General features: G+C 69.1%; 35 protein-coding genes, 3 tRNA genes and 2 pseudogenes (1 of these 40 cut by a window edge). 17 read left to right on the plus strand and 23 right to left on the minus strand.

The features are described from left to right. Window positions 1-59 precede the first annotated feature (59 nt). Both murA and add read right to left on the minus strand, forming a co-directional pair. Window positions 60-1376: a UDP-N-acetylglucosamine 1-carboxyvinyltransferase gene (murA, locus tag H9641_RS09525; RefSeq protein WP_191803150.1), complete on the minus strand. Its 1317-nt coding sequence runs from the start codon at window positions 1374-1376 to the stop codon at window positions 60-62. A 343-nt stretch (window positions 1377-1719) separates the two neighbouring features. Continuing rightward, window positions 1720-2757 (minus strand): adenosine deaminase, encoded by a 1038-nt coding sequence (gene add, locus H9641_RS09530; RefSeq protein ID WP_191803152.1) that lies wholly within the window; start codon window positions 2755-2757, stop codon window positions 1720-1722. A gap of 190 nt (window positions 2758-2947) precedes the next feature. Between add and H9641_RS09535 the strand changes: the two genes are divergently transcribed. Together H9641_RS09535 and H9641_RS09540 are read left to right on the plus strand one after the other, a co-directional pair. Continuing rightward, window positions 2948-4315 (plus strand): MFS transporter, encoded by a 1368-nt coding sequence (locus H9641_RS09535; RefSeq protein WP_191803154.1) that lies wholly within the window; start codon window positions 2948-2950, stop codon window positions 4313-4315. Window positions 4316-4481: 166 nt separating this feature from the next. Further along, on the plus strand, window positions 4482-5831 hold the full coding sequence (locus H9641_RS09540) for a PP2C family protein-serine/threonine phosphatase (protein ID WP_191803156.1): 1350 nt from the start codon (window positions 4482-4484) through the stop codon (window positions 5829-5831). Window positions 5832-5962: 131 nt separating this feature from the next. Here H9641_RS09540 and H9641_RS20120 read toward each other — a convergent pair whose 3' ends face one another. The 3 genes from H9641_RS20120 to H9641_RS09555 form a co-directional block, all read right to left on the minus strand. Continuing rightward, window positions 5963-6427 carry a luciferase domain-containing protein gene (locus tag H9641_RS20120; RefSeq protein WP_225220237.1) on the minus strand — a complete coding sequence of 155 codons (465 nt, stop codon included), beginning with the start codon at window positions 6425-6427 and terminating at the stop codon, window positions 5963-5965. A gap of 193 nt (window positions 6428-6620) precedes the next feature. Continuing rightward, entirely contained in the window at window positions 6621-9365 is a 2745-nt protein-coding gene (locus H9641_RS09550) for a beta-glucosidase (protein ID WP_191803158.1), read from the minus strand. Window positions 9366-9370: 5 nt separating this feature from the next. Continuing rightward, a complete protein-coding gene (locus H9641_RS09555) occupies window positions 9371-11896 on the minus strand; it encodes a glycoside hydrolase family 3 C-terminal domain-containing protein (protein WP_318244491.1) in 2526 nt (841 codons plus the stop codon). A gap of 77 nt (window positions 11897-11973) precedes the next feature. Here H9641_RS09555 and H9641_RS09560 point away from each other — a divergent pair, with 77 nt between their 5' ends. Next, window positions 11974-12591, plus strand: a complete 618-nt coding sequence (locus tag H9641_RS09560; protein WP_191803160.1) for a TetR/AcrR family transcriptional regulator — start codon at window positions 11974-11976, stop codon at window positions 12589-12591. Window positions 12592-12846: 255 nt separating this feature from the next. On the opposite strand, the gene H9641_RS09565 is transcribed toward H9641_RS09560, so the two are convergent. The 7 genes from H9641_RS09565 to drmD all read right to left on the minus strand — a co-directional run bounded on the left by H9641_RS09565 (window position 12847) and on the right by drmD (window position 29221). Beyond that, window positions 12847-13281 carry an ASCH domain-containing protein gene (locus tag H9641_RS09565; protein WP_318244492.1) on the minus strand — a complete coding sequence of 145 codons (435 nt, stop codon included), beginning with the start codon at window positions 13279-13281 and terminating at the stop codon, window positions 12847-12849. Then, complete coding sequence (locus H9641_RS09570; protein ID WP_191803162.1) at window positions 13271-15292, minus strand: GNAT family N-acetyltransferase; 2022 nt, start codon at window positions 15290-15292, stop codon at window positions 13271-13273. The genes H9641_RS09565 and H9641_RS09570 overlap by 11 nt, the downstream gene beginning before the upstream one ends. Before the next feature lie 178 nt (window positions 15293-15470). After that, entirely contained in the window at window positions 15471-16208 is a 738-nt protein-coding gene (drmC, locus tag H9641_RS09575; RefSeq protein ID WP_191803164.1) for a DISARM system phospholipase D-like protein DrmC, read from the minus strand. After that, window positions 16192-18213, minus strand: coding sequence for a DrmB family protein (gene drmB / locus H9641_RS09580; RefSeq protein WP_318244493.1), 2022 nt, complete (start codon window positions 18211-18213; stop codon window positions 16192-16194). The genes drmC and drmB overlap by 17 nt, the downstream gene beginning before the upstream one ends. Continuing rightward, the gene (gene drmA / locus H9641_RS09585) at window positions 18206-21838 is read right to left on the minus strand and encodes a DISARM system helicase DrmA (protein ID WP_318244494.1); all 3633 of its coding nucleotides are present in this window, start codon (window positions 21836-21838) and stop codon (window positions 18206-18208) included. The genes drmB and drmA overlap by 8 nt, the downstream gene beginning before the upstream one ends. Window positions 21839-21956: 118 nt before the next feature. Then, a complete protein-coding gene (locus H9641_RS09590; RefSeq protein ID WP_191803170.1) occupies window positions 21957-26036 on the minus strand; it encodes an Eco57I restriction-modification methylase domain-containing protein in 4080 nt (1359 codons plus the stop codon). Next, window positions 26033-29221, minus strand: coding sequence for a DISARM system SNF2-like helicase DrmD (drmD, locus tag H9641_RS09595; protein WP_225220238.1), 3189 nt, complete (start codon window positions 29219-29221; stop codon window positions 26033-26035). The genes H9641_RS09590 and drmD overlap by 4 nt, the downstream gene beginning before the upstream one ends. A 168-nt stretch (window positions 29222-29389) precedes the next feature. Between drmD and H9641_RS09600 the strand changes: the two genes are divergently transcribed. The 4 genes and pseudogenes from H9641_RS09600 (at window position 29390) to H9641_RS09615 (ending at window position 35129) form a co-directional block, all read left to right on the plus strand. After that, the gene (locus H9641_RS09600) at window positions 29390-31615 is read left to right on the plus strand and encodes a 3'-5' exonuclease (RefSeq protein WP_191803172.1); all 2226 of its coding nucleotides are present in this window, start codon (window positions 29390-29392) and stop codon (window positions 31613-31615) included. A 640-nt stretch (window positions 31616-32255) separates the two neighbouring features. Continuing rightward, a complete protein-coding gene (locus tag H9641_RS09605) occupies window positions 32256-32831 on the plus strand; it encodes a type IV toxin-antitoxin system AbiEi family antitoxin domain-containing protein (protein ID WP_225220239.1) in 576 nt (191 codons plus the stop codon). 101 nt (window positions 32832-32932) lie between these two features. Next, window positions 32933-33733, plus strand: a pseudogene (locus H9641_RS09610) (nucleotidyl transferase AbiEii/AbiGii toxin family protein). 588 nt (window positions 33734-34321) lie between these two features. Beyond that, window positions 34322-35129 (plus strand): annotated as a pseudogene (locus H9641_RS09615) (transposase family protein). A 1158-nt stretch (window positions 35130-36287) separates the two neighbouring features. On the opposite strand, the gene H9641_RS09620 reads toward H9641_RS09615, so the two are convergent. Both H9641_RS09620 and lpdA read right to left on the minus strand, forming a co-directional pair. Continuing rightward, complete coding sequence (locus H9641_RS09620; RefSeq protein WP_191803176.1) at window positions 36288-37691, minus strand: AAA family ATPase; 1404 nt, start codon at window positions 37689-37691, stop codon at window positions 36288-36290. Between the two features lie 808 nt (window positions 37692-38499). Next, complete coding sequence (lpdA, locus tag H9641_RS09625) at window positions 38500-39903, minus strand: dihydrolipoyl dehydrogenase (protein ID WP_068707924.1); 1404 nt, start codon at window positions 39901-39903, stop codon at window positions 38500-38502. Between the two features lie 216 nt (window positions 39904-40119). Here lpdA and H9641_RS09630 point away from each other — a divergent pair, with 216 nt between their 5' ends. After that, window positions 40120-41055: a DUF808 domain-containing protein gene (locus H9641_RS09630; protein WP_191803178.1), complete on the plus strand. Its 936-nt coding sequence runs from the start codon at window positions 40120-40122 to the stop codon at window positions 41053-41055. A gap of 134 nt (window positions 41056-41189) precedes the next feature. Next, the gene (locus tag H9641_RS09635; RefSeq protein WP_191803180.1) at window positions 41190-42029 is read left to right on the plus strand and encodes an LLM class flavin-dependent oxidoreductase; all 840 of its coding nucleotides are present in this window, start codon (window positions 41190-41192) and stop codon (window positions 42027-42029) included. A 156-nt stretch (window positions 42030-42185) separates the two neighbouring features. Here the strand turns inward: H9641_RS09635 and leuD are convergent, their stop codons facing one another. Together leuD and leuC are read right to left on the minus strand one after the other, a co-directional pair. Further along, the gene (gene leuD / locus H9641_RS09640; RefSeq protein ID WP_056648168.1) at window positions 42186-42824 is read right to left on the minus strand and encodes a 3-isopropylmalate dehydratase small subunit; all 639 of its coding nucleotides are present in this window, start codon (window positions 42822-42824) and stop codon (window positions 42186-42188) included. A gap of 80 nt (window positions 42825-42904) precedes the next feature. Further along, window positions 42905-44386: a 3-isopropylmalate dehydratase large subunit gene (leuC, locus tag H9641_RS09645; RefSeq protein ID WP_191803182.1), complete on the minus strand. Its 1482-nt coding sequence runs from the start codon at window positions 44384-44386 to the stop codon at window positions 42905-42907. Window positions 44387-44550: 164 nt separating this feature from the next. On the opposite strand from leuC, the gene H9641_RS09650 reads away from it, so the two are divergent. The 5 genes from H9641_RS09650 (at window position 44551) to H9641_RS09670 (ending at window position 48849) form a co-directional block, all read left to right on the plus strand. Next, window positions 44551-45270: an IclR family transcriptional regulator gene (locus tag H9641_RS09650; RefSeq protein WP_030150819.1), complete on the plus strand. Its 720-nt coding sequence runs from the start codon at window positions 44551-44553 to the stop codon at window positions 45268-45270. Window positions 45271-45407: 137 nt separating this feature from the next. Further along, window positions 45408-45773: a nuclear transport factor 2 family protein gene (locus H9641_RS09655; RefSeq protein WP_191803184.1), complete on the plus strand. Its 366-nt coding sequence runs from the start codon at window positions 45408-45410 to the stop codon at window positions 45771-45773. A 213-nt stretch (window positions 45774-45986) separates the two neighbouring features. Continuing rightward, entirely contained in the window at window positions 45987-46154 is a 168-nt protein-coding gene (locus H9641_RS09660; RefSeq protein ID WP_169834240.1) for a hypothetical protein, read from the plus strand. A gap of 8 nt (window positions 46155-46162) precedes the next feature. After that, window positions 46163-47182, plus strand: a complete 1020-nt coding sequence (locus tag H9641_RS09665) for a PH domain-containing protein (protein ID WP_191803186.1) — start codon at window positions 46163-46165, stop codon at window positions 47180-47182. 167 nt (window positions 47183-47349) lie between these two features. Continuing rightward, on the plus strand, window positions 47350-48849 hold the full coding sequence (locus H9641_RS09670; protein WP_318244495.1) for a nitronate monooxygenase: 1500 nt from the start codon (window positions 47350-47352) through the stop codon (window positions 48847-48849). Between the two features lie 365 nt (window positions 48850-49214). Here the strand turns inward: H9641_RS09670 and H9641_RS09675 are convergent. The 3 genes from H9641_RS09675 to H9641_RS09685 all read right to left on the minus strand — a co-directional run bounded on the left by H9641_RS09675 (window position 49215) and on the right by H9641_RS09685 (window position 49610). Beyond that, window positions 49215-49290: transfer RNA gene (locus H9641_RS09675), tRNA-Glu, on the minus strand. Window positions 49291-49371: 81 nt separating this feature from the next. Next, window positions 49372-49444: transfer RNA gene (locus tag H9641_RS09680), tRNA-Glu, on the minus strand. A gap of 94 nt (window positions 49445-49538) precedes the next feature. Beyond that, a tRNA-Gln gene (locus H9641_RS09685) sits at window positions 49539-49610 on the minus strand. A gap of 271 nt (window positions 49611-49881) precedes the next feature. Between H9641_RS09685 and H9641_RS09690 the strand changes: the two genes are divergently transcribed. Together H9641_RS09690 and H9641_RS09695 are read left to right on the plus strand one after the other, a co-directional pair. Next, complete coding sequence (locus H9641_RS09690) at window positions 49882-50685, plus strand: class I SAM-dependent methyltransferase (RefSeq protein WP_191803188.1); 804 nt, start codon at window positions 49882-49884, stop codon at window positions 50683-50685. Further along, complete coding sequence (locus H9641_RS09695; protein WP_191803190.1) at window positions 50682-51347, plus strand: hypothetical protein; 666 nt, start codon at window positions 50682-50684, stop codon at window positions 51345-51347. Before H9641_RS09690 ends, H9641_RS09695 begins: the two co-directional genes overlap by 4 nt. Window positions 51348-51450: 103 nt before the next feature. Here H9641_RS09695 and H9641_RS09700 read toward each other — a convergent pair whose 3' ends face one another. Then, complete coding sequence (locus H9641_RS09700) at window positions 51451-52662, minus strand: YeiH family protein (RefSeq protein WP_191803192.1); 1212 nt, start codon at window positions 52660-52662, stop codon at window positions 51451-51453. Between the two features lie 69 nt (window positions 52663-52731). On the opposite strand from H9641_RS09700, the gene H9641_RS09705 reads away from it, so the two are divergent. Continuing rightward, window positions 52732-53799 (plus strand): LysR family transcriptional regulator, encoded by a 1068-nt coding sequence (locus tag H9641_RS09705; protein WP_191803194.1) that lies wholly within the window; start codon window positions 52732-52734, stop codon window positions 53797-53799. 167 nt (window positions 53800-53966) lie between these two features. Here the strand turns inward: H9641_RS09705 and H9641_RS09710 are convergent, their stop codons facing one another. The 3 genes in view from H9641_RS09710 to pdxR are tightly spaced (at most 47 nt apart) and all read right to left on the minus strand, a layout consistent with a single transcriptional unit that may run on beyond the window. Next, complete coding sequence (locus H9641_RS09710; RefSeq protein ID WP_318244496.1) at window positions 53967-54821, minus strand: HAD family hydrolase; 855 nt, start codon at window positions 54819-54821, stop codon at window positions 53967-53969. Continuing rightward, window positions 54818-56317: a glutamate--tRNA ligase gene (gene gltX, locus H9641_RS09715; protein ID WP_191803197.1), complete on the minus strand. Its 1500-nt coding sequence runs from the start codon at window positions 56315-56317 to the stop codon at window positions 54818-54820. The genes H9641_RS09710 and gltX overlap by 4 nt, the downstream gene beginning before the upstream one ends. Before the next feature lie 47 nt (window positions 56318-56364). After that, window positions 56365-57671: the 3' portion of a MocR-like pyridoxine biosynthesis transcription factor PdxR gene (gene pdxR, locus H9641_RS09720; protein WP_191803199.1), read on the minus strand. The gene runs 136 nt beyond the window's last position; the window shows 1307 of its 1443 coding nt (coding positions 137-1443); the start codon falls outside the window, past its right edge; it ends in the stop codon at window positions 56365-56367.

Consider the following 57671-nt stretch of genomic DNA (forward strand, 5'->3'; position numbering starts at 1 on the left):
CCCCCCCCCCCCCCCCCCCCCCCGGCGCCCGTGGGTCGGTCGCTCGGGGTCGGTGCCTGTCAGCCCCGGCTGACGTCGGCTCCGAGCGCGTCGAGCTTGTCCTGGAAGTACTCGTACCCGCGGTCGATCAGGCCGATCCCGCGCACGGTCGAGGTGCCCTTGGCCGTGAGCGCTGCGATGAGGTGGCTGAACCCGCCGCGCAGGTCGGGGACCTCGATGTCCGCCGCGGACAGGGGCGTGGGCCCCGAGACAACCGCCGAGTGGTGGAAGTTGCGCTGCCCGAACCGGCACGGCAGCCCGCCCAGGCACTCCTTGTAGACCTGGATGGTCGCGCCCATGCCGCGCAGCGCGTCGGTGAAGCCGAAACGGTTCTCGTAGACCGTCTCGTGCACGATCGACAGGCCCTTGGCCTGCGTGAGCGCCACGACCAGGGGCTGCTGCCAGTCCGTCATGAAGCCCGGGTGCACGGCCGTCTCGAGCACGATCGCGTTGAGGTCGCCACCGGGGTGGTAGAACCGGATGCCGTCCTCCTGGACCTCGAACTCGCCGCCGACCTTGCGGAACGTGTTGAGGAACGTCATCATCTCCGGCTGCGTCGCGCCCTTGACGGTGATGTCGCCGCCCGTCGCGAGGGCCGCCGAGCCCCAGGAGGCCGCCTCGATGCGGTCGCCCAGCGCGGTGTGCTGGTAGCCCATGAGCTTGTCGACGCCCTCGATGCGGATCACGCGGTCGGTGTCGACCGAGATGATCGCGCCCATCTTCTGCAGGACGGCGATGAGGTCCATGATCTCGGGCTCGATCGCGGCGCCCGAGAGCTCGGTGATGCCCTCGGCACGCACCGCGGTGAGCAGGAGCTGCTCGGTGGCCCCGACGCTCGGGTAGGGCAGGGAGATCTTGGTGCCCTGGAGGCGGCGAGGGGCGCGGATGTGGATGCCCTGCTCGCGCTTGTCCACCACGGCTCCGAACTGGCGCAGGATGTCCAGGTGGTAGTTGATGGGGCGGTCGCCGATCCGGCAACCACCCAGGTCGGGGATGAACGCCTCGCCCAGGCGGTGCAGCAGCGGACCGCAGAAGAGGATCGGGATGCGGCTCGACCCGGCGTGCGCGTCGATGTCCGCTACGTGCGCCGACTCGACGTCGGTCGGGTCGAGGTGCAGCGTGCCCCCGACCTCGTCCGCGACGACCTTGACGCCGTGCAGCTCGAGCAGCCCCGTCACGACGCCGACGTCGCGGATCTGCGGCACGTTGCGCAGCACGCTCGGCCCCTCGCCGAGCAGGGAGGCCACCATCGCCTTGGAGACGAAGTTCTTCGCCCCTCGCACGGTGATGGTCCCGTTGAGCGGTGTGCCACCGTTGACGTACAGCAGATCGTTCATGTGGTCGTCGTCGCCTAGCTCTCTCGATGGTCGTGCGGATGGGTCGTGCGTCTGACTCGGTCCGTGCGTCCCTGCGGCGCCCGTCGGCCTGGCGGGCCGCTCCGGCGTCGGTGCGCGGACGCCGCGCGCGGCGCCGTGCTCCCTGTCCCCCAACGCGGGGCATCCGAAGATTATTCACCCACCGGGGCCCGTCCGACGACGGCGGACCCTGCGGCACGTCGCTGACCAGCAGCGACGCGGCCCGACCGGGCCCGGCGCCAGAGTGCCCGCTCCCCCGGGCGCCCGACGGCGCAGGCTCGCCTCACGCGTGAGGCGGGCCCCGCCGTCGGGCACCTGCTGTGTCCTAGGCCTGGGCGGGCTCGTACTGCTCGACGTAGCGGTCGACCGCCGCGAGGTAGTCCGCGCGGCGGTCCTCGTCGATCCAGGAGGCCTCGAACGAGTTCTTCGCGAGCGTCACGACCTCCGCGGACGTGAGGCCGGCCTTGGCGGCGACCGCCGCGTAGTTGTCGGCGACGTACCCACCGAAGTACGCGGGGTCGTCGGAGTTGATCGTGATCTTGACGCCGTCGCGCAGGAGCTGGGCGACCTCGGCGGCCTTCATGTCGTCGGTCACGAAGCTGTTGGACACGGGGCAGCTCGTCAGGCCGATGCCGCGCGCCTTGACCTCGGCGACGAGCGCCGGGTCCTCGACGATGTTGGTGCCGTGGTCGATGCGGTCGACCTGGATGGTCTCGAGGACCGTGCGGATGTTGTCGATGCTCCCGACCTGGTCGATGTCGCAGTGCATCGTGAGGCGGTAGCCGAGCTCGCGGGCGCGCTCGAAGACCGCGGCGAACTTCTCGGGCGGGTTGCCCCGCTCGTCGGAGTCCAGGCCGACGCCCAGGATCAGGCCCTTGAACGGCACCGAGGCCTCGAGGGTCTCCGCGGCGCTCTCGGCCGAGTGGTCGCGCAGGAAGCACAGGATGAGGTCGGCGTCGACGCCGAAGTCGGCCGCGGCCGCCGCTGCGCGGTGGTAGCCCTTGACGACGGTCTCGAACGGGACGCCGCGCGAGGTGTGCGCCTGGGGGTCGAAGAACATCTCGGCGTGCTGGACGCCGTTCGCGGCCGCCCGCAGGAGGTACGCGTGGGCCAGCTCGAAGAAGTCGTCCTCGGTCTGCAGCACGTCCATGGCCGGGTAGTAGACCGCGAGGAAGCTCGTGAGGTCCGTGAACCGGTAGGTCGCCTGGACCTCCTCGACCGTGCTCTGGCCGATGTCGATGCCGTTGCGCTCGGCGAGGCGGAGCTTGAGGTCCGGCTCGAGCGTGCCTTCGAGGTGCAGGTGGAGCTCGGCCTTGGGCAGCCCGGTGACGAAGTCCAGAGTCGGCTGGAGGGGCAGGGGCATGGTTCTCCTTCGTGAGGGGGTCGTCCTCCCATCATGCCCCCGGCTCTCGCCGTGACCACATCGCGAGACGGCCACTTCGCCATGTGGGCACGGTCCTTACCGTGGGAGGGAAGTTACCGGGTAGTACGGTCCCCTTCCGTCGCGCAGGGAGACCTCCCCGAACCATCGTCTGCACCAGGAGCGCACCCCCGTGACCACAACGGCCGCCCAACCGTCCGCCGACCCCGAGGCCCCCGCCAACAGCAAGGGCCGCGTGATCTTCGCGAGCCTCATCGGCACCTCGATCGAGTTCTACGACTTCTACGCCTACGCGACCGCGGCCGTCCTCGTCTTCCCGACCGTCTTCTTCTCGGCGCTCGACGGCGGGACGTCCCAGCTCCTCGCGTCGTTCGCGGTGTTCGGGGTCGCGTTCGTGGCGCGCCCGCTCGGCTCGATCGTGTTCGGTCACTACGGCGACCGGATCGGGCGCAAGGGCACGCTCGTCGCCTCGCTGCTGACCATGGGGGTCGCGACGTTCCTCATCGGCCTGCTGCCGCCGTCGACCACGCCCGGCTGGGCCGTGCTCGCCCCCGCGCTGCTCGTCGTCATGCGCTTCTGCCAGGGCCTGGGGCTCGGCGGCGAGTGGAGCGGCGCCGCGCTGCTCGCGACCGAGAACGCCCCCGCGGGCAAGCGCGCGATCTGGGGCACGTTCCCCCAGCTCGGCGCGCCCATCGGGTTCATCCTCGCCAACACGACGTTCCTGGTCCTCGCCGAGACGCTGACCGACGCGCAGTTCGCCGCGTGGGGCTGGCGCGTGCCGTTCCTGGCGAGCGCGATCCTCGTCGTCGTGGGCCTGTGGGTGCGCCTGCGGCTCGTCGAGACGCCCGCGTTCCAGAAGGTCGTCGAGACCGGAGCGGTCGCCAAGCTGCCCGTCGCCCAGGTCTTCCGCACGTCGTGGCGCCAGATCGTGCTGGGCACGTTCATCATGCTCGCGACGTACGTGCTGTTCTACCTCATGACGACGTTCACCCTGACGTTCGGCACGGCACCCGCCGAGGTCCCCGCGGGTGCCGACGCCGCCCCCGGGCTCGGCTACGCACGCACCGACTTCCTCGTGATGCTCATCGTCGGCGTCGTGTTCTTCGGGATCTTCACGCTCGTCTCGGGCCCGATGGCCGAGCGGTTCGGCCGCCGCAAGCACCTCATCTGGACCACTGTCGCGATCATCGTGTTCGGTGCCCTGTTCGTGCCGCTGTTCACGGGCGGGACCGTGGGCGTCATGACGCTCCTGATCGTGGGCTTCACGCTCATGGGTCTGACGTTCGGCCCCATGGCCGCGATCCTGCCCGAGCTCTTCCCCGCCAACGTCCGGTACACGGGCTCCGCGATCGCGTACAACCTGTCGTCGATCCTCGGGGCGGCCGTCGCGCCGTTCATCGCGGTCGCGCTGTGGAAGCAGGCAGACGGCTCGCCCGTCCTGGTCGGGGTCTACCTCTCGGCCATGTCGGTCCTCACGCTCGTCGCGCTGCTCATCAGCAAGGAGACCAAGGACGTCGACTACACCGACAACGTGAGCTGACGCCCGTCCGGGTGCCCGACGGCGGGGCGCACCTTCCCACGGAAGGCACGCCCCGCCGTCGGGCATCCGCTCCGTGAGACCCGCACGAGCCCGTGGCATGTACTTCTGCGGAAGCACGACTTCTCCGCCATGCTGAGGGAACGACGCGGGGGAAGAGGCCGATCCGATGGAGGACGAGGCGCGGGACGGGGCGAGCGGCCGTTCGGGAGCAGCTCCCGGGTCGGCACAGCGCACCGAGCGCTCGCAGGACGACGCGAGGCCCGCCCCCGAGGCCGACCAGCTCGACTACCGTGCGGTGTTCGCCGCGCTGTCCGCGCCCAAGGTGGTGCTGGCACCCGACCTGACCGTCCTCGACGTCAACGACGCCTACCTCGACATGCTGGGCCTCCCGGCGACCGCGCTCGTCGGCCGCTCGCTCGACGCGGGCTTCACCTTCTCGCCCGCGGACGACGAGCACGTCGGACGGATCGTCCGCTCATTGGAGAAGGTCCTGCAGACCGGTCGGATCGACCTGCTCGAACCGTTGCGCATCGACCTGCCCGGTGACCGACCGGGCGAGTGGGTCGAGCGCCACTGGCTCGTGACGAACCTCCCGGTCTTTGACGCGAGCGGCCGCGTCGCCGCGCTCGTGCACCGCGCGGAGGACGTGACCGGGGTCGTCCGGAGCTCGCAGCGGACCGCGGCCGACCGGAGCATCGGGCTCGACGCCGCGGTGGTCGACCAGGCCCTGCACCTGGGGTCCTCGGTCGGCCGGTTCCAGGAGGGCCTCGACCGCGAGCGCCGCGCGGCGCTGCAGCTCCAGGACTCGATCCTCACCGCGCCCGCCCAGCCCGAGGGGCTGCGCATCGACGTCCGCTACCGGCCCGCCTCGCGCGAGATGCACGTCGGCGGCGACTGGTACGACGCGTTCGAGCTGGCGTGCGGGTGCACGTTCGTGGTGGTCGGGGACGTCGTCGGGCACGACATCTCCGCGGCGGCGACCATGGGTCAGCTCCGAGGGGTCATGCGCGGCGTCGCGTACGAGTCGGGCACGTCCCCGGCGACGATCCTCGAACGCACCGAACGAGCGGCCGAAGGACTCGGCATCGAGACGGCGGCGACGGTGGCCGCGGCACTCGTGGGGCTCCCCGGCCCGGCCGGCGACCGGGCGCTCACCTGGGTCTCGGCCGGTCACCCTCCGCCCGTCCTGGTGCGCGCCGACGGCTCGGCCGAGCTGCTCGCGCGGCACAACGACCGGATGTTCGGCCTCGGCTCGGGCACCTCGCGGACGAACCACGCGGACGTCCTGCACCCCGGCGACACCCTGCTCCTCTACACCGACGGCCTCGTCGAGAGGCGGGACCGACGGCTGCGCGACGCCCTGCGGGACCTGCCGGGGGTCGTCGAGGAGATCGCGGACGGCTCCCGGGACCGGTTCCTCGACGCCCTGGTCGCCCGACTCGTCCCCCGGCCCAGCGAGGACGACGTCGCCCTCGTGTCGGTCGAGGTGCTGACGGGTGATGCGAGCGGCGGCTGACGGGACCGGCGGGTGACGGACCGGCGGCTGACGAGGCCCGCGCGAGGTAGAGGGATACCGTCGAGACAGAGGGCCCTGGGCCTCTACCCCGACGCGTCCCCTCTACCTCGCGGAGGGGCGCCCGACGACGGCTACGGGTTGTGCACCCGTGCGACGTCGAGGCTCTCGCGGACCAGTCCCAGGACCACGGCCATCTCGTCGGCGTCGCGCGGCCCGTAGACCATGATCTCGGTCGCGTGGTCGGCGTACTGGTGCGCTTCTCCCCAGCCTGCCGCGCAGACCTCCTGGGCCCGTTCGCGCGGCAGGCACAGGTGCAGGCTCGTGTCGGTCACGCCGTGCAGGTGGACCGGTTCGAGGCGCTGGTCCGGCGTCGCGAGGGACGTCGTGGGGTTCGAGGTGCGCTCGTGGCCATCGAGGAACAGTGCCCGGGACGACGCCGGGGAGACCGAGCTGTGCCCTTCTCGGACGCCCTCGATCGTGGTCGCCGCGAGCACGAGCTCGCCCCACAGCTCGGCCGGCGCCAGCTGGTCGACCTGCCGGTGCGGTCCCTCGTCGGACGTGGTGGGACGAGGGCCTCGGCGCGGGGTGAGAGTCATGGGCGGGACGCTAGCGGGACCGGCACGGCTGCGGCGAGGGAATTGCCGGCGCGGGCAGGCTGAAGGCGCCCGACGACGGAGCGCACCCTCGCGGTGAGGGTGCGCTCCGGCGTCGGGCGCCTGGGTTCTGCAGCCCTGCCCGGCCTCGGCGGGAGGTGAAGCCTCCCACCGGGGCCCGGGACGGGCGCCGGGATCAGGCGAACAGGTTCGTCTGCAGGACCGTGTAGAGGATGGTGTGGACGCGCTCGCGCAGGCCGTTGCCGACCCCCACCGGGTCTGCCTCGACCGCGGCCCGGGTGGCCTTGTCCGACCCCGGGAGCATCGCGAGCATGAGGTCGTTGCCGTAGCGGGCCGCGAGACCAGGATCCATCCAGGATCCGAGCACCGCGTCGGTCGAGACGATGCCCTGGAAGCCCCACTCCCCGCGCAGGACGTCCTGCAGGAGCGCCTCGTTGCCACCGGCCCAGGTGCCGCCGATGTTGATGAAGGAGCTCATCGCGCCGGTCGGGTCGGCCTCCTTGACCGTGATCTCGAACGGCTTGAGGTACAGCTCGCGCAGGGCCTGCTCGTCGACGAAGACGTTCACGCCCGTGCGGGCGTTGACCTCCTGCTCGTTGAGCGCGAAGTGCTTCATGAACGTGAGCACGCCCTTGCTCTCTGCGCCCGAGACCATCGCGGCGGACATCATGCCCGACAGGTACGGGTCCTCCGAGAAGTACTCGAAGTCACGCCCGCCCAGAGCAGAGCGGTGCAGGTTCATGCCCGGTGCGTACCAGCCCTCGATGTCGTAGGCGACGGCCTCGTCGCCCACCGACTCGCCGAGCGCGAACGCGAGCTCGTCGTTCCACGTCGAGGCCACGACGATCTGCGTCGGGTAGGCGGCGGCCTCGAGCGGGCTGAACAACGAGTTGAGACCCGCCGGCCCGTCGAGCAGGTCCATCGCGGGGATGCCGAGGCGCTCGACCTCGTGCGTGCGGTACGCGCCCTTGGCGAAGAGGTCGATCTGCTCGTCGAGCGTGAGCTGGTCGAGGAACTTCTCCCACTGCGGGTCGTCACGGTCGAGGCCCGCCAGGTCGGCCAGGACGAGGCCGTTGTCGGCGCCGTAGCTCGGGACCTCGCCCTCCGCGGGCTCGATCTCCGGGTCCATGCGCGCGAGCAGCTCGTCGGAGGCCGTGGCACCCGGCTCAGGAGCCTGCGGGTACGTGCCCTCCCAGTCGGCGCGCGAGAGGGAGGTCAGGTCGCCCTCGGCGTCGGCGAAGCGGTTGGTCAGCTCGTACCCCGTGTCGGCGTCGGTGTCGTAGACGACGTCCTCGGCCACCACGTGCTCGAACTGCGCGACGGGCGTGTGCACGTCGGTGCGCACCGAGATCTGGTACGTCCCGGCCTCGAGCAGGTACGCACCGTGGCCCTCGGTGTCCCAGGAGGCCATGTCGCGCACGTCGAACGAGACGGTCACGGTCTCGGACTCGCCCGGCTCGAGCATCGTCGTCTTGTCGTAGCCCGCGAGCTCGATCGCTGACTTCTCGATGCCGCCCGGCGTCCAGGGCGCCGAGAAGTAGACCTGCACGACGTCCTTGCCCGCGACGTCACCGGTGTTGGTCACCGTGACGTCGACGCTGATCGTGTCGTCCTCGACGCGCGGGGCGGCGGTCTGCTGCTCGAACGTGGTGTAGCTCAGGCCGTGCCCGAACGGGAACTGGACGGCCTCGGCGTAGCCCGCCTCGTCGCCCGCGTACCGGGTCTCGTAGTAGCGGTAGCCGACGTAGATGCCCTCCTCGTAGTCCATGTACGAGCGCTTGACGTTGGCGTAGTCGAAGTCGCCGACGTTCTCGATCGCCGGGGCGCTCGTGACGTCGTAGGCGTAGGTGTCGGTCAGGCGGCCGGACGGGTTCACGTCCCCCGTCAGCACCTTGGCGAGCGAGACCGCGCCGCGGGGACCTGGGGTCCCGATCCACACCGCGGACTTGATCTGCGGGTACGCGTCGAGGAACCCGAGCTCCAGCTGGTTGCCCGAGTTCACGACCACGACGACGTCGTCGAACGAGGCCGTGACACGGTCGAACAGGGCGCGCTGCTCGTCGGTCAGACGCAGCTGCCCGGGGCTCATGTCCTGTCCCTCGACGCCGTCGTTGCCGACGACCACGAGGGCCGTGCCGGAGAACTCGGCGGCCTGGGCCATGACGTCGTCGGTCAGGTAGTCGGGAGCGGGCTCGCCCTCGTCACCGCCGCCCAGCATGGCGCCCGCGATCTGCACGAGGCCGTTGGCGCCACCGGTCTCGGTCTTGGCGCCCGCGTCCTCCATGGTCGCCTTGAGGTCGGGGTTGACCGTGATCCCCTGGTCGGCGAGCGCGTCGTAGAACGGCACGGCCTGCGACTGGTTGCTGCCGCCGGACCCGCCGCCCCCGAGGATGAGGTTGAAGGACGCGAAGCTGAACACGTTGAGGGACTTCTCGGCCAGCGGCAGGACGTCGTCCTCGTTCTTGAGCAGGACGATGCCCTCGTCGGAGATGTCCTCCGACACCTGGGCCGCGTTCTCCCGGGCGGCCACGCCTGCCGGGGAGGACGAGTCGTACTCGATCGACATGAGGCGGCCGAACGCGCTCGCGAACGGCGCGACCAGTCCCCCGATCGCGATCACGGCCACGGCCGTGACGCCCCACCCGACCGCGCGGCGCGGACGGTGCTCTACCTTGCGGTTGATCCGTGCGCGCCGCCTGTCCTCGCGGCGCTCCGCGCGGGTCATCCCGGCGCGGGCAGCAGCCCGCTCTGCCTTGGCGCTCTTCTTCGCCTCCCGGGCTGCGACCTTGTCGGCTGCCCGGGCTTCCTTGCGGTCCTGCGGCGCCATCGCCTTCAGCTCGGCGCGTCGGGCCCGCCTGGCCGCGCGCAGCTCCTGTGCGCGCGCGACCGCGTCCCGCTTGATCTCTGTGCGTGTCGCCATCGTTCTCAGTCCTTCTTCGGAGCCCGCGCGGCCTTCGCGTGGGCACGCCATGCCGGGACGAGGCGGCGCATGCCGCCCCAGAACCGGCCGTTGACCATCACGAGCAGGGCGTCGAGCATCGCGTCGTCGACCTTGCCCGCGCTCATCCGCGACACCGACCGGAACGGCAGGTCGAGCGCGAAGCGGGTGTTGTTCGCCGCCAGAGGGCGGCCCAGTGCCATGAGCAGTCGGCCGGCGGTGTCGATGAGCCCGACCAGCAGCCCCCCGACACCGCCTCGGCCCCGCGCCTGGGCGACGATGTCGTCGCGCGTGAGCGGCAGCCCGACAGGCCAGTCCGCGGCCGGGGGCGTGCGCCCCAGGAGCGCGGCGAACTCGTCGGCCGGGACACGGTCCACCTGGCCGCTGACGTAGTGCGGCAGGGCCGTGGCGCCGGGCGCGGTCGCACCGGGCGTCCACGGCTCGCCGTCGACCTCGACGGGCGCGCTCACCCGGAGGTCGCGCGACGAGGCGCCCACCTGGACCGTGGAGATGCCCGGCACGGTGCGCCACTGGTGCGTGACGACGTCGTAGGCGTCGAACGCGTGCTCGGCCAGGTCGACCGTCACGGTCGCACTCTCCCCCGCGTCGAGCGTGACCTTCGCGAAGCCCGCGAGCTCGCGGGGCGCGCGGAACGCGCCCTCCGCGGCGCCGGGCGCCTCGACGTACACCTGCACGGTCTCGGTCCCTGCACGGTCCCCGGTGTTGGTGACCGTGACGGTGACCTGCTCCCGGCCCGCCGTCAGGTCGCTGTACGCGAACGTGGTGTAGCTCAGCCCGTGCCCGAACGGGTAGCGGACGGGCAGGCCGACCTTGTCGGCGTAGCGGTAGCCGACGTAGATGCTCTCGCGGTGCTCGGACGTCGCCTCGGTCCGCCCGAACGTCGCCGACGACGGAACGTCCGCGTAGCGCAGCGGGTACGTCTCGGCGAGGCGACCGGCCGGGTTGACCGCGCCGGTCAGCACGTCGGCGACCGCCTGCCCGCCGCCCTGGCCCGCGAGGTAGCCGTGCACGATCGCGTCGACGTGCTCGGCGAACGGGAGCTCGACGGGGGCGCCGCCGGCCAGGACGACCACGACCGGGACCCCGAGCGCCGTCAGCTCGCGCGTGAGAGCGAGCTGGTTGCGCGCGAGGCGCATGTGCGTCCGGTCGACCCCCTCGGCCTCGGCGGACTCGTCCAGGCCGAGGAAGAGCAGCACGACGTCGGCGCGCTCGGCCAGGCGGACGGCCTTGCGTCGGCGTCGCACCGACGACGGCGAGTCCCACGCGCCCCGGCCCGCGTCGCGGCGTGCGTAGCCGGGCTCGTAGCCGACGACGTCCAGCTCGCTCGCCCGCAGCGCGTCGAGCGCGACGTCCACCCGGGTCGGGTTCACGAGCGAGCTGCCAGCCCCCTGGTACCGGGGGCTCGCCGCGAAGTCGCCGATCACCGCGACGCGGCCCGAGTGCGACCCGAGCGGCAGGGTCCCGCGCGCGTTGCGCAGCAGGACGACCGAGCGTCGCGCCGCCTCGACCGCGAGCGCGTGGTGTGCGTCGTGGTCGACCGGTGCGGCGCCGTCGGGCGTGCTGGCGGACCCGGTGCGCGCGGCGCCGACGCGCGTGCGGCTCGTCTCGCGGGCGCGCTCCGTGCGCGCGATGAGAGCGAGCAGCTCGTCGACGCGGGCGTCGAGGACCGCCTCGTCGAGGCGCCTCTCCTCGACCGCGCGCACGACCTCGGCGTCGGTCACCCCGTCGGTCGACGGCATCTCGAGCGCGTTGCCCGCGACCAGGCCTGCGACGCGGTCGTTGTTGCCGCCCCAGTCGGTCACGACGAGGCCGTCGAAGCCCCACTGCTTGCGCAGGATCTCGTCGAGGAGCTCGCGGTGCTCGTTCGCGTAGGTCCCGTTGACCTTGTTGTACGAGCTCATGACGGTCCAGGGCCGGCCCTCGGTGACCGCGATGCGGAAGGCCTCGAGGTAGGTCTCGTGGAGCGCGCGCTCGTCGACGACCTCGTCCACCGACATGCGGTGCGTCTCCTGGCTGTTCACCGCGAAGTGCTTGGCGCTCGCGGCGACGCCCTGGGACTGGATACCGCGGATCTGCGCCGCGGCGAGGCGGCCCGCGAGCAGCGGGTCCTCGGAGAAGTACTCGAAGTTGCGGCCCGCCAGCGGGTTGCGCTTGATGTTGAGGCCAGGACCGAGCAGGACGCTGACGTCCTCCGCGGCGGCCTCGGCGCCGAGGGCCTCGCCCACGCGCTCCACGAGGCCCGGGTCCCAGCTGTTGGCGAGCGTGGCCGCGGTGGGGAAGCAGGTGGCGGGGATGCTCGCGTTGAGACCGAGGTGGTCCGCTGCCCCGCCCTGCTTGCGCAGACCGTGCGGGCCGTCGGTGAGCATGATCGAGGGAACGCCGAGCCGGTCGACCGGCTTGGTGTTCCAGAAGTTCGCGCCTGAGGTGAGCGATGCCTTCTCGGTGAGGGTCATCTCGCTACGGGCACGTCGTCGGGCGTCAGGAGTGAGCACGGCGCCAGGATAGCCCAACCTCCACCACTTGGTGGAATTACGTGGCAGGGTAGCCTCTGACCTCGGAGAGGATCGTCGTGACCACACAGCAAGCAGCCCCCACGGGGCGACCCGACGGGTACGCCACCGGGCGGGCGACCAAGCAGTCGATCGTCGCCCGCGCAGCCGAGGCCTTCGCCCAGAAGGGGTTCTACGGAGCCTCCCTGCGAGGCATCGCGCGTGAGGCCGGGGTCGACCACTCGACGCTCCTGCACCACTTCGGCAACAAGACCGCGCTGCTCCTCGCCGTCATCGAGTGGCACGACGCGCAGCACGCGCCGCCCGAGATGCCCACGGACTTCACCCCCGAGGACCTCGCCGACGGGTTCGTGCACGTCGCCGAACGCAACCGCGAAGCACCCGGGCTGGTGCAGCTCCTCTCGACCCTCTCGGCGGAGGCCGGGACCCCTGGCCATCCCGCTCGCGCCGTTCTTCAGGAACGGCACCAGGTGCTGGTCTCGATCATCGGCGGGATGATCCGGTCGCAGCGCGAGCGCGGGGTTCTTGCGGACACCGGCGCCTCACCCGAGGAACGCGCGGCGCTCTTCATCTCCACCTGGGAAGGGCTGCAGGTCTACGACGCGCTGCACCCGGGGACGGTCGACGTGCCGGGAATGGTTGGGGAGATGCTGCGGCGGGAGTTCGGGATCGCGTGAGTTCCTGCGCTGCGGCGCCGTCGTAGCCGCGGGCGCGGCCCCGGGTTCCCGACGGCGGAGCACACCCCAGCCCTTCGACGGGCATCGCTACCAAACAGGCCGCGACCGACACCCTCGAGCCCGTCGATGACTTCGTGACCACGATCGCCGTGACGCCACGCTGGCCGAACTGAACCGCCGCCTTTTCGACGGCTTCACGGACGACGAGCTGACCACCGCCGCCCGCCGGCTCGAGGACGTGACGCGTACCCTCCCCTAGTTCGCCAGCGCAGCCGTCAGTTGGTCGACCTGAAAGCGATTGACGTAGCGGAAGGACTGCGGTGGCTCGAGTCCCGCATTGGCCCGGATACTGTGAAGGGGCGTGGGAGTTGCGAGCGGGACGGCATCCCTGAGCCGCAGGCCGTATCCACGTGACGCATCCTCGTAGTACTGGTCGAACTCGATCTGCGTCACTCCGGCGTCGTCCTTAACTCGTGGCCAAAGCTCTGTCGGGTGCGCCTCGATGATCTCGTCGAGGACAGCAGTGCCAAGGACAGAACGGGTTGGGCTGCTGGAGTACAGGACAACGAGCGTCCCGGCGTGGGCGTGAATCCGGGTACGGCGGAGCTCAACCGTCTTGTCGCCTCGAAGGATCGCTTCGGCGAAACGCGGTCGGATGCTCAGCATGACGCCCCGCCACTCAGCCTCCACGACGGGTGCCTTCCCGGTAGAGCCAGCTGAACACCTGCGAGTCGATCACGGTCGGAGACTGTATCGTGCCGAGCCGCTTCGAAGATCCTCCGGCACGCTCCTTGAGTCGCTCGAAGCGCACTGGGCGGACGAACAACTCGGTGTCCGCGAACCGCAGAGCCGAGGCGCGGCCCTCCCGTGCACTCTGCCGGACGTCGGAAAGATCCCATACGCCAAGTTGACTGTTGCGTCGGTGCAGACGCTCCGGCGAATCGACGTCGACGCTCACGAGACGTGAAACTCCGACCACCGCGCTCACGTGATCGGCACCCGACCTGCTTGCGTACCACGCGATGCGACTGCGGACCGTCGGGTTCGCTCTCGGCGTCCGGTAGTAGACGAGTTCGCGACCCAGGCCTAGCTCTGCCGGACGCTCAAGGAGCGTCGGACGGAACGCGAGGAGCCGGTCGGCGTAGTGCGGCTCGATCGGTATCACGACGTTCGCTACATCGCGGTCGAGCAGCTTCAATGGCCACAGCTGGCGTTCGAGTACCGCCACTTGAGCAGGGCGAGTCGCCTCAGCGATCGCGGCCGAGGCGCGCTGCTCGAGCGGGTGATCCCGAAGCAGTGCGATAGCGTCCGTGCTCGACCGCGCATCGAGCACGGCTGCAACACGCCGCAGTGGGTCGTCGGCCTGAAAGAAGCCGTCGTCCTCCAGGTCAGACACGAAACCACGGTGCAGATGCTGGTCAGTGATCCAAATCCGGTCTGCGCCCGCATCAAGCGCCTCCGTCTTGATCGACTGCAGGAGCCTGCGTCCGATCGTGACGCCCGTTGCCTCATGGGCGTGAACCCTTAGCAGAGGGACCACGAGTGCCCGCTCCTCGCTCTCCATCCGGGTCGCCCATACCGCTTGCGCCCTCCCTGTAGGGTCACGCACCCATCGGCGATGAGTGTTGGGGTCGCTCGCCTGCTCGCGCAGAAGCGCCTTGAAAACAGACTTTCGCTCGCCTCCGGCGTTATCGAGGAAGTCCAACAGGGCAGGCTCTGTCTCGGCGCCGCAGTCACTGACGCGGTACGCCGTGCCTTGAAGCTCGACCGGCCGGTACCGTGCGGCACTGGTCACCTCGTCCTGGTGAGCTGCAAAGTCTGAAGGAAGAAGCACGCGGAGACCCAGCGACTCGGCAGCTGCCTCGGCGTACCGCTCGATCATCTTCTCGTCGCGTGTGACGAGGATCCTGGCACCGCCCGCTGCCGCACTGATGATGTGGCGCACATCAGCCTTGTCCTTTAGGGGAATCTGTTCTGAGGGGATTCGCTTGCCGAACGCCCGTCGAACCTCGGCCTCACGCTCCGGCGGGTAGTCCATGTCCCGAAAACGGCCTAGCGTGCTGCGCTGACGCGCGCGCTCCTCGGCACTGGAGTTCTTGTCGATCTCGTTATGAGTCTCGCGCGTGATGGCAAGGCGAATCGAACCTCGCAGCCAGTCCGACTCCAGCACCCGAGCTTCCTCGGGCCCGGTCCCTGGGCGGTCCGTGATCAGATCGAGGAACACGTTGTGATCAATCGCGACCAGAGTCTCGGCGTCGCCGACGCCCTCGGAAAACAAGTCAGGGTGACCGTGGGAGCGCCACCAGCAGCACAGTGGCTTACTCTCCCTGCCACGCCCAGGCACTTCAGCACGCAACTCGAACCCCAGCGAGGGCCACATCTGGTTGGCAGGAAAGTCGCGTCGGCACTTAAGAAAGACGCCACGTAGATCCTGATGTCGAGCGCTCAGGGCCTCCGCAAGCGCGTGTGCAACCTTCCGCGAGCGGAACTCGGCCGCAACACAGAGATGGATGACACGCACCCGCTCACGCGCGATATCGTACAGCGTATACCCAGCGACCTCGTCGTCGACCTTCGCCGCCAGGATCCGGCCTTGCTCTGCGAACGACTGCAAAGCACCCCACGGCATGTGCCCAAGGATGCTTCGATGAGCGTCCGCGAGCTTGACGACGGCTGTCATATCGTCGGAGTTGGACTGCACAACTACAACCTCGACAGGTACGGCATGACCCATACCTCATTCCTACCCGACGGCCAGCCAGTTCGCGTCGGGCCACGCTACGCCTTGCCGAGCAATGCATGGTTCAGCGGGTGAAATGTGCGACCTCGACTTGGCTCAGCGCTAGATCACTCGATCGGCCACGCGGGACAGGTACATCTCATCGATCTGCTACCTGCTGGTAGACCTGGTCCTCAGCGTCGCGCATCTCCCTTTCCACGCGTTCGGTCAGGCCAGGGTCGTCGAGACGCACACCGAGTTCGACGTTCGCATACTCAGCGCTCCACGACAGGTTGGCGCTGGTGACGACGAGCCAGCGATGGTCGACAGCGAGAAACTTGGCGTGGTTGCGGACGGGTTTGCCACCGAACTTCTTGCTGATGAGAACGGTCGCCGGCGAGAGCCAATCGGCGATCTCGACAGCCGTCGGGCCGGAGCCCTTGGCAGCGGCGACGCCGTCTAGGTAGACGCGGACGTCTAGGTGCGGTCTGTGCGCAACTTCGCGAAGCGCCTGCCACATCCCGGAAGACTTCTGGATATTGAAGGTGGAGCAAACGACCGAGGTCCGGGCACGGGCGACCAGATCGACGAGCCGTGAGGTAAGGGCCCCCGCGCCGGCGACGTGGCCCGGCATCGTCCAGAGCGTTTCGGCTCGGGTCACATGCGACCGCGCTCCCTCGATTCCGGTAAGGACGGCGGCGAGCGTGTCCCGTTGATGCGAGAGTCCGGCATTCTTCACCAGCGAGAGCGCCTTGTACCGTCGGCCGGATTCGACCATCGCGAAGGCAGTCGACACCGATGACCCGTCAACCAGTGCCTGGGATACCAGCCGAGCCTCGGTGCCTGTCAGCAGGGCGCCGAGGTCGCGGAAGGCTTGCCGCTCAGCGGAAGAAGCCAAGTCCCTGCGCTCCCGGTAGGTCGACGAGGAATCGGCGGTCTAGGAACCGGTTGGCCTTCTCACAGGAGGTCTCGGACGCCATGGCGCAGGTGTGGCAGGCAGCGCCGTGGAGAAAGTCCTCGGGATCCTTCGGGGTTCGCTGCGCGCACACCGGGTCGGACGAGCACCGCACTGCACGCTCGAGGGCCCGATGCGCGACCCGCCAGAGCTGCTCAGGGTCGGAGAGCTGGACAAGACCACCCAGCGTCCCGTCCGAGTCGGACGCCGTGGTGACGATGAGCAACCCCGCTGACGGGCCGCGCCCCTCGCGTCCCTCCCACGCGTAGATGCGTTCGGACAGCGACGCCGCCGAGTAACCGGAGTACATTGCCATCTCGCGCAGCAGCACGTGGGACAGGGTGTGCAGGAGCCAGTACCGCGGAGGCGCCATGCGAGAGTCCGGGGCGACGTCCTTGGACGTCTCCGAGTACCGGGCGTTGTAGTTGCGCTCGTGCGACTGGCGGTGCGCCTCCCACAGCGGGGTGTCGTAGATCCGCTTCTCCCAGGCGGCGACGGCGCTCTCGTCGAACTGGAGGTAGACCCCTTCGCCTCGGTCCTCGGTGGCGATGGCCCACGTCGGACGGCCGGAGCGACTGAGGGGCACGATGCGCGCCGGCATGTCGTTGGCACGCTCCATCTCGTCGATGCGCGTGAACCCGACGACGGCGTTCACTTTGCGCAGCCGGTCGACCGCGAGGACGCGCGAGACGTGCCGCGCTTTCAGTTCTTCGTGGACGGCCTTCTTCGTCAGCGCGAGCCCGCTCTTGGCATCACCTTCGTGCTGCGGTCCCAGGGGGTCCTTTTGGAGGTAGTTCCACTCGGGCACGAGGAGGTCGGTCGGGTCCCAGTCCCGCAGCGCCTCCGTCTGCTCCTCGAGGGTCGGCTCGGGCGCCAGTGCCTGTTCGACGGCGAGCGCGAGCGTCTCGTCAGACCATGCGGCGAGGTCTGACTCCTCATCCTCGAGGTACTCCCTGAGATCGTCGAGCCGATCGTGGTACTTCTCGACGCGCTTCTTCCCGGCTTCCGCGAGGAGTTGGACACCGAGTGTCTCCTGCGTGGCGGCTTCAGCTTCGGGCATGACGACGATCGCCTGGGTCGCCGGGAACCACAGGTTCGAGGCGCCCAGCAGCATGAACCTTGTGCCGTTCTTGCAGCCCCGCTTGTCGAACGCGCCGAGGTGCGGGTGCCGACCGCGGCACCCTGGGAGCTTAGCGCGCCCGGCCTCGCCCTGCGCTTCGTTCATCGGCCGGGTCGCGCTGCACGCACCGCACCGGATGGACGCCGACGCACCCTTACCGACGGTCCGTTCGTCCATCGTCAGTGGAGCGAACTCGACGCCGGCGGGACAGGAGGCGCCCTGGTGCACCCACCAGTCGTACGGGAACTCGTCGAGGTGACCGTCAGGGCAAGCGAGAAGGTAGCGGGCAGGCACGGCCTGGCGGGGCACCTTACTCTTGCCCTGTCCCTTGCGCCCGGGGCAGTTCGGGTGCTCGAAGCGCGCCTGATCAGGGCGGTACGGATTGGTATTGACGTAGGCAAACCGGTCGAGGCGGCCCAGCAGATCGCAGCCGGTGCATCGGAGCCACTGCGGGAAGACGCGGGCCGGGACGCCGAGGTCGTCCCCTTCCTTGGAGAAGATGCTCTCCTTGGGCGCCCAGGGGAAGGGACGCAGTTCCTGCACGGTCCACTGACCGGGGAACCGGCGGACGGCGTCGAGCAGTCGCGGGGCGTGCACGGTGGGAATGCTGGAGCGACGAGCCCAGATGCGCTCCCAGTCGTCGGTGCCAGCCGGCATGACGGTGAAATGGGGCAGATCCATGACCGAACCGGGACCGTACGTGTACAGCAGCGACGACGGCCGCGCGGATCCGACCTTGGCCCGGTTCTTACTGGCCTTCTGCGCGGCGTCGGCGTCGAGGTCGCCGAGCGGGTCGAGCACCTCGGTGGTGGTGAAGTGTTCAGTCACGGGCGTTCCCCTGTCCTCCCGGAGCGGGCCGCCACGCGGGCGCATCGAGCAATTCGTAGGCCATGAGCTTCTTCTTGTCCGGTGTCACCAGGAGGTTGATCTCTGGCTGCACCTCACGCATCGAGTTCGCCACGGTGAACGGCACGCTGTCGTGGCCGTCCGCGGCGCGCGTGTTCTCCGGGGAGCGCAGCAGCGCGCTCTGCTTGGTCTCGTCGCGGACCTTCTCGTAGACGAGCTCGTGCTGATTCTGCGCGACGAACTTTCGACGGCTGGCCCACTGCCCGAGACGGTTGTGGAGTCGGTCCTGGACGATGACGCCCGCGTCCTCGCCGCCGGCCACCTTGGCGCGAGCCACCAGCCGGTCGATGAGCGCCTCGAGGCGCGGCAAGGCGTCGTCAATGCGCCCCGGAGACTTCTCCGGAGACAGTCCGCTCTCGCGGGCAGCGTCCATCACTCGGGCCGCACTCACGAGCACGCCGTCGAGGGACCGCTCGAGCGACGTCAGCGAGTACGGGGTGACGGACAGCGGCTCCACCTGCGAGTAGAAGGTCTCGTGGTAGTACCTGAACTGTTCGAAGTGCGCGAGGTCGCGGGGCCGGGCCCAGTTCCCGAGCGTGACGACGAGGCCCGGCCGGTCGGCGTCTCGTCCGACGCGGGACGACGCCTGGATGTACTCGGCGGTGTTCTTCGGCTGCCCGACCATCAGCATCAGGCCGAGCCGGGTGACGTCGACGCCGACCTGGAGCATGGAGGTGGCGAGCACCACGTCGAGGGGGTTGGTGTCTCGTCGTTCGGTCTTCTCCCCCGCCTTGTACTTGGCGGCTTGGTCGCGCTGCGCCTGCGTGGTGTCGACGTCGGCAGAGAACTGAACGCCCATCTGGTCCAGCGTCGAGGTGATCTCGGTCGAGGCGACGCGGGACGTGAGCTCGGCGAGATTGAGGCTGCCGTAGCTCGTGCCGAATCGCAGCGGGAAGTACTTGCCAGCGCGACGCTTGCGGATTGCGGTCTGCACGTCGTCCTGAATGTACCGGGCCATGCCGGCCAGCTCGCGGGTGGCATTGAAGTACCCGACGAGCGTCATGTACGGGTCGGCGGCGTCGCCAGCCTCGTCCATGAGGAGCTGACCGGCGGAGAGCAGGTTGCTCGCCACAGCGATCTCGGCGGTGGTGAGCCGCACGCCGGTGGTGCTGACGCCGATGTACCGGCGTCCGGGGTTCTCCGGCGAGACCGGCACCTCTTGCGAGAAGTACGTGTCTTCGACGTTAAGCACCTGCGGGGGGAACATCGTCACGGCGCGCCCATACAGGCCGCGGATCTGTTCGCCCGCGTTGCGGACGGTCGCGGTGGAGGCGACGACGAGCGGGCGAACGTCACGCCCCTCGGCGTCACGCCACGAGGTCAGCACGTCGATGGCCATCTCGAAGGCGCCGACGGCGGTGCCCAGTGCCCCGGTGATGAGGTGCAGCTCGTCCTGGATGATGAGGTCCGGCGGTCTCAGCCTGCCGACCTTGCGCACTCGCGCCGACGGGTGGTCACCGGACTTGGGGTGCTGACCGCCAAGCTTCACGTCGCAGCCGTCGTAGTCCTCGTGGACGTACCCGTGACGGTCGCACTTGCGGCTGACGTAGCCGAACAGGGCAGCCGCCTCGCCTTCGCGGGCGAGCCTGGCGAACTTGTCGACGGTCGCGATGACGAATGCGGGGGTGAGGCGGTAGATCTCCTCGTCGACGGTGAGGACGGGCAGGCCTTCCCCGTCCGCGGAGCCCTCGGCGAAGGGGCAGTCGCCGAACTCGTCGCCGCAGTACACGTAGATGCGCCGGGTGGTCTTGTCGCCGCGGATCTGCTTGGCACCATCGATGGTGGTGCCGCACCAGGGGCACCGCTGGAGCTGGAGCACGGTGAGGCCGTACTTGGAGTTGTGCTCGTTGGCCTTCTTGAGCTGTTCCTCGGCCTCTGAGTACCGCTTCGGGGAGACGGCGGTGCCCACCCACAGGCCGATGCGGAACGGCGTGGTCCCCCAGGTCTCCGGGTCCTTGCGGCGTTCGACCTCAGCGGCACACACGAGCGCGGTGGCGCGCTGGAACTGCTGAGCAGTGAGCAGCCGCAGCGTGTAGCGCATGAGGACGGCGATGCCGTCGCTGCCGTCGATCTTGCCGTCCGGGGTCTCGATGACACCCTGGCGACGCCGGACCGCGAACGTGAAGGCCGCGAGGCCGAGGTACGCCTCAGTCTTGCCACCACCGGTGGGGAAGAATAGCAGCTCGGCGCGAGCGGCTTCCCCGGAGCGACGAGTGATGGTGGGGTCGGCGAGTGCCTGGACCTGCATGAGCACGAACGCGAGTTGGAAGGTGCGCCACGAGTGGGCCCTGGGCCCACTCGCGATGACGGCGTCCCGTGCCTCAGAGAGGTCGAGTTCGGGCTTCTTGGACCGGTTGTCGGCGACTTGCGACTGAATGCGCTGGTCGGCCATGACCCGGTTCATGAATCGGAAGCAGCGGCGTGCTTCCTCGTTCTCAGGGTGGAGAAGGTAGTCGAGGCCGGCGCGGAGCTGGGTCGCGACCATCTGTGCGTCGCGGACGACATCGATGGCCACGTCGCGCAGATGCGCGCGAAGGGTCTCCGCCTCGTCCTGACGCTCCGCCAGCCAGGCGTCGTAGCCGTCGATGATGGGGCTGAGGCCCGCACGGAGTTCCTCCGTACCGGCGACGGCCAGCTGCTCCATGTCGAGGAGGGCGCCGTCGATCTCCTGGGCTCGGGTCTGCGGGGTGTCGGAGACGGGGAGCCAGCGGGTGCGGACCTGGGTGGCGCGCCGGGCACCGGGCGCGACGGTCCAGTCGACGGAACAGGTGCGGCCGATGGCGAACTCGAGCCGGTCTCGGTACTGGAGTTGGAGCAGGGCGATCTCGGGGTGGGAGTCGACCGCTGACTCCTCGACCACGTCGGCCACGGGGAGGAAGACGGCCTCGCCGCCTGCCTCGACGTGGAGCTGGGTCTGGTACATCCACGCGTCGGTGGGGATACGGCGGGGGGTCTCCCGGTCGTTGCAGAGTGCGACCTCGACGATGCGCCTCGAGCCGGAGTCCATGACGTCGATGCGGAGCAGCACGTCCTGCTCGAGCGGGACGTCGTGGGTCTGACCCGCCTGGAGGGCGCCGACCGCCACCAACTTCGCGTGGTCGTGCGGAGTGCGAACGTACGTGCGCTTCTCCCGACCGGACGCCGTGACCTCGCCCGTCGACTTCGCGGCGTACGAACCCCAGGAGGCGCGGATGGTCACGCGCTCCTGGTGAAGGGGAACTTGGAAGCGCAGCCCCATGGACGCGGGGATCATGAGCCCCTTGCGCAGCGGGGCGTCCTCGACGCCGTCGTCATCAGCCGACGCCGGCTCCTCACCTGCGGTCGAGACCGGGACGCCGCGGTCCTCGCCGACGTCACCAGGATCGATCACCTCGTCGTCGGCGTCATCCGCGTCGGCCGACATGACCGCACCCTTGCCGACAAGCTTGGCGGGCGCAATCCGACCGACCAGGTAGAGGCCGTCCGGCTGCGCGTCGAGTTCTTCCTCGTCGCCGTGCGCGGGGCCGAGGAGTTCCCGGTCGAGGATGTCGGCCAGGTTCTCTCGCACGGTCCACGAGTCCCAGTCGCCTTCAGGGCGGTGATTCAACTCGTACTCACGTCGGGCTGGGGCCGTCGGCGTGTCAGTAGCCGCCGTCGTGTCACTCATCGCGTCGTTGCTCCGCTCTTCACTTAACCTGCTCCGCCTCGAGGGCAGCACGGCGGTGGTTCTCCTCGAGCAAGCGGTCGATGATCTCGACGCGAGCCGGGGGGCTGACGGTCCAGCGGGTTATCTGCCGGTAGGTGTGGAACCCGTGGTCGAGTGGGACGTCGCCCCACCCGTAGGCAGCCATCACAGCCTCGTCGAGCTCGACGTGAATCTTGCGCAGTCGCGCAACGTCAGCGTCGTCAGCGTCTGCGATCTCCGGGTCGTTGATCCGGTTATAGAGCTTGGTCAGGCCCAGGTCCTGCTCCATCATGATGTAGCGACGCTCGGTGTCGAGAGTCTTGCCAATCTCGGCCAATCGTTCCGTTGGCTCGGGACGCGGAAATGTCTCGAAGACGTCGGACGGCGTGTAACGAGGATCACTCCGCATGGCAGAGCCGTATCGAATAACCCACGCCTGGTGAGAACTACTGGAAAGAACAGCCTGCGTGGAGAACGATGAATCGACGATAATAGTGAGCATATTGCTTAGACACTGACCCGTCGTGACACGCATCGGCATCAGCGACTTGCTAACGATTGTCACAGCCAGCACTTCGCTCAATCCAGCGATGCGATTCCGCAATTTTGGACGCTTCTCCGCGAACTGCCACCAGTAGTCTCGATAGGTCTTCCGATTGTTCCTCATTCGCTCCGGGTAGACTTGTTCTAGAACCCGCTCGAATGGCAGCTTGTATCGACGAGACTCATCCTCGCTTCGATTGCCGAAATCGATCACCCAGCGCCGCCCAGAAGAGTCCGGTCGCTGGTTCAGGTCCTCCCCGTTAAGGTAGGGCATGAGAACGTCTCTATTTGAAGGGTCAGCGCCTATCCACTCGTTCGCCTCTTGCGGACTGAGCAAAAACCCTGCACCCAGGACATAGTTGCCAATGAAGGACCCTCCTTGGTTCTCGGCGAGACGAAGCGGGTTCCCATTTATCCTACCCGCCGGCTCAAGCAGTGAATTAATGGACCGCACCCGACGCCCCCCGATCCAAGCACCCTGGCCACGATCGCCCGCGCGCGTTCCCCAGACCGCAGCGAATTCTAGATTTGCACTTTCCGCGGGCCACGCGGCGGACTGTATAGCACGCGTGATTGTGAGACCGGACGCCGTCATGTGGTCGAGTCCTACCTGACGAGTATCACCTTGGGCAATAGTGTTAGTCGCAATTAGCCCAATGTACCCATGCGGCGAAAGAAGTTCTTGCGCGCGCAGGAAGAAGTACGCTACAAGATCCGCACTTCCGCGCCGCATACCGGCCAGAACATTCACGAACCAATCGCGAATATCGACGCCCATGGCTCCGGTCAACTTTTGCCCTCCGAGGAATGGAGGATTTCCAATAACGGCATCGAAACCGCCACGCGCTATCACGTCCGGTACCACGACAGCCCAGTGCAGCGGCTTCCAGCGCTGATAGTCGGTCTCGACCTCTGGGGTCAGCCCACTCTCGATAATCCCGTCGAGCATCATCGAGTCAGCCGTGCCATGGGTGAACGCGCGGTCGACCGCGATGCGGAGGTTGTCGTACGCCTCGTCGAGCTGCTTTCCAGGCTTGCCGCCGAGCCGCAGGCCAGCGGCGATCACACCATCGGCCACGGTCGAGAGCTGCTCGACGAGCTTCTGATAGTCGCGCCACAGCCGGTTCTTGGCGTTCGTGTTGCGCTGAGGATCGTTCTCGTCGACTGGCGTGGCGAGCCGCTTGCGCAGGTCGATCGCACGCCGGATCACGCCGCGCACATCGAGCATCTCGACGCCGGTCGCCTCCGAGCCTGCGCCGAAGAGCGCGCCCGAGGAGTATGCCTTGGCCCGACCGCTCTCTCCGGTGAAGGTCTTCGAGCGCTTCGGGTCGATGTGCAGTGCCTCGAGCTGGTCAAGATCGGTGATGCCCAGCAGCGAGTTGCCGTGCAGGATCTTGTCGTCCACGAAGCTGAACGGCTGGTTGGGGTCGAGTGACACGAGCCAGAGCGAGAGCTTGCACATCTCGACAGCCATGCCGTTGATGTCTGCGCCGTAGAGGCAGTTCGCCACCACCTGACGTCGGGCGTAGATCTCGAGGTCACGGCCCGACTTGGTGTGGTCACCCTCGCGGTGCAGCGCCTCGATGTACTTCCCAGCGAGGTACTCGGCGGCGGCCACGAGGAACGCCCCGGAGCCGCAGGCGATGTCGGCGATCTTGAGATCGAGGATCTCGTAGGAGGCGATCGGCTTCCACTGGTCTCGGTCCGCCGTCTGATGCGGACCCGGCTGGTACACCAGCGGCTCGAGGGCGTGGAGCACGACCTCCTGCGCCAGGGACTTCGGCGTGTAGTGGGCGCCGGCGTTCGCGCGCGACGGCGTCTCCGCGACGGCGAGGCCACCGGGCTGGATGACCACCGGCCGGTTCCGCAGGTCGCGGCGGATGATGCCCGCGTACGGGCGAAGTTGGTCGAGCAGGTCCTCGTCGCGGGTGATCGAGAGCAATGCACGGTCCCGCTCGGCGAGCACCTCGGCGTCAGACTCGGCCAACAGCTTCTTGAGCTGAGCCGCCGACTTGGCGGTCGCGCCCGACTGCTCGGCTTTGATCCAGTCCCGCAGCGCGGCGACGGCGGCTACGTCGTCGCCGTGGTGCTCCCAGAGGTCGTCCAGCACGCTCAGCGGCGCCTCGGGCTCTTCACCCTCGGCACCGACGAGCCCGAGCGTGACCTCATCGACCTCGACCGCGGTGTAACCCAGGAGACCCTCATAGATGTAGCCGATCTGCTCCACGTCGATGTCGCGGAACGAGATGCGGCGGTACTCCCTGCTCACGGTCGCGTACTGCACCGAACGCAGCACCTCGAGCATCACGCGGTCGCTCACGGTGACGGCGAGGGCACCGCGCTCGTCCAGCGCCGTGAGGAATGGGAAGCGCTTCGGGTCGAAGAGCGACCCGCCGTACGAGGGCAGGCGCATGTCCTCGGTGTTCACGCCGGTGTAGAGGGCATGGGAGGTGGCGAGCAGCCGGTGCCAGGTGTGGTGGGTGGCGTCCAGCGCCTCGGAGGACTCGTCGCGGTCCCGCTGGTCAAGGGCATCCAGCTCGTCACTGATGCCGTATGCCTCCGTGAAGAGCGGCGTCTGCGGCATCATCGAGCGCTCCTCCGCGAACAGGAGGAACACCACCCGCATCATGGCAGTCACGGCACCCTCGTACACCTCACCCTTGTTCGCCGGGAGGGGGTCAGGGCGGCCGGCAGCGCGGGCATCCAGAGCGGACTCCGAGAAGGCGGTGACCAGCAGTTCCACCGCGCGGCGCACCTGCGTGCCCAGCGCGACGGTGATCTCCTCGGCGGCCGTCACCGACTCCTGGAAGAGTGCGGGCAGGCGATCCACCTCAGCACCACCGAAGAACCGCTTCGGCGCGATCAGCTCGAAGAAGGCGTCCCGGGTGTCCCGCTCCTCGATCCACGTCTGGGCGTCCACCACACCGGACGCCGTCATCACGCCGTCCTGCGCCGAAACCAGCGCCCACCACCGGCCGTCCGTCACGATGCCGATCGACACCTGCGATGCGCGCAGCAGGGCGTCCATCCGGTCGATCGGCCCAGCAGACCATCCATCGACGCCGGGCTGGCGCAGCGAGGTGACCGGGTCCACGGCCAGCACCAGGGCGCCGACCACCCCGTTGCGGACCAGGGCACCCGTCGCCGTCACCGTGACATCGTGGTTCGGCGACTTCGCCGTCGGTCTGCCACCGGGCAGGGTGGCGGTGTCCCACGTGAGATGGGAGCCCCAGCCGGCGACGTCCTGGAGGACGGTCGAGACCCACTTGTCGCGCGCCCCCCGGTACGCCGCATCAGCGTCGTCGAGCGCGGCCGGGTCCTGCCCCGCAGCCCCGACCGCCGTCGTCCACTTGTCCCACGCCCGGTCGAAGTCCGGCTTCGCGTCCCGAAGCGCCATCATTGCCGGGTCGCTCAGCGCGCCGATGCCCTGCGGCCACACGCGCTTCAGCGCCGGGATCGCGACGAACGGGCCGTCCCGGTCCACGAGCTCGAGCCAGGAGCGGTGGCGCTCGGTCACGTCAGAGGTACGGCGGATCATGCGAGGGCTCCGGGCTGGGCGTCGGCGGGGGTCAGGGCGAAGACGACGGCTGCGGCCGAGACGTACGGCTGGACGTCGGCGTAGCGGGCACGGATGGAGTCCAGCTCGCGCTTCTCCTCGTCGTCGAGGGTGTCGAGGCGGTCCTCCATGGCGCGCATGTCCCGCTGGAACTGGCGCTCCTGCTCGGGCAGGAGACCAAACAGCGTGCCGTCGGCGTCCTCCCGCTCCCGGCGCAGGGCCTCGAGGGAGTCACGCAGGTTACGACGGAACGCGGCGTAGATCTCCCGCGCCCTGTCGACGTCGGCGTCCTTGCGCTTGACCAGCGACTCAGCGACCGCCTGCTGCTTGCGTTCGGCGGCCTTCCGCATGGCGTCGTCAAGACGCTCCCGTAGACCTCGCTCCCCCGCGCTCGCGTTCCAGTCGTCCGCGAGCGCCGCCCGGACGGCGTCCGGCGCCAGCTCGAGGTCGGTGCGGTCGAGGGTCTGTTCCACGAGGTTCTCGGCCTTGGACTCGGCGAGGGCGCGGCCCTTGATGCGGATACCGGCGAGAAAGACCTCTTCGTGGAGGCGCAGGCCGCCACGACCGACCAGCACGAGACGGGCGACGGCCGCGACGCAGGACTGCTCGAGGTCGGGCACCACCACGGCCGTCGCGCGGTGTACTGCGGAATCCGCGCTGAACAGGCTGGACCGCAGGATGCGGCTGGCCTTCTGCATGAGGGCGTGCCCGAGGTGCACGTAGACGACCTCGTTGTTCGGCACCTCCGTCGCGGCGGCGCCGTCGAACGTGATGGGGCGCAGCCTTGCGTCCAGGCGCGTGTTGAGGCCGCGGAGCGCGGGCTGCCAGGCCTGGCCGAGGTTCGGCACGGTGTAGACGGCCGCGTCGGTGTCCTGATGGCCTGACACTTCGAGGGTCGGCTGGTCCGTCAATCGCAGCGCGGTATCCACGACGCGCCGGGCGTTGTCCGGCGTGAGGTGCATCCGCTCCTTGATGTTCTCGTACTGCTCCTCGAGGCGCGTGAGCGAACGGTTGAGCTCGGCCGAGCCCGCCATGACCGACGTGACAGCCTCCGCCTCGGTCGTGGGGCGCCGTCGGGGTGTCTTGTCGATGTGGCCGAACTTGTTCTGGATCTCGGCGTCGATCACCGGGTTCACCGAGCCGAGGTCGCCATGCACGTTGGCGACCTTGCGGGCGATGTACTCCATGAAGTGCATGTCCGCGCCGAACGTCGACGACGTCGACTCCGGCACGAACTGCACCACCTGCGGGTTCTGCGTCTGCCCGTACCGGTCGATACGCCCGATCCGTTGCTCGAGGCGAGACGGGTTGAACGGCACGTCGAAGTTCACCAGGCGGTGGCAGTGCGCCTGGAGGTCGATGCCCTCGCCGGCCGCGTCCGTGGCGACGAGCACACGCAGCGGCTCCTTCGACGGGTCCGCGTTGAAGCGGGCGCGCGTAACCTCGCGGGTCTCGGTGTCCGTCGAACCCTGGATCGTGGCCAGGCGGGACTCGTCGTAGCCGCGCTGGCGCAGGTTCTCCACGATCCAGTCGAGGGTGTCCGCGTACTCGGTGAAGATGACGACCCGCTCGTTGGACCACTCCCCACTCGGGCGGCAAATCGCCGTCAGCCAATCGATGAGCGCCTTGAGGCGCGAGTCCGCCTTGGGGCGATACCCGGTGCCCCACGTGACGAGGCAGTCGATCTCCTCCGTGGTCGCCGAGACCAGGGGGTCGTGGGTGGAGGTGCGCTCCCGGCGCAGCGTCGTGAACTCCGGGTGCTCGAGAGCGCCCTCCTCCTCGTCGGACGCCTCCGAGCCGAGCACCTCGGCGTAGTAGTCGTCCTCCTCGAGGTCCGAGCCTGCACTGAACTGCGCCGCGCGGTAGTTGGCGAGCGTCGTGCCGAAGGCGTACGGGCTCGACAGGAAGCGCTTCTTGAGGAGCATCGCGACGATGTCACCAGAAGCCTTCATGCCGTTCGCCCGAGCCGACTTTGTCAGCAGGCCGTCGAGCAGGTCGAACATCTGCTGCTCGTCCTGGGCGGGTTCGAACGGGATGGTCGAGATCTCGCGCGGCTTGAAGTTCTTCGCCACGATGTCGCCCTTGAGGCGGCGGACCGTAACCTCCTTGAGCGCCGTGTCATCCACCGTCGCGCCGCGGCTGAACCGGCGGTTGTCGATCATCTCGAGCAGCGCCGTGAACGACTCGCTGTGCCCGTTGTGCGGCGTTGCAGAGAGGAAGAGTCGATGCTCGCACAGGCGGGCCAGGTCACGGACGGCGGTGGTGCGCTGAGAGTCCACCGCGTAGCCGCGGGCCTTGCCGATGGTGGACGGGCTCGACGGCGCCACGTGGTGGGCCTCGTCGACCACGAGCACGTCGAAGGCGTACCGTTTGGCGCTGTTGACCGCGCCGACCCCGCTGGTTGCCTCCCGGAAGAGCCGCTGGGCGCGAACGCCAGGCAGCCACGCCATCGACACGATGACGCGCGGGAACAGGCGGAAGGGGTTCGCGTTGAGGCCGTGCGAGCGCCGCACGCGCGCCATGAGATCGGAGTTCACGATCTCGAACTCAAGACCGAACTTCTCCCGCATCTCGTCCTGCCACTTCAGCGCGAGGCTCGGCGGGCACACAATGATGACGCTGCGGGCGCGGTGCCGGAGCAGCAGCTCCTGGACCACCAGGCCGGCCTCGATCGTCTTACCGAGGCCGACGTCGTCAGCGAGCAGCAGGTTCGTGCGGGGTGCCTGAAGAGCTCGGCGGAGTGGCTCGAGCTGGTAGGCCTCGACGTTCGCGCCCGAGCGGAAGGGTGCCTGGAACTCCCCCGCGTCGGCCGACGTGATCGCGCCCCATCGCACGGCGTCCACGTAGGCGGCAAGGGTGTTGGGGTCGTCAAAACCGCCGATCTGCTCCGGCAGGCCGCGATCCGGGGCGACCGAGTGGCCAATCTCCAGTTCCCAGACGACCGCCAACTCCTCGCCGCGGCGGTCCTCGTCCAGTGACTGGAGGCTGACCACATGATTGAGGCCGGGACGTCCCTCATCGGCAGGGCTGCGCGGCAGGCCTTGTCGTCGGATGTCCGTGATGGCCCACGTCGACCCGCGCACAGTAACCACCTGTCCCGGCTCCGGGACCAGCGGTCCTGCCGGCCGAACTTCCGCAGCGGTGGGGTCGATGGCTGTGCTGGTCAAGCTCGCAACCTCTCAATTGTGGACAAGTCCATCCGGAATGAGACTGTGGACGATGGTAGGCGCACCCACTGACAGGGTTGATCACTCACGTGCCCTCCGGAAGGATTTCACCCGGTACAGGTCGACGCACAATCGAGACCTCACGTGCGAGTCGCTATCCTCGCGGACATGCCGCAGGTCTCGATCGGTCCCGACAAGTCAGGTGGAGTCGACGGAAGCGTCGCCGGCGCCGTCCTGACATTCCTGCAGAAGCTCGGACGAGACGACACCTCACCTGGCCTGCACATCGAGCCGGTAGTCGGCGGCGCTGATCACCGCTTGTACACCGGCCGGGTCACCAAGTTCTGGCGGGCCCTACTCGCCAAGGTCGGCGACGGCCCCAGCGCCACCTATGTCTACTTCGGCACGTTTCAGCACGACGAGGCCTACGAGAAGGCTAAGCGGCTCAAACTCACCGTCAACCCCCAGGCCAACGTGCTCGAGCTCGTCGAAGCTGCTGCGCCGCCGACGATCCTCGAGAACGTCCCACGGTTCACACAGCCCGAATACGTCGCTCCGCCTCCGTTCCCGACACCTACCCTGCCCGAGCCTGTACTACGAGCACGGGGGTACTCCGTCCACGATCTCCTCGAGCTCGGCATCGACGACACCCTCGCCTCGGACGCCATCCTGCAGACCGACGAGCTCGAGCTCGTCGCTCTCACCGACGACGCGCCCGCTCGCTGGCAGCAGAACGTCCTCCTCGAGCTCGCCGACGGCGTACCGCTCCACGAGATCAAGGCCCGCTACGGCCTCGAGAAGGTGCAGGGCGATCCTGATTCCGACTCCGTCGTGCTCGCCGCGCTGGATCGACCCGCGTCCCGGATGGACTTTGCCCTCGTCACCGACGATGCGGAACTGCGCGCCGCACTCGAAGACCCCGACTTTGGTCGCTGGCGCACCTTCCTCCACCCTGAGCAGCGGGCCTATGCCTACGGGGAGCGTAGCGGCTCGTTCCGCCTCTCCGGTGGCGCCGGAACCGGCAAGACGGTCGTCCTGCTGCACCGCGCCCGACACCTCCAGCGCGAGAACCCACAAGCACGGATCGTTCTCACCACGTACAACAAGACGCTTGCCAGCTCGCTGAGGGACAGTCTGCTGTTCCTCGATCCACAGACCCACCTCGCCAAATACCCCGGCGATGTCGGCATCTTCGTCGGCACAGTCGACGCCATCGCTTGGCGGCTCGTCACGCAGGGCGCCGCCCACGGCCTGCCCATCACCGACGCGGCCGGCCTCGTCCTCGGCACCGCCAGGAGTACCGTCGTCCAGGCGACCACCGGTGACGCGTGGAGACGTGCGCTCTCCCATGCAGGCCACGAGCTGCCGGAGTCCCTTCGGACGCCGGGCTTCTTCGCCGCCGAGTACGGCACCGTCGTCGTCCCCCACCGCATCACCACCCGCGACGAGTACCTCGCCGCCCCGCGAGCGGGACGGCGGGTCCCCCTCGACCGCGAGCGCCGCAGCCTGGTGTGGGATGTCATCGACGCCTACCGCGAGGCCGGCATCCAGTCCCGCACCACGGACTACGACGAGAAGTCGATGATCGCCGCCATCGCTCTCGATCAGGCCGCACCGACCATCGGTCGGCCCGTCGACCACGTCCTCGTCGACGAGGCGCAGGACCTGTCACCGTCGCGTCTCATCCTGCTGCGGGCCCTCGTTGCCGACGGGCCAGGCGACCTCCTCCTCGCCGAGGATGCTCAGCAGCGCATTTACGCCCCCCTCGTGGTCCTCAGCAGGTACGGAATCCTGATCCGCGGACGTTCCCGGCGTCTCACGCTCAACTACCGCACCACCGCCCAGACCCTCCGCTTTGCGAGCAGCATCCTCGCCGGTGAAGAGCTCATCGACTTCGACGGCGAGCCGACGCAGGACGACGGTGCGCGATCCGCCCGGGTTGGCCTGGCACCGCGCACCGAAGGAGCGTCGTCGCTGGACGGCGCCTACGCGACGGCGGCGCTGACTCTCCTGAGTTGGATCAACGACGGCGCGACGCCCGAATCTCTCGCCGTTCTCGTGCGTGGAGGCAACGAAGGCACCTACCTGCTCCCCGAGCTGGCCGATCGCGGAGTGACCGCCACCTATATCGGACCGCGCGACACGCCCTCCAAGGGGGCGGTGTCCGTCATGACAATGCACCGCTCCAAGGGCATGGAGTTCCGCCACGTCTTGCTCTTCGGTGTGACGGCCGAGGCGCTGCCCGCTCACGTGGACGATCTGCCCGAACCCGAACGGAACGACGCCGTGCAGCGGGAGCGGTCACTGCTCTACGTCGCGACGACTCGGGCTCGCGACGAGCTCGTCGTCCTGTGGGACGGCGAGCCGAGCGAACTGCTCCCGCTCGCCGTCTGACACCACTCGTTGCCATCCGGAGGGCTGATGTCGGATGCCGACGTTCCAGACCTGCTCGGGTTGGCAGACATGCATCTCCACTTGGCCATCTGCTACTCGATCACCCGCTTCCCCTGCTCGTTGTCGCTCTGAACCTTGATGGTGAGACTGATAAACCAGCGTCAACGCGTCAGGCGAGCACCACGAGAACGGCGAGCATGATCTTGGCACCTTCCGCGGCCACGGACGGGAGCACTCCCTTGGCTGGCCCCATGCACGAACTGGTCGGCACACGACCGAAGACGACCTCCGACGTGTGCCCGCAACAAGAGTGATTCCGCCGCTCACAACGCCAGCCAGCTAGACCTTTCGCTCCTCGACGCCGCTCGCGAGCGCTCGCCAGCGCTGGCAGAAGCCCTCCGGACAGTAGAGCTACAAGTGATCCATGCTTTGCTCCCGCGTCCACGAGCTGGCTCATGAGTCCATCAGCGCTTCCTCCGGTGACTGAGGCTCCCGGTGGTGGTCTCCGAACGCCCTGTACATCGCCATCGGCGTCAAGACCGCTCGCGCAATGGCGCACCCCGTCGGGTCTCGACTTGCTGGAGGAAATCCTTTACAGTTGGAGCACTGGTGTATAGGTTTCCCTACGGAGGTGGTCGTCGTGTCCGCGGACCTGCTGGCCGCCCTGCCTCCGACGTTCCGCTACTCGCAAGCCCGGGAGTGTCTCAACGAACGGCAGTTCCGGAAGCTCATCGACGAGGGGGAGATCATCGCGATCGCCCGCGGCCTGTACCGCAAGCGCGGCCTCGCGGGCGACGACGATCTCATCGATCTTGCCTCCCGCTCCCCCGACGCAACACTCTGCTTGCGGTCGGCCTTGGCCCGCCACGACCTCATCGACGACATCCCCGCCGAGATCGACATCGCGATACCTCGCGGGGCATGGACCCCGCACACCGAGGCGCCGGTGCGCTGGCGACACTTCGATACCAAGACATTCCCCATCGGTAGGGGCCTGCTAGACATCGGGGACGAATCGACCATCGGCCTGTACTCGGCGGAGCGCAGCATCATCGACGCGTTCCGGATGCGAAACATCGAGGGCCCCGAGCTCGCCAACGAGTCCCTGAAACGGTGGCTGCGGTCCGGCGGCCGGCCGTCGGAACTGCTGCGCGTGGCCCGCGACTTTCCCCGCACCCTGACCCCTCTGCGACAGACCATGGAGATCCTGCTGTGATCCGCCCGACGCACGGCACGCCCGCAGGGGATGCCTACCTGGATCTGCAGAATCAAGCGCGCCGCTCCAAGCGGCCTACCCAGGAGCTGCACCAGTTGTACGTGCTCGAGGGTTTCCTTGCGCGACTGGCCGCGAGCTCCGAGCGCAACCACTTCGTCCTCAAAGGTGGCGTGCTGCTCGCCGCCTTCGGAGCACGCCGCCCCACCAAGGACATCGACCTCGCGGCGCTCGAGACCGCCAACGATGTCGACACCGTCAGGGCACTCGTGGCCGACGTCGCCGCGACCGCGCTCCCGCAGGACGACGGGATCGAGTTCCTACCGGAGACAGCGCGAGCGGAGGCGATCCGCGAGGACGATGAGTACCAGGGCGTGCGCGTGCACGTCGACGCACGCTTGGCCACGGCCCGCCTTCCCTTCCACGTGGACGTGAACGTCGGCGACCCGATCTGGCCCGCGCCGTCAGACATCGCCGTCCCACGCCTGCGTGGCGGTGAGCCGATCACCCTGCGCGGCTAACCGATCCATATGGTCTACGCCGAGAAGGTCGTCAACGCCGTCCAACGCGGCCTGGCCAACACTCGATGGCGCGACTTCGGTGACGTATGGAGCCTGTCCAGGAACCACGCTGTCAACGCGGACGATGTCATCCGCGCTATCGACGAGGTTGCACACCACCGCAAGGCGACGCTGAACCCGCTGGCCGACGTGCTCGACGGGTTCGCTCCGCTCGCCCAGACGCGGTGGCCCCGTTGGCTGCGCGGCTCGGGATCACTTCACCTGCCGGCCGACATCGCACCCGTGCTCGACGACGTCATCGCGTTCGCCGACCCCGTGCTGACCGGCCAGGCCGCTGGCCTCACGTGGGACCCCACCAAGTCCATCTGGTACGAACCGCGATAGCCGGTTCACAGACTCCGGACCCCGAAAAGACCCGCCCCGTGGGAACCGTCTACCTGTCGCTTCGCCCACACGGCGATCTCGCTCAGCATCTTGACCAACGGACGCTGGCCGCCGCGTAGGAAATCCTCGACAGCACCAGCTTTGCTGTCGAGGAACCCCTGCGCGCACGCCGACTCGATGAGTCGATGAGTCGATGAGTCGATGAGTCGATGAGTCGACCTTGTCACGGTGATCAGAAGTTGATCCACTAGGGTTTGACAACCCAAGATCGCTACAATTCCGAGGTCCCGATATCGATGTTTCTTGGTGCGCCCCCGGTGTACCCTTTGTGGCAGCGCGAGTCGCCGAATCGCCTTGAGGGCGGTGCCTGCTTGGGTAACCTTGACGCCCTCCGTAGGGCTCTCTCTACCCGAGGAGAGTATCGGTGGCGGGTTGGTTTGACTGGGATCTTTGACGTGTTCTCACCAGGGCTGACGGTGTGATGGCGCGCTGACCAGCAGGTTCGGTGTCCGGGAGGCTTGGTGGGCGGACCCCGGGCGTCAGGATGTAAGTCGCCAAACACACAACCGCGACATCCTGGGGTCCCGTTTGATCACCTATCGTGCCAGCCTCGACGTGCCCGCTCACACCCTGAGGGTCGTCACCCGGTGGATCGGCGCCCACCGCCGCGCCCACGACGTGCGCCCCAAGCAACGGGTCGCGACCGCCCGCACGCAGGCGATCTTGGTGCTGCGCTGGTTCAAGGACGCCACACGGATACGACAGCTCGCGATCGACGCAGGGATCTCGCTCGCGACCGGCTACCGGTACCTGCACGAGGCCATCGACGTGATCGCGGCCCACGCCCCGAGCCTGCACGAGGTCCTCGCCATCGCGAAACAAGAGGACTGGCCGTTCGTGTGCCTGGACGGCACCCCTGGTCCCGATCGCCCAGCTGCACGGGCCCCGCAACCCGACCGGCGCCGACTCGTGGTACTCGGGCAAGCACCACCGCCACGGCGGGAACGTCCAGGTCGTGTGCGAGCCGACCGGGTACCCCGTGTGGGTCTCGCCCGTGTGCCCGGGCTCGACCCACGACATCACCGCAGCCCGCACCCACGTCCTGCCCGCTCTCTACCCGGCTGCCGCGGCCGGCATCGTGACCCTGACCGACAAGGGCTATCAAGGCGCAGGGATCGGGACCGGGCACCCCCACCGCCTGAGGGCCGACGCGCACGTCGACGACGTCACCCGCAACAAGCTCCTCACCAGCCTGCGCGCCGTCGCCGAACGCGGCAACGCCCTGATCAAGAACACCTGGCGAGCCCTACGCCTGATCACCCTCGACCCCGCCCGCATCACCGAGATCACCGCCGCAGCCCTCGTCCTACTCCACCTTCAACGAGGAAGCAGGTGACACCACCGCTGGTGAGAACACCACTTTGCCTGCTTGCCACCTGAGTCCCCCACCCCCGCGTCGCTTCCTGAGTGTTGACGACTGCGCTGACGAGGTCGGGGTGTGCTGCAGTCAGTACCCTTGGTTCGACAAGCCCAGGACCCGGCACGCCACCGCGACCGGCACCCGCACTTCCGAGTTCCGGTCGCGGCCATCTCACGAACGAGCAGGAAGACAATCGATCCGGCGGGTTCGCCTGAGACAGGCCTCCCGAAACCGAACGATTCCCTGCCGGATCAGCACAATTTGGCAACTCGCTTCTTACTGCCAACATGCCCACACCGTTGCTATTCAACGAAAAACTCTCGAAATCCGCCATCACAAAACTCCAGACTCCCAGCTAGCACCGCCAGGGCGACTGGCTTCCAGTGATTGACCCCCAGGCGTGCACGAGTACTACGTGAAGCGCGGGCCAAATGGTCAGCAACTCGCGAGGCACCGCCTATCCCGTGCAGTTCTTGGAGCCCACCAGCTTGCTCGGCGACCTCCTCAATCGCCTGCGTTTCGTATAGCTCGCCCAGTCGAAGGAACGCAAACTGTCGACGCAGCCCTGAAGCAAGACTCTCGGGGAGCGAACTAGATGACTGCACGGAGTACTCAATACTGAAATGCGGCTCGAAACTCAAGGCCGCATGCAAGAACTGCACAGTAGAACTGGAGAACACGGAGTAGGGGTGCACAAAGAGAGGCCCTAGAGCATCCGAGGTCTTGTCACCCTTGAGGTTATTGCACACGCTGCAACAGGGCACTAGGTTTATTGGAAGGACCGAGTACTCTGGGTATATTGACTTTGGTAGGAAGTGGTCAAGTTGCGATGTATCCCGATGGCCACAAAGGCAGCACCTGAGGCTAAGTGAGAGGATTGCCGACCCTTCAGATCTGAGTCTCCCGCTCCGGATTACTTTGTAAGACTTCTGGAGAAGACTGGCGTCCGAGTCGTCCCAAGCGACTGTTGGGTGGGCGCCGTCAACCAGTTCAAGTGAGTAAGATTCGCACCGTTCCGAAACCACAGGCCGTAAAAGACGCATGCGGGTAAGCGTATCTTCAGCGGTGCTGGAACTATGGACGCGATCGTATAGCTCCATAGCCGGTTGTTCAGGCGGGTAAAGGAAGATGATCTCAACCACCCCTGTTCGAGAATCGAAGAAACAAGGCGTGCGCTTGCGCACTCAGACCCATCGGAAATATCTGCTCAAGGTCAGCCTCGGACCTACTCTGGGCAAGTTCTCGTAGAACGCCTTGATAGTCGGTAGAGCTGCTATCGAGAGAAAATACATGTCTTGTGATCTCACCGATGTTCGATCCGAATGTCTCGATCGTCGGAGTCTGAACTGTGGTTCTACTGCCGATGCGATTCAGGACGCGAACTGACGACGCTGGGACCTCCTGGAGCACAACAGGGCTGTGCGTTGCGATCAATCCAAAAGAGTCAAACTCCTCAAGCAGATACTGACTCGCCTTCAGAAGCGCAGCCAGAAGGGGTGGATGGAGGTGGCTTTCGGGCTCGTCAAGAAGGACTAATGAACGTTTCCTGAGGTGAGCGGCGAGCTGCACCACGATGTTTAGGACGATCTTATGGCCAGTACTCAGTTCCCTAATGCTTGTTGCCGCTTCAGAGGGATCGTCTACCCATTCATCTGGTCGGATCCCGATTCGACCAAACGAGGGCTCGGCTCCAATGATTTGCAGGGCACGTCGCACGACGTTTGCACCTTTGGAGTTCAGAGTGAATTCTAGCGCCCGCAAAAATTCGCGGTCAATCTCACTAATGCTTTTCAGCTCAGGTTCCAAACTTTGTGCACCGACAATTCGGCGCAGACCGCAGTAAGTATACCCGAAGAACTCGGTCTTTCCCCGCTTGTCGTCCGTTGAGCCTTGAAGCGAGTCAATCTCAGGGAGTTTGAACGTATCGAATGCGCTATACGAGACCGCGACAACGGCCGCGAATGTACGGTCTTCCCCAGTTAGATGGGGTGACCCCTTGGTCAACTGGCTATTAGCACCGACTTTGCTAACCAGCCTAGCAATTTCGGCAAGCAGGCGGGTTTTCCCTGCGCCATTGTATCCGATCAGGGCATTACAGCGTCCGGGTACCGGCCCAGTGTCGTCGAAGTTGAACTGCACCTCTGAGCCGCTTGAGGGATCTACGTACGAAAAGCTCGCGCGCTGACGGGCACGGGCGGAACCACCACCGATGAACTCTACTGCGGTCTCAAGCACATGTTGAGCTTCGCCAAACCGCAAGAGCGATATCTCCCATGCTGTGTACTGTTCTGCCCGCTCTCTAGTTTCAGAACTGGCGATTGCGTCGTTCATGGCTTCAAGGTACGCATCGCGCATCGCCTTCGGGAGCGTGCCGAGCTTCTCGTAGTACTCGATATCTTGACCAAGCGAAACGTACTCGCCAGAAAGTCGCTCAAGCGGCGCTAGGGGGATTTCTGTGCGTCCCGATTCTTGTCCTAGTTTCATGATCTTTACGCCACCGAGGTCAATGGGATTGAGGTCTGGGGCGGAGATTTCCACGCCGTACAGAGTCTTGAATCCGAAGTCGTCCCAGTTGTCGTCTAAGAGTGAGATGTGTAGGCGCGAGTGTCCCGACCGGGTGCTATGAGCCCACTGTGACCTCTGAATGTTTACTCTCATCCTACTCTTTCACGTCCGAGTTAATCGGAACATCGCGAATGTCCGATCCGGCGGGCAGATGCTTGCTCGATTGTCGCATCGCTCGCGGGCGATTGGCGCTTCTCTGCGGGCGAGTCTTCCGATTGAGGGCACGCTGGGCCGTGATGGGACGTAGAGCCAGAGCGTTGACCCCATGCGTGAGCGCGCCTCTCCACAGCGCCCTACCTCGCCATGTTGGTGCGAGCCGTTGCGTTCGCGGCTGGCAGCGTAGATGCGACCCGCCTACCTGACTGGGCATGTCTTCGACACGCGGGTCCACGTGATGCAGGCTGAGAGGCTGACGGCGGCGTGATCGGCGATGGAGAGCTTCCCGTAGCCGGTCGCTAGGGCGCGCCACTACTTGGCCATGCAAAGCAGCGCCCGGCGACGTTGCATCGGCGCTCTCCAACTGCAACCGCTTGATCTCCCCCGTGTCCGCGGACGTCCCACCGGGCCGCTCGCCCGCTTCGACCTGCGCACGCCACTGCCACAACTGCAACGTCTCCAGCCCATCCCAGACACCCACATGGAATACCTCGCCGCTGCCGTCGGGTTCGGGTGGCTACTGTCCATCACGATCGAGGCACGGATAGAGGCCCTGACCTGCGGCTATGCCGCAGATCAGGGCCTTTCAGCAGGACGGTCAAACCTGTCCGTTTTGTCCCTGGTCTCAGAAGTTGATCATGTGCCCCGCGAGTCCATGAATGGCCTCCTGCACGGCCTCCGACAGCGTCGGGTGCGTGTGCACGTTGCGCCCCAGCTCCGACGCCGTGAGGTCCCACTTCTGCGCGAGCGTGAGCTCGGGCAGCAGCTCGGAAGCGTCCGGGCCGATCAGGTGGCCGCCGAGGAGCTCGCCGTAGCGGGCATCGGCGACGAGCTTGACGAAGCCCGTGGGCTCGCCCAGGCCGTGTGCCTTGCCGTTGGCGGTGAAGGGGAACTTGGAGACCTTGACGTCGTAGCCCTCGTCGCGGGCCTGCTGCTCGGTGAGGCCGAAGCTGGCGATCTGCGGCTGGCAGAACGTCGCGCGCGGCATCATGCGGTAGTCGCCGAGCGTCATGGTCTCGGCGCCGCCGATGGTCTCGGACGCGACGACTCCCTGCGCCTCGGCGACGTGCGCGAGCATGAGCTTCGCGGTGACGTCACCGATCGCGTAGATGTGGGGCACGTTGGTGCGCATGACGTCGTCGATCGCGATCGCGCCGCGGTCGGTCAGCGCGACGCCCGTGTTCTCGAGCCCGAAGCCCTCGACGTTGGGCGCGAAGCCCACGGCCATGAGGACCTTGTCGACCTCGATCGAGCCGGGCTTGTCGTCCTTGACGCCCTTGTAGGAGACGGTCACCGACGAGCCGCCATCCACCACGGTCTGCACCGCGGTCGACGTCAGGATGTTCACGCCGAGCTTCTTGTACTGCTTGGCGATCTCCTTGGAGACCTCGATGTCCTCGTTCGGCAGCGCACGGTCGAGGAACTCGATGATCGTCACGTCGACGCCGTAGTTCTTCAGCACGTACGCGAACTCCATGCCGATCGCGCCCGCCCCGACGATCGCGATCGAGCGCGGCAACTCACGCGTCAGGATCTGCTTCTCGTACGTGACGACGTTCTCGCTCAGCTCGACGCCCGGCAGCAGACGGACCTTCGAGCCCGTGGCGATGATCACGTTCGCGAACGTCACGGTCTCGGTCTGGCCGGACGACAGCGCGACGTCGATCGTGTTCGCGTCGCGGAACGTGCCGCGCCCGTCGTACTCGGTGATCTTGTTCTTCTTCATGAGGAAGTGCACGCCCTTGACGCGGCCGTCGGCGACGTCGCGGCTGCGGTCGAACGCCTTGCCGAAGTCGAACGACACGTCACCCGTCATGCCGAAGAAGTCGGCCTGGTGCGTGAACAGGTGGGCGAGCTCCGCGTTGCGCAGGAGCGCCTTGGAGGGGATGCACCCGACGTTGAGGCACACACCGCCCCAGTACTTCTCCTCGATGATCGCGACGGACTGGCCGAGCTGGGCCGCGCGGATGGCGGCGACGTAGCCGCCGGGGCCCGCGCCGAGGACGACGACGTCGTAGTGGTTAGCCATGTGGACCAGCCTAGATCGTCTGCCCGACGGCGGTGCGACCGATCGCGTCACACGTCACCAGGGCACGGGGCCAGGTCCGCGTAGGCGGCCCGGGGTGTGCTCTCGCGCGGACGCACCGCGACGGCGCACCGCCCGAGTCGTTACGATGCGCTACAGCCGCGTCGGATCCCGACCTCAAGGGCTCGTGGGCGGCGACACGGGCCTCGTGGAGACCTCATGTCCGTCGGACTCGTAGCACTGCTGGACGACATCGCAGCATTCGCCAAGCTGGCAGCAGCGTCCATCGACGACATCGGTGCCGCCGCGGGGCGCGCGAGCGTCAAGGCGACCGGCGTCGTGATCGACGACACCGCGGTCACGCCCCGCTACGTCGAGGGTCTGGCCGCGAAGCGCGAGATCCCGGTCGTGAAGCGCATCGCCCTGGGCTCGCTGCGCAACAAGCTCCTGTTCATCCTCCCGGCGGCGCTGCTGCTCAGCCAGTTCCTGCCGTGGCTCCTGACCCCGTTGCTCATGGTCGGCGGGACGTACCTCGCGTACGAGGGGGCCGAGAAGCTCTGGGAGATGATCTCGGGCAAGCACACGAAGGCGATCGACGACGCGGCCGCGAAGAAGGCCGTCGACGAGGACCGGGTCGTGTCGAGCGCGGTGCGCACCGACTTCATCCTCAGCGCGGAGATCATGGTCATCGCGCTCAACGAGGTCGCCGACGAGGCGTTCTGGTCGCGCGCGATCATCCTCGTGGTCGTCGCGCTGCTCATCACGGTCCTCGTCTACGGGATCGTCGGCCTGATCGTGAAGATGGACGACATCGGCCTGCACCTCGCCCGGCAGCGCACGGGGTGGGTCCAGTCGTTCGGCCGCGGCCTCGTGACCGCGATGCCGCGCGTCATGGCGGTCATCTCGACCGTCGGCGTGGTGGCGATGCTGTGGGTCGGTGGGCACATCCTGCTGCAGGGCACGTACGACCTCGGCTGGCACGGCCCGTACGACCTGCTGCACTTCCTCGAGTCGGGCGTGCACGGTGTCCCGGTCGTCGGCGGTGTGCTCACGTGGCTCGTCGACACCCTGGGCTCGGCGATCGTCGGCACCATCGTGGGTGCGGTCGTCGTCACGGTCGTGCACTTCATCCCGCGCAAGAACAAGCACCACTGATCCCCTGACGACGCCCGAAGGCCCGCTCGCCCGCGAACTCGCCGGGCGAGCGGGCCTTCGTCGTCCGGCCCGCGGCGCGTGTGGGTGGCCGGTCCTACCGTGGGAGGACCGCCAACGAGTCGCAGGAGGACGTCATGGCCTTGAAGTTCGGGTTCGTCGGGAGCTTCGGTTCCGCATCAGAGCTGGTCTCCATGGCCCGCGAGGCCGAGGACCACGGCTGGGACGGCTACTTCACGTGGGACGGCATCAGCCTGCCCGGCATGGAGGGCTACGACCCGTGGGGCATCCTCGCCGCGGCGGCCGTCCAGACCGAGCGCCTGACGCTGGGTGCGCTCGTGTTCGCACTACCGCGCCGGCGTCCGTGGGAGCTCGCGCGCCAGGCTCTGACGGTCGACCACCTCTCGGGCGGGCGGCTCGTGCTGCCAGCAGGCGTCGGGGTGCTCGACGACGCGGGCTTCAGCGCCGTCCCCGGCCAGCTCACGTCGCTGCGCGAGCGCGCCGAGCTGCTCGACGACGTGCTGGCCTTCCTCGAGCGTTCCTGGTCGGGCGAGGCGTTCTCGTTCGACGGGAAGCACATCTCGACGGGCGAGATGACGATCTCACCACAGCCCGTCCACGGGCGCATCCCCGTGTGGCCCGTGGGGGTGTTCCCGAGCGAGAAGTCCATGAGCCGAGCGGTCCGCTGGGACGGCGTGACGGTCCAGCTCCGGGGCGACCGCGGCCTGGACCCGCTCACACCGGAGGACGTGCGCGAGGTCGCGACCTGGGTGGGCGACCACCGTGACCCGGCGGCCGGTCCGTTCGAGCTCGTGGTCCAGCGGGACTTCGCGACCGACCTCGACGCCGCGGCCCAGGACGCGCGCGCGCTCGAGGCCGCGGGCGCGACGTGGTGGCTCGAGGCCGGGTGGGACCCGTCCACGATCACTGCGGAGTCGCAGCTCGCGCGGATCCGCCAGGGGCCGCCGCGACCGTGAGCGCGTGCGTCGCGCCACGTGCGACGCCCGTCGACGACCCTCCGTCCAGTCCCGGCGAACAGGTACGTCCCCCTCGTCCCGCACACGCCGACGGCGCCGCTCCCCTGGGTGGGGAGCAGCGCCGTCGGGCCGTGCGAACCGTTTGCGACCGTCAGGTCATGCGGACGGGCGGGCCGCCTCGATGTCGACCGTCGGCAGGTGCTTCGCCGGCAGCGTCTTGGGGCGCCACGACGCGCGCGTCTGCTCGAACGCCGTGATGTCGGCCTCGTGCTGGAGGGTCAGACCGATGTCGTCGAGCCCCTCCATGAGGCGCCAGCGCGTGTAGTCGTCGATCTGGAAACGGACCACGACGTCGTCGGCCGTCGCCGTGCGCTCGACCAGGTCGACCGTGACCTCGGTGCCGGGCTTGGTCTCGAGGACCTTCCACAGCAGCTCGATGTCCTCCTGCGCGACGATGCCCGCGACGAGGCCCTGCTTGCCCGAGTTGCCGCGGAAGATGTCCGCGAAACGCGAGGCCAGGACGACCTTGAAGCCGTAGTCCTTGAGGGCCCACACGGCGTGCTCGCGCGACGAGCCGGTGCCGAAGTCGGGGCCCGCGACCAGCACGGAGCCGGACGAGTACGCGGGCTGGTTCAGGATGAACGCGGGGTCCCCGCGCCACGCCGCGAACAGCGCGTCCTCGAACCCCGTGCGCGTCACGCGCTTGAGGTAGACGGCGGGGATGATCTGGTCCGTGTCGACGTTGCTGCGGCGCAGCGGGACACCGACACCGGTGTGGGTGGTGAACTTCTCCATGATGCTTCTGCTTCCTCGATGAGTCGGTCGTCAGGTGGCCTGCCGGGGTGGCGCCCCGCATGGGGTGCCGGGACCCGGTGTCAGACCTGCAGCGGGACGCGCGGGTCGAGCGGCGCGAGCGGCGTGCCGTCGAACGACGTGATGTCGACGTCGGCCGGCAGGTCCAGGTCGGCCAGCGAGGACAACGTCCCGCGGATGGCCGTCGCGGCCGCGACGAGCGGCGAGACCAGGTGGGTGCGTCCACCCTTGCCCTGGCGACCCTCGAAGTTGCGGTTGGACGTGGAGGCCGAACGCTCCCCCGGAGCGAGCTGGTCCGGGTTCATGCCCAGGCACATCGAACAGCCGGCGTTGCGCCACTCGGCACCGAAGTCGAGGAAGATCTGGTCGAGCCCCTCGGCCTCGGCCTGGAGGCGGACGCGCGCCGACGCGGGCACGACGAGCACGCGCAGCGAGTCGGCCTTCTTCTTGCCCTGGACGACCTTGGCGACCGAGCGCAGGTCCTCGATGCGGCCGTTGGTGCACGAGCCGATGAAGACCGTGTCGATCGCGATGTCGCGCAGCGGAGCACCCGGGGTCAGGCCCATGTACTCGATCGCGCGCTCGGCGGCGACGCGCTCGTTCTCGTCGGCGATCTCCGCCGGGACCGGGACGTTCGCGGACAGGGGCAGGCCCTGGCCGGGGTTGGTGCCCCAGGTGATGAACGGCTCGAGGTCGGCCGCCTCGAGCACGACCTCCTCGTCGAACGTGGCGTCGTCGTCGGTCTTGAGCGTCCTCCAGTACTCGACCGCGGCGTCCCAGTCGGCACCCTCGGGCGCGTGCGGACGGCCCTTGAGGTACTCGAACGTGGTCTCGTCAGGAGCGATCATGCCGGCGCGTGCGCCCGCCTCGATCGACATGTTGCAGACCGTCATGCGGGCTTCCATGGTCAGCTTCCGGATGGCCTCGCCGCGGTACTCCAGGACGTAGCCCTGGCCGCCGCCCGTGCCGATCTTCGCGATGATCGCGAGGATGATGTCCTTGGACGTCGCGCCCGGGGGCAGCTCGCCGTTGACCGTGATCGCCATGGTCTTGAAGGGCGCGAGCGGCAGGGTCTGGGTCGCGAGCACGTGCTCGACCTCCGAGGTCCCGATGCCGAACGCGAGGGCCCCGAACGCGCCGTGGGTCGAGGTGTGCGAGTCGCCGCACACGACCGTCAGGCCCGGCATGGTGAGCCCGAGCTGGGGGCCGACCTGGTGCACGATGCCCTGGTCCGCGTCACCCAGGGAGTGGATGCGCACGCCGAATTCCTTGGCGTTGTTGCGCAGCGTGTCGATCTGGGTGCGGCTCGTGAGGTCCGCGATCGGCAGGTCGATGTCGAGCGTGGGGGTGTTGTGGTCCTCGGTCGCGATCGTCAGGTCGGTGCGGCGCACCTGCCGGCCGGCGAGACGCAGGCCCTCGAAGGCCTGCGGACTGGTGACCTCGTGGATGAGGTGCAGATCGATGTAGAGGAGGTCGGGCGACCCGTCGGTGCCACGTCGCACCAGGTGCGCGTCCCAGACCTTCTCCGCCAGCGTGCCGGCCATGTTGGTTTCTCCTACCTGTGTCCTGCGGTGGTCGCTCACGCGGGGGCCGTGGGCGACGATCGGGGGGTACAACTCGGTCGTGGTCCGGGTGATCTTCCCGGTCCTTCGGCGACACCGACACCCGCAAACTTGCATCTCACTGTGCGAGACGTCAATATCGACCTATGGACAATTCTAGCGGAGTCGGCGTGCTGGACAAGGCGGCGTCCGTTCTGGGCGCTCTGGAGTCCGGACCAGCCACTTTGGCCCAGCTCGTCACCGCCACCGGACTCGCCCGTCCGACGGCTCATCGCCTCGCTGTCGCGCTCGAGCACCACCGCATGGTGGCTCGCGACATGCAGGGCCGTTTCGTCCTCGGACCGCGCCTGAACGAGCTCGCGACCGCAGCAGGCGAGGACCGCCTGCTCGCCGCCGCGAACCCCGTTCTCACGGCGCTGCGCGACCACACGGGCGAGAGCGCCCAGCTCTACCGCCGCCAGGGCGACCATCGCATCTGCGTCGCCGCGGCAGAACGCCCGGTCGGACTCCGTGACTCTATCCCCGTGGGGGCGACCCTCACGATGGGCGCGGGCTCGGCCGCCCAGGTCCTGCTCGCCTGGGAGGAGCCGGACCGCCTCCACCGCGGCCTGCGTGAGGCCGTCTTCACGGCCACGATCCTCTCGGGAGTCCGACGGCGCGGCTGGGCACAGTCCGTCTCGGAGCGCGAGCTCGGGGTCGCCTCGGTGTCGGCGCCCGTACGCGGACCGTCGGGGCGGATCGTCGCCGCGGTCTCGATCTCGGGACCGGTCGAGCGCCTGACGCGCCAGCCGGGCCGCCTGCACTCGGGCTCCGTCGTCGCCGCGGCCAACCGCCTGACCGAGGTCCTGCGCCGCGCCGGCGAGTGACCGTCCACCGACCCTGACCGAGGGGCGGGTGCCGTGAGGCGCCCGCCCCTCGGCGTTCCTGACTGGCGTTCCTGCCGGTCCTCGCCGCACCCGTCAGCGCTCGCCCCGGGGCAGGTCCCGCTGCGTAGACTCGGGCGATGACTCTCCTTGCTGCCGAGCACGCGCTCCAGGCCGCCCAGCGTGCCGGCGACGTCGACGCGCTGGACGCACTGCTGCATCCTCGGTGCGTCGGTGCAGGTCCGGACGGGTCCGTCTTCTCCAAGGAGGACGACCTGGAGAGCTACCGCTCGGGGTTCCTGCAGATCACCCGCCTGGAGGAGGAGTCGCTCGACGTCCAGGAGCACGTCCTGAGCGGCGTGACCAGGCTGGTCGCCGCTGTCGAGGCGGTCCAGGGCGGGACCGTGGTCTCCGCACGGTTGAGCTACACGCGCCTCTGGGTGCGGGCGGACGAGGGGTGGCTGGTTCTGGCCGCCACGCTCGCACCGGCTGCTGCGCCTGCCTGACCGGACGCGTCGTCGCGCTCGGCGCCCCCTGCGCGACCTTGTCCGGCGCTCCGCGCCCTCTGTGCGACCTTGTCCTGACACGGGACCCACGACCGATTCGGGCGAAACGCTAGACTCGTCGTCGGCGCGCCTCCGACGGCGTCCCGTCTGCTCTGGTCACCATGGCGAGCAGAGCACCACCGCCCCGATCGACGACCACGTGAGGACCACACGATGCCCGGCAAGGCCAAGACCATCCTGATGTGGGTCGTCATCGTCTTCCTGCTCTACGCGGTCATCAAGAGCCCTGACCGCGCAGCAGACATCGTCCAGGCGATCTGGGACGTCATCATGGGCGCGTTCGCGAGCTTCGGACAGTTCGTCCAGTCCCTCATCGAGTAGTCGACGGCATGGCGCGCGAGCAGCTGGAGGTGGAGGGCGCGGGTCGCCCTCCCCGCCTGAGCGCGCGTCATCTGCGCCGCTACATCATCCCCGGCGAACGGGTCGTCCTTGCCACACGGGCCCACTGGGGCAAGCTGGCCGAGCCCGTCGCCACGACGTTCGCCGCGTTCCTCGTCGTCGCATGGCTCGTGAGCGCGTCCGGTCCCACCGTGGGCGACGGCGCCCTCATGCTCTGGTGGGTCTGGCTCGCGGTCGCCCTGCGTCTCCTGTGGAAGGTCCTGGACTGGCGCAACGAGTGGTTCGTGGCGACCGACAAACGCATGCTGCTGATGTTCGGGCTCGTGACGCACAAGGTCGCGATGATGCCCCTCGGCAAGGTCACCGACATGAGCTACAGCCGTTCGATCGTCGGGCGCGTGCTCGGCTACGGCCAGTTCATCCTCGAGTCCGCCGGGCAGGACCAGGCCATGAGCCGCATCAACTGGGTCGCCAAGCCCGACGCGACGTACCGCAAGCTGTGCGACACGATCTTCCTCCCGGGGGGCAAGGGCGGCCCGGGCGGCTCCGGCGCTCAGAACGCCTCGGGTGGCGCCGACGGCTCCGCAGGCCGGCAGCAGGCCGCCCCGACGGCGCCCGGCCCTTCGACCACTGCTCCCCCGCCGCCACCCCCTCCGCCGGCCGCGGCACACCTCGCGTGGGCGCCGACGAGCGTCGGACCGGAGCGGGACCCTGCCGCGGCAGCGACCCAACCGGTCGCGGTGCGGTCCGTCCAGAAGGACGGCCAGGGGCACCTCTTCGTGGCCCCGCGCGGGAGCGCGCCCCGCCTGGCGGGGACCGACCGCCCCGTCATGGCGCCGCCGCTGCCCCCGCTCCCTCCGGCGAACCGTCTCGACGGCACCGACGGCGAGGCGGAGGGTCCGGCCTGGGAGGTCTCGGACGAGGACCGTGCGACGTTCGTGCCGATCGGCCGCTCGACGTCCTCCCCCGGGGCGCGCACCGAGCCCCCGGTCCCGCCGCCCCCCGCCTGACCTCGCCCGACGCCCCGTCCTGGGCTCTCCCAGGCCGTTCCGGTCAGCGTCCCGGCACGTTCGGGTCCTTCGACCCTGGCCGCGCGCCGCCCCGCAACCTACGGTGCAGTAACCACCCGTTCGGCGGTGGCAGCAGCACTCGCACCAGGCATGAGAAGAGTCCACCTGTGACCACGCTTTCCTTGACCGTCCCGTCGCCGTGCCCGCCGCTCCCGCGGGTCATCCAGGGCGGGATGGGCATGGCGGTCTCGTCCTGGCGCCTCGCGTCCGCGGTCGCGCACGCAGGACAGCTGGGCCTCGTGTCGGGCACGGCCCTCGACCTGGTGCTGGCGCGCAGGCTGCAGAACGGTGACCGCGACGGGGCGGTCCGTCGAGCGCTCGCCGCCTTCCCGGTCCCCCGGTTCGCCCAGCGGGTGATCTCGCGCTACTTCCGTCCCGAGGGGCGCAGCGAGGGTCAGCCCTACGCGCCGGTCCCGCGCCTCGCGCTGCGCCAGACCCGGCTCGCGCAGGAGCTCATGGTCCTGGGCAGCTTCGTCGAGGTGTGGCTCGCCAAGGAGGGTCACGACGGGCGCGTGGGGATCAACTTCCTCGAGAAGATCCAGATGGCCGCACCCGCCGCGGCGTACGGGTCGATGCTCGCGGGTGCCGACTACGTCGTGACCGGGGCAGGGATCCCCCGGGACGTCCCGCACCTGCTCGACCAGCTCGCGGAGCACGAGCACGTCGAGTTCCCCGTGACGGTCGTCGGCGGGAGCCACCACACGGTCGACTTCGACCCCGAGACGCTCCTCGGCGGCTCGCTGCCTGCCGTGTCACGTCCGACGTTCCTCGCGATCGTCTCCGCGCACGCCCTGGCCGAGCACCTGGTGCGCGAGGACCGCACCCGCCCGGACGGGTTCGTCGTCGAGGGGCCCCCTGCCGGCGGGCACAACGCGCCGCCCCGCGGACGGCTCACCCTCGACGAGGTCGGCCAGCCCGTGTTCGGCCCGCGCGACCAGGCCGACGTCTCGAAGGTGGCGGCGCTGGGGCTGCCGTTCTGGATCGCGGGCGCGCAGGGGACGCCCGAGGCGCTCGTCGCGGCCCGTGAGGCGGGAGCCGCCGGCGTCCAGGTGGGCACCCTCTTCGCGCTCGCAACCGAGTCTGGACTCGACCCCGCGCTCCGCGACGACGTCCTGACCCGGTTGCGCGACGGGACGCTCGACGTCCGGACCGAGGCCCTCACGTCCCCCACGGGCTTCCCGTTCAAGGTCGCGCAGCTCCCGGGGACGCTCGCCGAGGAGGGGCTGGTGGCGGCACGCCCTCGGCTGTGCGACCTGGGGTACCTCCGCACGCCCGTGCAGAAGGACGACGGCAAGGTCGCCTACCGCTGTCCCGCTGAGCCCGTCCACATGTACGAGCGCAAGGGCGGAGCCGCGGCGGACACCGTCGGCAGGTCCTGCCTGTGCAACTCCCTCGCTGCGAACGTCGAGCTCGGGCAGACCCGCGCCGACGGCTACGTCGAGCCGCCGCTCGTGACGCTCGGCGTCGACGTCGCCGGGGCTGCCCGGCTCTCCGCGCAGCACGAGGGCTCCTGGTCGGCCCGCGACGCCCTGGACTGGCTCCTGGGAGAGGGCTCGGCGGTCAGGGTGACGGACCTCACTGAGCGAGCGGTGCCCGTCGGCTCCTGAGACGCACGAGCTGAGCGGTCAGGTCCCAGTCGGCCGGCCGTTCCTCGGGCACGAACCATCGCGCCCCCGCATCGAGCCACACCTTCCGGGCCCGCAGCGCGGTGCGCCAGGAGAGGTCCTCGACCCCGCTCTCGGAACCGCAGCAGTCGCAGATCGCGTAGAGGGGAGTCCCGCCGCGCCACAGATCCTCCGGGACCGATGGATCCGACCATCCGCAGACCCTGCAGGTCGTCTCGACGAACATCACAGAAACCTAGCAGCCGGCTCCAGCCGGGAGGCGACCTCGCCGGGTCGCTCCTCGGCAGGCCGTCGCGGCCCACGAACGACGAAAGCCCGGTCATCTGACGATGACTGGGCTTTCGTGGTGGTACCCCCAACGGGATTTGAACCCGTGTTACCGCCGTGAGAGGGCGGCGTCCTAGGCCGCTAGACGATGGGGGCCAGGACAGCTCTCCCACTCCGAAGAGTGATCGAGCGTCATCGAGGCCCGGTCATCTGACGATGGCCAGGCCTCGTACTACGTACCCCCAACGGGATTTGAACCCGTGTTACCGCCGTGAGAGGGCGGCGTCCTAGGCCGCTAGACGATGGGGGCCTAAGCTCGTCACCCCGAGGGGCGCCGTGCCGTTGAGAACTGTACTGCACGATTCGCGTCGGTTTGACCGACTCGATGCGCTACTTGCTCTGCGCTGGGGTACCAGGACTCGAACCTAGAATGACGGTACCAGAAACCGTTGTGTTGCCAATTACACCATACCCCAAGGAGGTATCAGCGCCGCGCCCTCTTCCCGTTCCCGGGCTTCGGGTGAGCGCCTCACCGAGAGAAAACATTACCGGAGAGTCCCGGTCCGGCCAAATCGCCCTCAGCCGGCCTGCCAGTCGCTGCCAGTCGCTGCCCACTCCCGCCCGCACCCCGGGGTGGGCCGCGTCCGGAACGGACGTGCCGCCGTCGGGCACCACTGCTCCGACACGTCGCGGCCGACCGCGAGGAAACTGTGGACCTCGCCCACGCGACGTGGCACCGTCGAAGACATGAGCACCGCAGCACCCCCTGAGCCTCCGTCCTCCACCCCGCGCGCGTCCCACGCCGAACGCGCGTCGTCGTTCGGCGCAGGTGCCGACGACTACCGGGCCGTCCGCCCCTCCTACCCTGACGCCGCGATCGACTGGATGCTGCCCGCCGGGGCCTGCCACGTGCTCGACCTCGCGGCAGGGACGGGCAAGCTCACCGAGAAGCTGGTCGCGCGCGGCCTCCACGTGACCGCGGTCGAGCCCTCGGACGGCATGCGCGCCCAGCTCAAGGACGCCGTGCCCGGCGCCCACGTCCTGCCCGGCACGGCCGAACGCATCCCGCTCGAGGACGGGAGCGTCGACGCGGTCCTCGTGGCCCAGGCCTGGCACTGGTTCGACGTCGCGACGGCCGTCCCGGAGATCGCGCGCGTGCTGCGCCCCGGCGGCCGGCTCGGCGTCGTCTGGAACGTCCGCGACCACACGGTCGACTGGGTCGAGCGCTTCACCGAGATCATCCACCGCGGCGACTCGCTCGAGCCCGTCCACCGGACCCCGCAGCTCGACGGGGTCGACGAGTCCTTCACGCCGCTCGAGCACGCGACCTTCGACTGGGCCGACCACCTCCCCGCCGCAAGCCTCCGGACGCTCGCCGCGACCCGGAGCCATCTGCTCACGCTGCCGCCCGCCGAGCGAGACGAGCTGCTCGACGCCGTCGACCACCTCGCGGCGACCCACCCCGCGCTCGCGGGGCTCACCGAGGTCGACCTCCCCTATCGCGCCGAGTGCTGGCGCGCGGACCGCACCGACCGCGCGGTCGACGAGTGAGCGCGCAGCCCGAGGACCCCGGCGTCTCGGTCGTCCGGCTCGCACCCGGCCCCGTCACGCCCGACGACGTCCGCACCGCCGCACGCTGGCTCGCCGACGGCGTGGGTCGCCATCCGGACGCCGCGTTCGACGCGCAGGCCGGGCCCGTGCGGTGGTCGTGCTGGGCGACGGCCGAGCACGTCGTCGACGACCTCCTCGCCTACGCGCTCCAGGTCGCAGGGCTTCCCCTGCTCGACTACCTGCCGCTCGCCGGCCCCAAGGGCGAGGACGAGATCGCGCACGTCAAGCGCGAGGCGGGCCCGCCCGGGATGGCCGAGGTGCTCCTCGCGGGCGGCGAGCTCCTCGCCGCCCAGGTGGGCGCCCGTCCGGACACGGCCCGCGCCTACCACCCGTACGGGCTCTCGGACCCGCAGGGGTTCGCGGCCATGGGGATCGTCGAGATCCTCGTGCACGGGCGCGACATCCTCGAAGGGCTCACGGGTATCGCCCCCGACCTTCCCGAGGGCCTCAGCACCCGCGTGCTCGCGCGGCTCTTCCCCGACCTGCCGGACGCGAGCCGCGAGCTCCCGGCAGCACAGGTGCTCGTGTGGGCGACGGGTCGCTGCGAGCTCCCCGGACTCGCGCGCCGCACCCGCTGGCGCTGGGACGCGACCGTCCGGTAGCGCGCGTCGAGCGGTGCCCGGTCTGCCCGGGCACCGCTCGGTACATCAGCAGGCCGGCTCACTCCCCCGCGTCGAGCGCGGGCTGGGCAGCTCGCCACCCGCCTCAGGTCAGCGCCAGCACCGCCACGAGCGAGGTGCCGGTCACGACGGCGGCCGACGCCGTCCCGAGCACGAGCGCGCGCCGACCCGTGCGGACCAGGTGGGCGACGTCGACCCCCAGACCCATCGCAAACATCGCCGCGGTGAAGAGCAGCGTCGTGACCACGGTCGTCACCTCCACGACCGACGCGGGCAGCAAGCCTGTGCTGCGCACCAGCACGGCCACGAGGAAGCCCACGACGAACAGGGGCACCGGCGGCGTCCTGCGGGCCGCACGGGCCCCCGTGGCGGCCTCGACGTCCGCGGGGCGCGCCATGCGCTCGCGGCGCGCCCGCAGCACCCCGGCCCCCGCCACGAGGGGGGCGAGCAGCACGACGCGGGCGAGCTTGCTCACCGTCGCGGTCGCGAGCGCGGCCGCGGAGATCGCGCCACCTGCGGTCACGACCTGCGCGACCTCCTGGACGCTCGCCCCGATCCAGAGCCCGGCCCGGTCGTCGGCGAGCCCGAGCAGCCCGGCGAGCCAGGGCAGCACGAAGATCGCGAGCGAGCCGAAGATCGTCACGAGCGCGAGCGCGGTCGCCACGGCGTCGTCGGCCTCGCGGCGTGACTCGTCGTCGTCGCCTCCTCCGACCACGCCCTGCATGGCCGAGATCGCGGCCGCGCCGCAGATCGAGAACCCGGTCGCGACGAGCAGCGAGGTCACGCGCGGGACACGCAGCACGCGCCCCAGGGCGAGCGTCGCGCTGAACGTCACGGCGACCGTGATCGCCACGACCGCGAGGCCGCGCCAGCCGAGCGCGAGCACCTCGGGCAGCGAGAGCTGGAGCCCCAGGAGGACCACGCCCGCGCGCAGGACGCGCATCGCGGTCCACCGGGTCCCTTCCTGGGTCCGGGTGGTGAGGGCGTCCGCCCACCTCGCGGCACGCGTCGTCTGCCCGACGGCGTCGCTCGCCCCGCGCGCGCGGCGCAGGCTTCCGAGCACCGAGCCGACGACGGCACCGACGAGCAGGGACAACACGAGGGGCGAGAGCGGGACCACCTGCGCAAGGAGGTAGGCGACGACGGTCGCGAGCGCGCAGAACGCCAGCCCGGGGGCTGCGCGGCGGATCCAGGGAGCCGAGGCGGTGGCCTCGGTCGAGGGGGCGGGCGTGGTGGGCCGGCGAGCGGCGTGGTCGACGCCCGGGGTGGGGGTGTCGAGGTCGGTCGTGGGGGTCATGTTCTCAATGTGCCGCGCCGGCCTTCTCGTCAGAAGGCCCACCTGACGACCGAGCCATAGGATGAACCTATGGCCGCGAGCACCCCGCAGACACCTGCGAGCCCCCCTCCCCCACGTCGGGACCGGACCTCGCTCGGGCTCCTGGAGCTGCTCGTCGCGACCGACAGCCACGGCTCGATCAGCGCCGCGGCGCGTGCGCTGGGCATCTCCCAGCCGAGCGCCTCGGCCGGCATGCGGCGCCTCGAGAGGCACCTGGGGCTCGAGCTCGTCGCCCGCTCGACGCGCGGGGCCCGCCTCACCGAGACCGGGCGCGCGACCGCGACCTGGGCCCGCGAGGTCGTCGACGCCTCGGACCGGTTCGAGACCGCGGCCGCGGCCCTGCGCGAGGCCCCCTCGGCCCGGATACGGCTCGCGGCCAGCCTGACGATCGCCGAGTACCTCGCCCCTCGCTGGCTCGCGACGCTCGCGCTCGACGGCCTCACCCCGGTGCCCGGGGCCGGTGCGGGTCTGCCGGCGGGGCAGGGCAGCGCGTCGGGGCAACGCGGACCGTCGGAGGCCGCCCGCGGGCCGTCCTCTCCCGACGTCGAGCTGCTCGTGCGCAACTCTCGGGCCGTGATGGAGCTCGTCCTGTCGGACGACGCCGAGCTCGGCTTCATCGAGAGCTCGACCATGCGTCGCGGGCTGCGCAGCCGGACCCTGGCCCACGACGAGCTGGTCGTGGTCGTCGCGGCGGCGCACCCGTGGGCCCTGCGCCGGCGTCGCACCGCGACGGTCGAGGAGCTGCTGAGCGGTGGGCTCGTCGTCCGTGAGCGCGGCTCAGGAACGCGCGAGACGCTCGAGAAGTCGCTCGTGGCGGCCGGCGCCCGCCTCCCGGACCACCTGCCCTACCTCGGCTCGACCGCGTCGCTCAAGACCGCGGTCCAGTACGGCGGCGCGGTCGCGGTGCTTTCCCGGTTGACGGTCGCGGACGACCTGGCTCGTGGCACGCTCGTCGAGATCCAGGTGCCCGGCCTGGGGCTCTCGAGGCGGCTCCGGATGATCTGGAAGGACGGCACCGAGCTCTCGGCGGCGGCCAGGCGGATCGCGGCGGTCGCGGCCGGGAGTGCCGGGGCATCGCACCCGAGGGCCGGGCGGTAGGCCCCCGACCACCGGCCCCTGCCCCCTGACACCTGCCACCGCGAGGTAGAACGTGCGGCGCGAGGTAGGACGCGCCGCGCACTACCTCGCGCAGCACGTTCTACCTCGCCCGGCAAGACGTCGCACCTCGCACCGCAGGACGGGCGGCACAGGCAGAAGTCCGACGGTCAGCGCCTCGCGAGCACCAGGTCGCCGACCTCGTCGAGCGTCGCCACGACGTGCACCCCCGCCGCGCGCGCGGCCTCGGGGTCCTCCTCGTGCGGGCCACCGCGCCGGGTGCCCGGACGGTCGATCCACACGCCCGTCAGGCCTGCAGCGGCCGCGGCCCGCGCGTCGACGTCGAGCTCGTCGCCCACGTAGACCGTGCGCGCCGGGTCCGTGCCCAGGCGCGCGCACGCCTCGACGAAGACCCGCGGGTCCGGCTTGCCGAATCCCAAGGTGTCGACGCCCACGAGCATGGGCACGTCCGAGAGCCCCGACCGGGTCAGCTTGTCCGTCTGGAGCGCGACCGACGCGTTGGACAGCGCACCCACCTTGACTCCTGCCGCGGCGAGCCGTGCGAGCACAGGTGCGGCGTCGTCGTGCGCGCGCCAGCTCTCCTCGAAGGTGCCCCAGAACACCGTCTTCCACGCCGCGTACCCGTCCTCGTCGAGGACCACTCCGCCGAACGTCTCCTGCAGCTCGTTCGCGCGCAGCATGCGCTGGCCGTCGAACGTCAGCTCGCCGCGCGTGTACGCCCGGTACCAGCCGTGCGGGTCGCTGCGCCACAGCGCGAGGACCTCCCCGTACCTCTCGACCGGCAGGCGGGGCAGGTACACCTCGCACACCGCGTCGATCGCGAGCGCGAACGCGCCGCGGGTGTCGACGAGCGTGTCGTCGACGTCGAACAGGACTCCGTCAACTCCGTCAACGCCGTCGACGCTGTCGACAGCCGCGCCGGGCGCGACGTCCCCCGCGAGGGGAGCGACGCCGTCGGGAAGCGAGGGCAGCACCGTACCGGGCGACGGCTCGGGCGCGGTCACAGCGACGCGCGCAGCGCCCGCAGACGCGCCAGGGTGGACTCCTTGCCGAGGATCTCCATCGACTCGAACAGCGGCGGCGACACGCGACGTCCCGTCACGGCCACGCGCAGCGGCGTGAACGCGAAGCGGGGCTTGATGCCCAGCTCCTCGACCAGGACCGCCTTGAGCGCCTCCTGGACCGGGTCCGTCGAGAAGTCCTTCAGGGCGTCGAGCACGCGGATCGCGGCGTCGAGCACGGCCGGCGCCTCCTCGCGCAGCGCGGCACGCGCCTCGTCCTCGACCGGCACGGCGTCGTCGGCCACGAACAGGAAGCCGAGCATGCCCTTGGCCTCGCCGAGCAGGACCATGCGCTCCTGCACGAGCGGCGCACCCGCCGTGACGAGCGCCTGGTGCTCGGCCGAGAGGTCCGCGAACGAGTCGGCCGGGACGAACCCGCCCTGGTGCAGGTACGGGACCAGGCGGTCGCGGAAGTCCTCGGGCGCCAGCATGCGCAGGTGCGTCGCGTTGATCGCCTCGGCCTTCTTGAGGTCGAAGCGGGCGGGGTTGGGGTTGACGTCGGCGACGTCGAACGCCGCGACCATCTCCTCGACCGTGAAGATGTCGTTGTCCGCCGAGATGCTCCAGCCCAGCAGCGCGAGGTAGTTGAGCAGGCCCTCGGGCGTGAAGCCGCGCTCCTTGTGCAGGAACAGGTTGGACTCGGGGTCACGCTTGGAGAGCTTCTTGTTGCCCTCGCCCATGACGTACGGCAGGTGGCCGAACTGGGGCATGACGTGCGCGACGCCCAGCTCGAGCAGCGCGCGGTACAGGACGACCTGGCGCGGGGTCGAGGACAGCAGGTCCTCGCCGCGCAGCACGTGCGTGATGCCCATGAGGGCGTCGTCGACCGGGTTGACCAGCGTGTACAGGGGCTGGCCGTTGCCACGCACGATCACGTAGTCCGGGACCGAGCCCGCACCGAACGAGATCTCGCCGCGCACCAGGTCCGTGAACGCCACGTCGGTGTCCGGCATGCGCATGCGCAGCACCGGCTCGCGGCCCTCGGCGCGGAACGCGGCCTTCTGCTCGTCGGTCAGCGTGCGGTCGAACCCGTCGTAGCCCATGGCCTTGGGCCGACCGGCCGCGACGTTGCGCGCCTCGATCTCCTCGGGCGTCGAGAAGGACTCGTACGCGTAGCCGCCCTCGACGAGCCGACGGATGACGTCCTGGTAGATGTCACCGCGCTGCGACTGGCGGTAGGGCTCGTGCGGACCGCCGACCTCGACGCCCTCGTCCCAGTCCATGCCGAGCCAGCGCAGCGCCTCGAGGAGCTGCTGGTAGCTCTCCTCGGAGTCGCGCGCGGCGTCGGTGTCCTCGATGCGGAAGACGAACGTCCCGCCCACGTGCCGGGCGTACGCCCAGTTGAACAGCGCCGTGCGGATGAGGCCGACGTGCGGCGTACCGGTGGGCGACGGGCAGAAGCGGACGCGGACGGGCGAGGAACCAGGTGCAGGGATCACGTCCCACAGCCTATCGCCGCTGGGTCCTCGGGACCGTGCGCGGCCCGTCACGGGCCGCCGAGCGCCCGGACGAGCAGGTCGAGCGCCCGTGAGACCTCAGGCTCGCTGGGCGTTCCGTAGCCGACGACGAGCCCGGGCACGCCCTCGCCCGGCACGTGCCGGTGCTCGGCGAGGCCCGTGACCTCCAGGCCGAGGTCGGCCGCCCGCCTGACCACCGCGGCCTCGTCCACCGCGCCCGGGAGCCCGATGAGCGCGTGCAACCCCGCAGAGATCCCGGAGACCTCGACGGCGCCGCCCCCGACCAGTCCCGCCAGTCGACCGACCAGCAGGTCCCTGCGTCGGCGGTACCGCCCCCGGACCGCCCGGACGTGGCGGTCGTAGCCGTGGGACTCGATCAGGTGGGCCAGGGCGAGCTGGTCGGCGCTCCCCGTCCGGTAGTCGGCGTGGGTCTTCGCGTCCACGACGGCGTCGAGCCACCGCTCGGGAACGACCATCCACCCGAGGCGGACCGCCGGACCGATCGTCTTGGAGACGCTCCCCGCGTACACGACCTCGTCCGGGCCGATCCCCTGGACCGCCCCGACCGGCTGGCGGTCGTAGCGGAACTCGCCGTCGTAGTCGTCCTCGATCACGAGGCCTCCGGTCGACCGCGCCCAGTCGAGGAGAGCGCGCCGCCGGGCGGGCGCCAGCGTCGACCCCGTCGGGTACTGGTGGGCGGGGGTCACGACGACGGCGCCCACCTCGTCGAGCCCCGCACCTGCGAGCAGATCGGTTCGCGCCCCGTCCCCGTCGACCGGGAGCGCCCGGACCTCCAGGCCGGCCCGGCGGACGATCTCACGGTGGAACCCGAGGCCCGGGTCTTCCATCGCGACGTGGCGGACGTCGGCACCGTGGAGCACCTGAGCGACCAGCGCGAGCGACTGGGCGTACCCGGTGGTGACCACGACGCGTCGGGGGTCCGCCACGACACCGCGGGTGCGTGCGAGGTACTCGGCGAGCGCCGTGCGCAGCTCGGGCCGACCCCGTGGGTCCCCGACCCCGAACGCCTCGGTCGGTGCCGTGGCGAGCGCGGCCCGGGTGGACCTGGACCACGCGGCGCCGGGGAACGTCGTGGCATCGGGGCTGCCCGGTACGAGCCGGAGCATGCGCACCGGACGCAGGTCCGGAACCCGTCGCTCGGGAGGCGCCTGGGGGGCACCCCTTGCCGACGAGACCCGCGTGGCATCGAGTGCGGCCACGCGGGTCCCCGACCCTGCCCTGGCCTCGAGGTACCCCTCGGCGACGAGCTGGTCGTACGCCGCAGTGACGGTCCCGCGAGCGCAGCCCAGGTCGTGCGCCAGAGCCCGGGTCGAGG

The organism is Oerskovia merdavium, assembly GCF_014836755.1.
In the GTDB taxonomy this organism is placed as follows: Bacteria; Actinomycetota; Actinomycetes; order Actinomycetales; family Cellulomonadaceae; genus Oerskovia; species Oerskovia merdavium.

Excerpts from the sequence above, each read along its gene's own strand:
- murA (WP_191803150.1), bottom strand. The coding sequence starts at position 1,376 with ATGAACGATCTGCTGTACGTCAACGGTGGCACACCGCTCAACGGGACC.
- add (WP_191803152.1), bottom strand. The coding sequence starts at position 2,757 with ATGCCCCTGCCCCTCCAGCCGACTCTGGACTTCGTCACCGGGCTGCCC.
- H9641_RS09540 (WP_191803156.1), top strand. The coding sequence starts at position 4,482 with ATGGAGGACGAGGCGCGGGACGGGGCGAGCGGCCGTTCGGGAGCAGCT.
- H9641_RS20120 (WP_225220237.1), bottom strand. The coding sequence starts at position 6,427 with ATGACTCTCACCCCGCGCCGAGGCCCTCGTCCCACCACGTCCGACGAG.
- H9641_RS09550 (WP_191803158.1), bottom strand. The coding sequence starts at position 9,365 with ATGGCGACACGCACAGAGATCAAGCGGGACGCGGTCGCGCGCGCACAG.
- H9641_RS09590 (WP_191803170.1), bottom strand. The coding sequence starts at position 26,036 with ATGATCCGCCGTACCTCTGACGTGACCGAGCGCCACCGCTCCTGGCTC.
- H9641_RS09600 (WP_191803172.1), top strand. The coding sequence starts at position 29,390 with ATGCCGCAGGTCTCGATCGGTCCCGACAAGTCAGGTGGAGTCGACGGA.
- lpdA (WP_068707924.1), bottom strand. The coding sequence starts at position 39,903 with ATGGCTAACCACTACGACGTCGTCGTCCTCGGCGCGGGCCCCGGCGGC.
- H9641_RS09630 (WP_191803178.1), top strand. The coding sequence starts at position 40,120 with ATGTCCGTCGGACTCGTAGCACTGCTGGACGACATCGCAGCATTCGCC.
- H9641_RS09635 (WP_191803180.1), top strand. The coding sequence starts at position 41,190 with ATGGCCTTGAAGTTCGGGTTCGTCGGGAGCTTCGGTTCCGCATCAGAG.
- leuD (WP_056648168.1), bottom strand. The coding sequence starts at position 42,824 with ATGGAGAAGTTCACCACCCACACCGGTGTCGGTGTCCCGCTGCGCCGC.
- leuC (WP_191803182.1), bottom strand. The coding sequence starts at position 44,386 with ATGGCCGGCACGCTGGCGGAGAAGGTCTGGGACGCGCACCTGGTGCGA.
- H9641_RS09650 (WP_030150819.1), top strand. The coding sequence starts at position 44,551 with ATGGACAATTCTAGCGGAGTCGGCGTGCTGGACAAGGCGGCGTCCGTT.
- H9641_RS09655 (WP_191803184.1), top strand. The coding sequence starts at position 45,408 with ATGACTCTCCTTGCTGCCGAGCACGCGCTCCAGGCCGCCCAGCGTGCC.
- H9641_RS09660 (WP_169834240.1), top strand. The coding sequence starts at position 45,987 with ATGCCCGGCAAGGCCAAGACCATCCTGATGTGGGTCGTCATCGTCTTC.
- H9641_RS09665 (WP_191803186.1), top strand. The coding sequence starts at position 46,163 with ATGGCGCGCGAGCAGCTGGAGGTGGAGGGCGCGGGTCGCCCTCCCCGC.
- H9641_RS09690 (WP_191803188.1), top strand. The coding sequence starts at position 49,882 with ATGAGCACCGCAGCACCCCCTGAGCCTCCGTCCTCCACCCCGCGCGCG.
- H9641_RS09700 (WP_191803192.1), bottom strand. The coding sequence starts at position 52,662 with ATGACCCCCACGACCGACCTCGACACCCCCACCCCGGGCGTCGACCAC.
- H9641_RS09705 (WP_191803194.1), top strand. The coding sequence starts at position 52,732 with ATGGCCGCGAGCACCCCGCAGACACCTGCGAGCCCCCCTCCCCCACGT.